Here is a 47,281-nt window from a genome sequence, read left to right as displayed (position 1 = left end):
CCTTGGTATCTAATTTCGAGGTCATCGCGATGACACTCTCTATCGTACCAAGAGGGCTCTATTTTTGTACAATCGATTCTAGCCCCACTTACCTTCATATTTTTTTATATACAGGAATGCTTTCTATAGATATAAACAGTGGGTCTATTCTAGAGGTTGTTCCAAAAGCCCAATAAAAATGACGCATCGGATTTCTGCGTTGGCGATATAGGAACTTCTACTAAGACCGCCCACGTCCTGTAGACAACGCAGAAGTCAACACATCCTGCGTGAGTCCGCTCCTCACGTATGAAAAGCATACGTTCTGGTACTCAAAACTGCACCGCCTTGAACTTCTTGATCCTTTTCATCGGGCTTTTTGAACGCGCACTTCTATAGATTAGTTTCATGATTTTCTATTTAATCAAAACATTTTTTCTTCAAAGTATTAGAGTAAATTCTTATACGACTCAACTAACACAAGTCCTTTTGACGTTGGTTCTAAAAAGTTTTGTTCTGTCTCCTATTCATTCATTTCTCTAGTTTGAGCCCGGTAAACAAATAAAGACATGATAAACGCAATGGCCGCCATAATAAATGCGATAAAATATACCAGTTCCATCCCACCAATCATGGCTTCGTTAATAGAAATTGGATCTGTTGGCGTTGCTGATTGATTCAATATATTTTCTTGTCTTGCGCTCATAATACTAACAAATATTGATACCCCAATTGCACCTGCAACAGGCTGTAACGTGGTCACAATAGCAGTTCCATGGGGATACAGCTGCTTAGGTAATTGATTTAATGCATTCGTTTGGGCCGGCATCATAATTGCTGATACGGATACCATCAATAATATAAAACCTGCTATCACAAACCACACAGGAGTATCCAAACTTAATCTGCTGCTCATCATAAACATGGTTCCGCTCAATATCAGTGTAGCAGGAATCATCATTACTTTAGGTCCAAATTTATCAAACAAAGCTCCCATTACCGGAGACATGAGTCCGCTAAGTATGCTTCCCGGTAATAAAACCAGACCGGCTGTTGATGGAGATAATGCTAAAGGCCCCTGCATATATAGCGGCAATATAATTTCAGATGCAAACATGGCCATAAGAACAAACAAAACTAAGATGATCCCATGCGTAAACATTGGAAAAGCAAATGCTCTTAGGTTCATGATTGGTTCATCCAGTTTAAACTGCCTCAAAGCGAATAATAACAGGGCGATTAGCCCAACCACAATCGGAATATATGCAGCAGGATTTAGAAATCCATTTTCTAAATCGCCTGCAGAACTAAACCCATATACCGTTCCGCCAAATCCAATTGTTGAGTATACAAGTGAGATGATATCTATTTTCGGCTTCGTCACTTCAAATACATTAACGACGTATTTATATGCAAGAAAAATAGAAAGTAACGCAAAAGGAATGACAACGATAAATAAATACCGCCAGCCTAAGTGTTCAACAATAATCCCTGAAAGTGTCGGTCCGATAGCTGGAGCAAACAGGAGAACTAGCCCCATAAATCCCATCACCTTTCCACGACGTTCAGGAGGAAATATTAATAAAAACACATTCGATATAATCGGGAGTAACAGACCTGTTCCAACCGCTTGAATTAAACGACCAACCAACAAGATTGAAAAATTCGGTGCAATGGCACAGATTGTTGTTCCGACTGTAAAAATGATCATCGTTCCTATAAATAATTGTCGTGTTGAGAACCATTGCATGAGCATTGCTGACGCCGGAATGATAATTCCCATCACCAGCATAAAACCAGTTGCCATCCACTGAACGGTGGGAAGTGTAATTTGAAATTCCCCCATTAATGTCGTTAACGCAATATTTAATAAGGTTTCATTCAGAACTGCAAAAAACGCACCGATAATTAATGAGATAATAATAGGCATTGATTTGAAATTTGGATTTTCTGCTAAATATTCATATTTTCCATTGGTATGTTGACTCGTCATTGTGCAAAACTCCTTAAAGATTGCTTCGATAATTTCATTTAATTCTCCCTCTCTTTCTGATTACATAAGAAACTCATGTAATCTGTTGTTATTTGCTCAAGCCACGTTTTTTCCTCTGCTGTGAATGGTGTAGGGACGAAACGTTCGATTTCTTGAATATAGGCTTCTACCCGTTCTTCATTCTCTTTGACGTTAATATCTACGGAAAAAATATCCGTTAGCTTTTTTGAAGAATCCATATCGACCTCATCAAGAATGAGGCTATAAAAGTCAGTCAGCATTTGTTTGACCTCTGAATTATCTGCCGGCCTCCCAAAATTCTCTTTCACCCGTTTACAAAATGTCAGCCATTCCTTTTCAAAGAACATCTTCTCCTCAGCTCTCTGCGGAAACAACTTTTTCATAACATCATCTTTAATAATCCCTTTCGCCAACTCCAGCTGTTTTTTCTCGTTTTGCATACTTGCCAGTAAACTGACAAGTATATCATGATCCACTTCTTTTTCATTTTCTAAGAGATATATCGTCCGATGAATGACATCCAATACCTTATCAATCTGTTCCTTATCTTTTATCAGCTTTGATTCCTGCATCCTTAACGTATCGATAAAGCTTAAATTGAAAATATCCAGTTGCATATAATCCTTAATGTTATCTAAGCTCATCCCTAAAAACTTCATCGTCATAATTTTATGCAGCTGAAGCATATCTTCTTTTTCATAAACACGATGACCCGTATTTTCATCTCTCCTCGGCTTCAAAATATTTTTCTCATCATAATAATAAAGTGTCCTTACAGAAACACCTATAGAATTGGCAAATTCACTGATTGAGAATGTTTCTTTTTTCATAACTGGTTATCCCCCTCTCTAGATTGATGGATTTATCGTATCACCCTACGTGGCGGTAGGCGCAAGAGGAATTATATTTTTTTTTTGCCATTTTCGGTAACCCAAATTAATTACCTCCAATTAGTTGTTTCCTCTCTCTAAATCATTAACATATAAGTATACTGTCTAGTCGCATGTGTTGCTGATGGTGAAACGGGAAAAACAGTGGAGAAAAAAATAACGAGCATAAGAAATGATTGGTGGAAAACATACGCTAAGCAAATTCCAACATAAAAAAGCCGAGTCTCCCTTCGCTAAGGAATCGTTCGGCTTTCATTTTATTGGTTTAGAGGGCGCAGAGAATTTAAGCTTGTTATGTTAGTCATATCAAAGGTGTAATCCCTGAAAAATTGATATATTCCCATCCTAGTGGTGTAATGTGTTTTAATAAATACTCCCGTAAACTCCCCTTTGTCATTCAGTTTCAGTTCAATAACGGGTTAGCTGTTACGTCTGATTTAAAAGTCATTTTCATTCTTACAAAATATAGTATGAATGAAAACCTAAATCTCTATTATCTTCTCCCAGCCATTTGTTTTCAACGGTACGAATTGTTCAGTATGAAGTCATAAGAATAATCCAGCTCACCGCTTATGAAGGTGGACTGGAATTAAAAACCTACTTATCTACAATAACTTTCCCATTTTCATCAAGCAATGGCGTCATACCAACACCACCTGTAGCATGCCAGATAGTATGAAGATAATTCACTCCAGTTTCACGATCAACTAAAATCGTTATTTGTCCAATATCTAAACCCTTTACCAACTCTGATTTTATATAAAATCGCTTATTTTCATTTCTCTTACTTTTAAACATAATCATCCTCCATCATAATCAAATGTTGTGTTGTTTCATTCACTTCTTCTGCATCAGTTCGCTCACTTGAGTTCTCCATTCTCTGTTAGGTTATGTAAAATGGACTTACTAATTAATGCAATGAATAAATTCTGTTAAAGAAAATAGAAGTGTGCCTATGATCACAAATAGTCATACGATTTGCAAAATATTTATTTCTAAAAAAAAACAGAATACATCAGTTAAAATCAAAAAGAAGAGTAAGTACAGTAGACACAACAATTCATGCAGAAGTATCTTTTGAAAAATTTGTAAAACGCATTGGAGTGATTCTTAATAATTTATAAACACCTTGTAATTGTTTCTGATAGATTGTGAAGGCATTTGTAACCATTCCCCCAAAAATAATACTTACACCAAATTTTAAACGGGGCAAAATAAAAAATCCTTTCTGTAACAGAAAGGATTTTTATCAATTATAAATTATTATTTAACAACGTTAGTTGCTTGTGGCCCACGATTACCTTCTTCGATGTCAAAAGTAACTGCTTGACCTTCTTCTAATGTTTTGAAACCTTCGCCTTGAATTGCTGAGAAATGTACGAATACGTCGTCTCCACCTTCAACTTCGATAAATCCAAAACCTTTGTCTGCGTTAAACCATTTGACTGAACCTGTGTTCATATGAAATTCCTCCATTGTGCATCATGCACACGTTTATTACTTTGGTTGTTCTGATAATAATTCAAGACGATGATATAAATTGTAAAGTTATGACATAAATCTTGTATTGCTAGCACGAACAATTAAGTTGTTTATAATATAACACATGGCACTAAAAAAAGATACCATTCTCTCTCTGTAGTTTGAAAGACGGTCTTCTTGTTCAATTAATGCATCCTTTATTCAGCATTACAGAGATTATTACTAACCTTCCATCTGCGCAATAGAATCCTGTTTTCGGAAATCCAATATTAACAGATGCGGTGATGGACCGGCTTATTTATCATTCACATTTACTCCTTTGTAACGGTGAAAGTTTCCGTTATAAGGAATCATTCATACAGCAATCATTCGGACGGCAAGTAGCATACATTTTTTACTTGCCAAATACAGCCAGTTGCACAGTCAAATCACCTTCTTTTTAAATAAGATATAGAAAAGCACATCAAAATGTCATTTAGGAGGGAGTGAAATACCGTTGAAGGAAAAAAAATATGGCTATAATAATAAATCTAGAGAGTTACTTGGTAGGGATTCCTATCCAAATTGTCACTGCCACCATTGCAATAAAGAGCGTAAAAGAACTCATGAGGGAAATGAAAATAACACATCCAATACAAATACATTTAATCCTACATTTAATCCGTCCATTACCATCAATATATCCCCTGGGTACACACCAAACCCCATAGGAGTGGAGACTCTTCAATACATTACCCTTGCCGAAGAAGGGAAAAAGGTTTATACGAACAACGATGCCTTAAAGCAATATGGAAGTAGTGATATACTTGATCCGAACAATGTTTCAACTCTCCATTTATTTGTCAATGGCGTGTTGCAACCTCCATCCATTTACCATGTCGAGGAAGGTATTCTTCACTTAGAATCCAGTGACCTTCCTCCAAAGGACGCTCCCATTATTCTTCTGTTTATCACGGTTAAAGGATAATATTACCTTGCTATTTAGTATGTATGCCTTTTTTAATGGGGCATTTGTTAACTTCCAATACTTACTAGTTAACCTGACCAAGCATTTCCAACTCCTCTTCATAGAATAAAATGTGGTTGATCGAAAATGGAGGTGAAAATGAACATGGCACTTCAGTTAATGAAAATCGCTATTAGTGGCACCATTGACACCGATGTTAATCCTGATTCCTCGAAATTCTTTTACATCACAACAGCAGATACCGCAGCAGGAAGTACCTTATCTATTGATGCTGCAAGTTTCCTAGGGGATGATGGTGAAGAGGTAACGACACTTCCAGAACTTGCAGAAGATAATAGTTATTTCACTGTGGAAATTAACGGTGTTGAGCAAATGCAAGGCATATCAACATATACACCAGGTGCTACAGGGACTGGTTCATTAGACATTGCTGTTCCTGCTGGTGGAGAGTCCATTCCAGCAAACCAAACCGTTATCTTGCAAGTCGTTAATTTCGCAGCAACATCCTCAGGGACATTTGACACCTAGAATAAAAGTGCTACCTTTGTGCCCGCCAGATACTGGCAGGGCACAAGGAAATGTAACTATTTTCACCATAAACACCTCACCTAAGAAAAAAGACTGTTTCAATGACCGCACTTTTTGGAAGTTTGAATAACATTATCTCGTCATACTTTTCATTTCTTTTAAAGCAGAGGGGGAGTAGTTATGAGTATGGAATTCTTTACCTTGGGTCCGACAGCTATTCAACTATTTAAGGCAGGAGAGCAAAACCCACAAAAAGTAAAACGAATGGTTTATGGACAGACTACGTCAAATGCAAATGGTATAGCTACCCTTTATTTCACAGACAATGGATTAGCAGATGGAAATTCATTATTAGATACGATTGATTATGCGGCGGCAAGTGTTTATTCAACAAATTCTACGATAAATGCAAGACCAAGAGTGCAAATGCGTGAGAAGAACATTACTGGAAAATATGTTTCAGCCAATGTCACAAATATTAGTGGTGTAACCGTTCTAGGCATCAGTGTATTAGGTTCGGAAAATCCAATGAGTGGGATTGTTGTGGATTTTATGATGTTGGGTAGCTTTAATCATTAAGATAGATCTTCTCCGTTTGGAAAAGTATTAATAAATATACTTGTTTGAGTATCATATCATTATAAAAAATCGAATATTCGAGACTCTTAGCAGGTGGCAATACCTCTCCTTCCTTCTTTCAGCAATAGACGGTGTACCCGTTTGTTCCACCCTGGCTTCCGTCGATTCTTGACGCCTATCCAGCTTCTGTCTACTTCCACAGTCCTCAGTCAGTCTACTCACAAGGGCTTCTATGGATCACATCATACCCTTTCCCTCTAATCCAGCCCTCTAACACGTCAGGACATTCAGCTATTGGGACTTCCTGTTTTTTTGCACAGTCAGCCATCTCCCGTGCCATCATGGGATTTCAGCTCTGTTCAGAGGTTTGCCTACATGTCCCCCGCACGCTACTTCACAGTCCTTGCACCACATGTCAGCTAATGCTTTCTGGCTGTTCGGCACATTTGGGACTTGCACCCTATAGTGATATGTGCTGCCACTCACCAAAAAAAATGCCCTGCCGAAATTTTTTGGCAGGGAACTAGATTATTTTTATCCATTTTATATACTGTCAAATCACCAAATTATATAAATGGTAATATTTTCCTTTACTCCCATTCTATGGTAGAAGGTGGCTTGCTCGTCACATCATACAGTACACGATTAATATGATCGACTTCATTCACCATCCGCGTTGATATCTTCTCCAGCACATCCCATGGGATTCTTGCCCAGTCAGAGGTCATCCCATCAATAGAAGTCACCGCACGGATGCCAATGGCATAATCATACGTACGAGCATCGCCCATAACACCTACACTGCGAATGTCTGGAAGCACGGTGAAGTATTGCCAGATGTCACGTTCAAGCCCGGCATGCTTGATTTCTTCGCGTAAGATCGCGTCTGATTCACGAACGATCTCTACCTTCTCAGGTGTGATTTCACCTAAGACACGGATACCAAGGCCTGGTCCTGGGAATGGCTGACGCCAGACGATCTCATCAGGCACACCTAATTCCGTACCAAGCGCGCGTACTTCATCCTTAAATAAGGTGTTTAACGGCTCGATTAATTGGAATTCCATGTCTTCCGGCAAGCCGCCTACATTATGGTGTGATTTGATCGTTTGAGCCGTTTCGGTACCACTCTCTACAATATCAGTGTAAAGCGTACCTTGTGCCAAGAAGTCCATGTTTTCCAGTTTGGCCGCTTCATCATCAAATACATAGATAAACTCATTACCGATGATTTTACGCTTCTGTTCTGGATCAGATACACCAGTCAATTTGGATAAAAAGCGCTCCTGTGCATCGATTTTAATAATATTCATATGGAACTGGTCACGAAAGGTGCGCATCACGGTTTCACCTTCGTCTTTCCGAAGCAAACCGTGATCAACAAAAATACAGGTAAGCTGATCACCAATGGCTTTATGAATCAATGCTGCTACAACCGATGAATCGACACCACCGCTTAGGGCGCATAATACATTACGATCGCCTACTTGCTCGCGGATCTTGTCCACTTCCATATCAATGAAATTCGCCATGGTCCAATCGCCTGTACATGCACAAGCTTGGAAGACAAAAGCCTTCAACAGATCATTACCATACTCCGTATTACGTACCTCAGGGTGGAACTGCACACCATATAGCCCCTTCTCACGATTGCTCATGGCAGCAACTGGAGTAGAAGAACTGGTCGCCTCAATCACAAAATCTTTTGGTGCTTCCATAATCTTATCACTATGGCTCATCCATACGACCTGTTCTTGTGGTGTTCCTTCAAATAGGATGGAACCTTCTTTTACATGAATATCAGCTTTGCCGTATTCTCGTTGATTGGCACGTTCTACCACTCCGCCAAAGTGATGGGTCATCAACTGCATACCATAACAAATTCCTAACACCGGAATCCCCAGGTCAAAGATACCCTCATCACAGCGAAAGCTATCCTCACCATAAACACTGTGAGGACCACCTGATAGTATGATTCCTTTTGGATTGATTTCCTTGATCTCTTCAACGGTTAAGCGATGGGAATGCAGTTCACTGTAAACACCAAATTCACGAATTCTTCTCGTGATTAATTGGTTATATTGACTGCCAAAATCTAATACTAAAATCATTTCATTATTTACATCCACGTTTGTCCACCCTTCCTTTTCCCTAAACACCCTATTTATCTCTTCTCTTCACTAGAAAAGACAATAAAAATCTGCCTTTCTTCTATACGTAATGCAGAAAGGCAGTAAGCCTAAGCAAATGATCGTCCATAAATCCCCCACTTAGTTACTGCTTAGTAGCTAAGTGAGGATAACAAAAGCTAACATTCCACTAATCTATCCTTAGCCAAGGTTTACTAATTAGCTTTCACATAACTCATGACATACCAGTGATTTTTATCTATTTTATCAATCGTTTTGACACGGGTCAAGTAAATATTCGACTACCCAATTGCTTGAATAACTGTTGTAATCGTTTCAGTTCCGCTTGATTGGCGTTTTGCTTATAATACACATATCCTTCATAGACATCGGTAATTTCTGACATCTCTGTAGTATCAAAATGTTCATCCATTTTCTTAGCATATTGCCTTAACGTCTGTCCCTTTCCTAACTTGTATCCTCTGAACGCCAACACTTTTAATAGATACATATAGGCGGATTCGACCTCCTGATTCTTTAATAATCGATGCCATTTGCGCTGTACATACCAATGCTGGATATCCCGACGTTTCAGATAGGCAATTAGGCCAAGGATCAACAGTACAACTCCCAAGCCAGTCCAGACATAAGGCCAACCATTCCAGTGATCTTGATTATCACTTACACCTGAAGCTGCATTGTCATCCGTTTCTTCCTCTTCTTCCGTTTCTTCTTCTGGTTCTTCCTGATTTTCGGTTGGGTCTGTCTCCGTTTCTTGCGCTTCATCTGAATCATTGTCAGCATCTGCCGCTTCATAATAGAAATCAGTCGGATTAGCGAAACCGCTCGTTGGTTCAAAAGCCACCCAGCCTGTTTCAGGGAAATATACTTCTACCCAAGAGTGGGCATTGTTATTGGTTATTTCATATAAAGAATACTCATCTGGCAATGGCGGCTGTTCGGTTGCCATCGTTCCACCAGTGAACCCTTTTACCCACCTTGCTGGGATGTCTAATGATCGCAATAACACGACCATTGATGTCGAGAAGTTATCACAATAGCCAACCTGTGTCTCAAATAAAAACTGATCGACATAGTCTTCCCCTTCTTCTGGTATCGAGACATCTGTCGTTTGATAACGGAAGCCATTTGCGCCAAAATAGCCTTCAACAGCTTTTGCACGGTCATAACGATTATCTGCTTCCACCGTTATTTCCTCTGCCAGCTCACCTACACGTTCGGGAAGCTCATCTGGTAATTGCAAGTATTGATCACGAATCTCAGCCTCATCATTTCCAGGGTCTTCACGCAAGGCATTGATTGAATAGGAAGGTGCCTCGTAATCAACCGAATACGACGTACTTTGGTTCTGTTCGCCTGTCTCTGCCTCGATAATACCGAATTGCTTATCCATATAAAAATTGGTTGGGTTGTTGGTGGAGAGCTGATCACCACCATAAGGATACACAATCCTAGGCAACGCATTCTGCACATCCGGTCGTATCGTTGCGGTGTAAGGATCCGTTTCAACTCGGAACATCGAAAATGTTTCAAAATCCATCACACCGTCTTCAAGCATTTCATAATTTAAATCGGCAGAACGCTCCCAGCCGCTTCCAGTATAAACATCTTTAGATTCAATACGCCAATAGACATCATCATGGGCAATCGCCTCAAATACCGATGAATCATCCTGAACAAAGGACCCACCTAACTGGGAATCATCCTCTCCATAACCAACTTTCTGTACCGTACCTCCTGTACCAAATCCGATATGATCGGCATTGCTTTGGATAAAAGGCACGGGATCGGGCCATTGCGGATCCAATTTTGGCAGGTAGATGCCTGCAAGTGTCGCAAAGGTAATAATCCCTGCTACGAGAGCAAGCCATTGAAACAGATTCCGCCGCGTTCCAGACCGTCCTGTTCGTTCGATCAGCTTAAGATAACGGCTCAAGCCAAGCATCACAAAAGAAATAATAAACGTCCTCACCATAGCAAATTGCGCATCATAAGCCGTAAACGTATCTAGAATAGCCAAATAAATAAAGGTCAACACGACAAACAAAAAGAATTTATTCGCTACTGTAAACCAGTAATGCAAGAGATAGCTCATTAACCACAAGACAATCATAAACAAGAGACTCCGGAAAAAAGAGGTCATCATTACCCAATTATTCTGCTCAATCACTTCAAAATTAAGCGATAATTCTAAATATAACTGCTGTACCCAACTGCTGGAAAGCAATAATGGATCGAAAAATAAATAGTCCAGCGCGAGAATCAACGCAGCTATTTTAACAAAAAAACGAGCAAATCCATTTTTAATAAAATAGGAAGCAAGGAAGCAGATGGCCGTGTATACCACAAAGACGTACATGCTGCCTGTATCTGTTACCTCGCCTAGCGGGCGCAGCCATTCCCAAAATAGTAGAAAACCTGCCAAAAACATGATTGGAATGGAGATTCGTTTGATATTCATAGGGTTGGAGTCACCTCCCAATCCTTTTGTAATAATTCTTTCTCGGTAATAATCTGCACGCTTATATGGCGGTGACGCAGCTGCCGGATCCGTTGTTGGATCTGTTCGTTCAATTGTTCGTGTGGTGTTATATAACAAACCAGGACAAACTCTTGTGTACGCCAGCTTAACAAGCGATCAACCGATTCCTGGTCTAATTGGTGCACGACAAACAAGAAGACACTACCCTTGGCGAACGTTTGATTAGAGCTTTGCAGACTGTCCATCCACGTTATTCTTTCTGGATGGACGGTTGCCAGATAATTCTGTACTGCTGCAAATTGTGTGTGCAACTGATGGGAGGAGAAAAAACGATCACGATCTCCTAAGGTCAGGAAAGACACCTGCTGATCTTTTTTACGCAAAATATACAGGATGGAAATCGCCCACTGAATACCCGCTTCAAACACCAGCCATTGATGAGCAACGGGACTCATATCCAGTAAGACCATGATATTAGCGTCCTTCTCCTGCTCAAACTCTTTGGTCATCATCGTATCTTTTCGTGCGGTTGTCTTCCAATCAATCCAAGCAAAACGATCTCCTGGTATATATTCACGCACACCAGATACAATATTGGATAATTTATCATTCATGATTTGGGAAGAGGTATTCCCTTCCTCCAGACTTTCCGGTTGCAATCGCCATTTCATCGGATGAACCGCTGGATAGACAAAGAATTCCTGCTGCTGTTGGAATCGCCACGAGGTTTCGATAAATCCAAAGGCATCACCAATCGTGATGTTTGTATGGATTAGATGATGTTCCCCTCTTGGCAGATGATCTAAGACATAACGCACAGTCACCTGCCTGCGAAATCCAATATGCAGCACTTTCTTAATCGGTTCTCGCTCCTTGAAGGTTTTGGAATCGGCTAGATATTGATATTTACCCTTTCCAATATCTCGATACTGAAGTGTTTCCGGATAAGATTCTTCAACAATTAAGAAAAAAATAGGAAAAGGAACCTTTCGCTTGATCGTAATGGCTACCTCCAGCTTAGACCCGGTTGCTAAATAACGGTCTGATAATTCCCGGGTAACGTTCCATTTCTTCAATGGGTAGAAAGGGATGACCATTAAATAGAGAAGAATGGGCAGCATACTGTAAAACAAAAACCAGCTAACAAACCCACCTTGAAACATAGCAAACACAAATAAAAGAACAAGTAAGAGGATAAATTGTACTTCCTTGACTAGCCGTCTCATCCATGCAGTTCCCTTCTAACAGGGATATCCACTTCCTCAAGGATATTCTGCAGCAGCTTAGCAGGCGTAATTCCTTCATACCTCGCCTCTGGTCTTAACATAATGCGATGGGGCAGTACATATGGGGCTAAATACATGACATCGTCGGGGATGACATACTCTCGATTCTGTACATATGCATATGCCTTAGCGGCTTTCATTAACGCAATCGAACCACGTGGACTGACACCTAAATGAACATAAGGATTATCCCGTGTTGCAGCTGTTAATTGTACAATATACTGCTTGACGGTACCATCAACATAAAGTCCTTCAATTTGTTTTTGCATATCTAAGAGTTGTTCTCGATGAATAACTGGTTTGACAGATTCGATAGGATGGACTTGATCCGTTCGGTTCAGCATCTCGATTTCATCCGCTTCATTGGGATACCCCATGCTTAGTTTCATTAAGAATCGATCAAGCTGTGCCTCTGGCAACGGGTAGGTGCCTTCATAGTCAACCGGGTTTTGCGTCGCCATGACAAAAAAGGGTTTTTTGAGTGACTTGGTGACTCCATCAATCGTCACGTTCATCTCTTCCATCGCTTCCAGAAGTGCCGATTGTGTTTTTGGCGAGGTTCTATTAATCTCATCCGCCAAAATAATATCGCCAAAAATAGGACCACTGCGAAACTCAAATTCCATATCTTTCGGATTGTATATCGAAACACCTGTCACATCAGATGGTAATAAGTCAGGGGTAAATTGAATACGGCTGAATTCACAATCCAATGATTTGGAAAGGGCCCGCACCATCATGGTTTTCCCCACACCAGGTACATCCTCCAGCAAGACATGCCCATCTGCCAGCAATGCCACCAAACTCAACATGGCCTCTCGTTGTTTGCCTATTAGCACTTTTTCAATGTTTTCTAAAATAGCTGCTATTTCTTTATTGTATTCCATATATCCGCCTCCATTCTGCATTAGCATGTCTGATAATACTCACTACCTTAACTATACTATATCCAGGCAGCCTACGTATACTGATTAAACTGAGAAGTGGGAGGAATTATCTATTGCAAAGATTATTGGTTGTTTTTTTCCATCCATTAATACTCCGCCGTCTATCTAATTACTTTAACTGATTAATAATAGGAGAATTGGTGAGTTCGAGGAGGGATTAGAGATTTCTTACGGACAAAACTTTGCGAGGCGGACGGTTTTTGTCCGTTAGATCCATTCTTACGGACAAAACTTCGTGGGTCGGCCGTTTTTTGTCCGTTAGATTCATTCTTACGGACAAAACTTTCCGTTGTTTTACAGTTACCTCACCTATATTAACACTGAAACCAGTTGCTCTATCAATGATACGAGCTTATTTTTTTATTTATTTTAAGTTATATTTTGATAGCGTAATATAACGATATATGATATAATAAGGGATAAAGCAGGTGATATCATGTATTTAAAAAAGACAAAAACAAAGAATGGACGAATTCATTTAAGTATTGTCGATTCTTATTACGATAAAGCGAAAAAACATGCCAGACAGGTAACCGTGGAAAGCTTAGGTTATCTGGATGAAGCGGAGAAAAAATATGATGATCCCATCGCTCACTTTAAAGCACGTGTAGAGGAATTAAAAAGAGCGAAAAACGAAAAGAAAGAACCCATCCGATTGGAACTGTCTGTTGATGAAAAAATGGAAAAAGGAAAAGCATACCGAAAAAATTTCGGGCATGTGATACTCAGTCAGATTTATCACCGGCTGAAGCTGGATACTTTTTGGAAAAATCGTTCGCATCGCCGGAAATTTGATTTTGATGCCAATATTATTTTTAAGTTATTGATTTTTACACGTCTCTTGTATCCCGGATCGAAATATCAATCGTTTGAAAATCAATCGCTCTTTTTTGAAAGAACAACTTTTAAGCTTGCCGATGTCTACCGTGCACTTAGCTTCTATAACGAGAAAAAAGACGACTTCCTTTCGTGGCTGCATGACCAAGTAACAGAAAATTATGGACGAGATACCTCCCGTGTTTTTTATGACGTCACCAATTATTATTTTGAAACAGAGACTATCAAAGAAGATGATATGCGCCGGAAAGGGGTATCGAAGGAGCATCGCCCCAATCCAATTGTCCAAATGGGGCTGTTTATGGATAATCAAGGCATTCCCATCACCTATCAGTTATTCCCTGGAAATACGAATGATTGTATGACCTATCGTCCAAACCTCAAAAAAATGAAATTAGATTATGGAATCAAGCGTGCTGTTGTCGTAGCTGACAAAGGAATGACCACAGGAGATAACATCTGGTATACGCTCTCTGCCAAAGACGGCTATGTATTCAGTATGTCCGTACGTGGAGCGAACAAGGCATTAAAAGATTATGTGACGAATGAAAACGGCTATGAATGGCTCGGAAAGGAATACAAACGAAAATCCCGGTTATATCCAAGAGATATTCAAGTGACAGCGAAAAATGGAAAAAAACTTACTAGACAAGTCCATGAAAAACAGGTCATCTTTTGGAGCGAAAAATATGCGAAAAAAGCCAAATACGAGAGAGAAAAAATCCTTCAAAAGACACAAGCTTTAATCGACAATCCAGGGGCTTATAAACGTGCCACTTCCGTAGGTGCCAGTAATTATATTAAAAACATCCGCTTTGATAAAAAGACAGGCGAAATTTTAACACCAAAAGAACAACTGCAGCTCGATATAGAGAAAATAAAGGAACAAGAAAAACTGGATGGCTATTATGTATTGATTACCAGCGAATACAACGAATCGGATGATGCCATCATTGATATGTATCGAGGATTATGGCGGATTGAAGAAACGTTCCGGATCACGAAAAGCAATTTAGAAACCCGGCCTGTTTATGTTTCCAGCCAGGAACATATTGAGGCACATTTTCTAACTTGTTTTGTATCACTTACGATCGCCAGGTTATTGGAGATGGAGATGAAAGGAGAATATGGTGTCTCTCGTTTATTAAACAGTTTACGCAAAGCAGAATGTACAGAGCTTAAACAGAATTATTATCTATTTGATTATTATGACGATGTTCTGGAGGCTGTTGGCAAGCAATTTCAAATTGATTTTTCTTCCAGATATCGTCGATTGGGAGAAATTAAAAAGATTTTAGCACAGACGAAGAAAAGGTGATTTTTCCCCATGAAAACAGGACAAAATACAACACCCCTCCATCCCAGTTACATCAAGGGATAAAGGGGTGTTTTTGTTTGTTTTTACTGTAAAACTCAGGATTAATACTCCGCCGTCTATCTAATTACTTTAACTGATTAATAATAGGAGAATTGGTGAGTTCGAGGAGGGATTAGAGATTTCTTACGGACAAAACTTTGCGAGGCGGACGGTTTTTGTCCGTTAGATCCATTCTTACGGACAAAACTTCGTGGGTCGGCCGTTTTTTGTCCGTTAGATTCATTCTTACGGACAAAACTTTGCGAGTCAGCCGTTTTTTATCCGTTAAATTCATTCTTACGGACAAAACTTTGCGAGTCGGCCTTTTTTTGTCCGTTAGATTCATTCTTACGGACTGTGGATCGCGATTTGCTCTTTTTCAGTCCGCAAGATTCGTTCTTACGGACTGTGGAGCGCGGTTTGCTCTCTTCAGTCCGCGAGATCTGTTCTTACAGACAGCATTTCACGATCCGACAGTTCTTTGACTGTTATGGATCCATGCTTATACAAACGTTAATAAGACAATCCCATCCGATATGCACATTCCTATTTCTCCACAAAAAAGTGGCGACTGTGCGCCACTTTTCTTACCCTATAATAATTCGTTCGGTTGGATAATGGAATCGATCTTTCTTCTCGTCGCCGCGAATCAGGAACAAGAAGGTAAAGATGCCGATACGCCCAACAAACATTAAAAACATAATTAATAACTTGCCAACTCCCGACAAATCAGGAGTAATCCCCAAGGAAAGACCACATGTTCCGAAGGCAGAAGTCACCTCAAACATGATCTCCATAATCGAAAAGGATTCGGTCTGCATGAGGATAAGCACCGAACCTACACATAAGAGCAGCGCCGTACTGATAACAATAAAAGAACGTAAAATATCCTCATGATCAATTTCACGACCAAATACTTTGACACTTGAATTCCCTTTGGCATAATTCCAGATCGTCAGCAACATAATCGCAAAAGTGGTTGTACGAATCCCACCGCCAACACTACTAGGAGAAGCCCCAATAAACATTAAGACACTGACAAAGAACAAGGTGCCAATGGAAAACTCATTCATATCCATAGTAGTCACACCACCACTCCGGCTAGTGACCGACTGAAATAAACTGTAGAAAAAGGTTTCATGCCAAGACTTATCCAAAAAGAATTGATTCTTCTCTAAGACAAAAATCCCGACCGCACCTAGTACTACCAACCAAAAAAAGGTTACTGTGGTGATTTTCGTAAACAAGGAAAACTTATGACGATCATGGACATCGTTCCGTTTTCCTCGCAACAATTCCTGCAATTCGACTAAGACAGGAAAACCAATCGCTCCTAATACAATCAAAATCATATGAATAAATTGAACAAAATAATCATCAGCAAACGGAATTAATGAATTCCCAGTAATATCTAAACCGCCATTGGTTGTGGCACTGATGGAAGCAAATATCCCTTGATGAATTGCTTCTCCTACCGTATCAAAATAATTCAAGAAATGTACGGATAGGATGATCGCACCAATACTTTCAATAACAAGAATAATCTTGAAAATAGTTATCATTAAATGAACAAGTCCTGCTAAGTTCTTACTATTCTGGTCTACCTTGATCATCTGCCGGCTGCGCATGCCGACTTTTTTACCTAAAAGCACCCAAATAAACGTACCCATCGACATGATACCAATACCGCCTAGGTGCATGATCACGGCGATCGCAATTTGACCCCCCTCATTGAACACCTCTGGTATCGAAACAACACTCAATCCCGTGACACTGATCGATGTGACTGCAGTAAATAGGGCATCAATCCAAGATAACTCAATCCCTTCCCGATGAAAAAAAGGGACGCTGACCAAAGCCATACCGAGCATGACCGCCAGCAAATAGTAAACAACAATATGCTGGATAGCGGAACCTTGTTTGGACCATTCTTTTATTTTATCTAGCCACTTCATTGCTATATCTCCTTCAAGTAAATCAGCTAGAGGATAGTTTATCATATAACTTTACATTTATCACGGTTTATTTGTTAAATTTCGTTATCTATCATTCAGGCGGTAGTCACAGTTGAGTTTCCGTTCGTTACCATTTAAAATATATATCGTGTTACTTGCTTATGTAATGAATGATACTATATGAGGAGAAATGAAATGAAACGATTACGAATGTTTGTAATGGGTACACGCTTTAACCGTTTTATCATGGGTTTGATTATTGTCAATGCGATATTAATTGGAATGGAAACTTTCCCTGTTATTTATCAACGCTTCCACGCCCCGCTGATGATCCTGGATATCGTGATATTGCTCATCTTTGCTATCGAAGTAGCCTTGAAAATTGCTGTATTAAAAAAGAGTTACTTCTCCAATCCATGGAACATTTTTGATTTTGTGATTGTATTAGGAAGTGTGATTTTGTACAGCACTCCATTTGTTAGTGTATTGCGTATTTTCCGAGTATTGCGTGTTTTTCGTACGATTACTGCTATTCCAACACTGCGTAGAATCGTTGCTGCGTTATTTATGGCCATCCCTACGATTAGTAGTGTCCTTCTGATCATGCTGATTATTTTTTATGTCTATGCTGTTTTGGGTACATCTTTTTATGGCGAGGTAGCCCCAGAATATTTCGGCAACATTTTCTTAAGCTTTATCACTTTATTCCAGATTTTCACCTTAGAATCCTGGGCAAGCGGTATTTTTCGACCGATTTTTGAACAAGAGCCCTCTGCCTGGTTATATTTCATTTCATTTATCGTGATTGCCGCTTTCATCATGATTAATTTAATCGTCGGTGAGATCGTCAATAATGCCCAAAAAATCAGTGATGAAGTGGAAGAAGATACAGGAGATATCAAGACAGATACTAGTGAAATCAAAGAATTAAGGAAAGAAATCCGAGAAATAAAACAAATGCTCCAGCAAAAATAAGGAAACCCGCTCATAATGGCGGGTTTCCTTATTTTGCTGTAATCGCCCAATTAATCGGCTGCCGTCCGTTGTCCTGCAAGATTTGATTTGCCCTGGAAAAGGGTTGACTGCCAAAAAAGCCGCGATGGGCGGACAATGGACTGGGGTGTGGCGACTTAATGATAAAATGTTTTGATGTATCAATCAGCGCCTGTTTTTTCTGGGCGGCCGCTCCCCATAAAATATACACAACAGGTGTCTCCTTCTGATTTAATGTGGTAATCACCTGATCCGTAAATCGCTCCCACCCTTTTCCTTGATGCGAATGGGCTTGTCCTTGTCTAACGGTCAAGACATTATTTAATAATAGAACACCTTGCTTCGCCCATTCGACCAAATAGCCATGATTGGGAATCGCACAGCCGATGTCAGCGTGCAGCTCTTTATAAATATTTTTCAACGATGGTGGGATATCCACCTCTGGCTTCACCGAAAAACTGAGCCCATGCGCCTGATTCGGTCCATGATAAGGATCCTGCCCTAAAATAACCACCTTCACCTGTTGAAATGGGGTGTAGTGCAGGGCATTATAAATATCATACATATTCGGATATACGGTAAATTGCTGGTACTCTTTTTTTAAAAACTCTCTTAAGCGTATGTAGTAATCTTGCTCAAATTCAGAGGCTAGCTTATCTGCCCAGTCATTTTGCAAAATCTGTTTCGACATCTTTTCCTCTCCTTTTGCTCCCGAGAATGGTTACTGCTAGTTTAACATATTTATTGATGCGATGTGTATTCGTGATGGTGTGTGGCTTCCGGACGGTTTTGAGCGTTTTCCGGACGGTTTCAGCTTCTTTCCGGTCAGTTTTGCGCTCTTTCCGGACGGTTTACCACTTTTAACGGACAGTTGCAGCTCCTTTCCAGTCAGTTTCGTATTATGTTAACTAGATCCGGGTGTTCATAATAGGTGTTTTTTCCACTTCCTCTTTTTATCAAATCGGAGCGGTAAATCAGTTTACGCGTCGCATCTAGTGAATCCACCCGTAAGATATCCCGTACGATGGACGTCGTTAAACGATTTTCTGTTAACAACGCCCAGTCATATAAGGCTTGTTTATGCGCCTCTCGTTGTCGTTTGCCGCAAACCGGACATTGCCAACTTAGCCGCACGCGTTCCATCATTTGGTCACAATGGTCACACATTACTCCTTTCATTAATTGATTAATCGTTAGGTTATATTTTCGCAAGATGGGAAGAAATCGTTCTTTGTGAGCGTTTTGGAGAAGGGTAATAATACGTTGATTTTCTGCAGTAGATATTTGCGCAGGATGTGGACGCAACAATTCTTCTAATACAAAGGGCACCTTCTGACTGGTTATAATCCGAGTATATTCCGGAAAATCCTGCAGCTTGAGTATTACATTCGGACTGACAAACACCACATAGCGATAAGTAGGTAACGGATTAATCTGATGTTGCTTGAAAAACCTACGTAAATGAGCAAATTGGCGATCCACTTGAAGCAATGGATCTTCAAACACCTCGTTTTCCCGTGTCAATTGATGGGATCTCGGATCGAAATAAATCGTTCCCGCATGTGCCTTCACTTCAAAAATCACACGGAATCCTTCGGTTAAAATCAGCCAATCCATTTGAAATGGTGACGGTGCTTCCATTCGCAACCCTCTTATATAAGGAAAAGAAAAGGTAGCCGCCTGTTCTACAAAATAGCTAAGTCTGTCTTCTCCGGCATACCCTGCCTCATACCGCCTGAATGCTTGATCAAATGAAATAAAACTTGCATGTTGCCTTGGCAGATATTTGTTTAACGCTCGATATTGCTTTAAAAATAATGGCAACTTATCATTCACGCCAATCCCCCCTTGTAACTTATCTTCTCAGCATACACAACATAAGGGATTCTGCAAAATAGGCAAAATCGCAAAACTTGTCTGTTAATCGCTCTCCTTTTCTTCTTTAGGCATAACAAAAACGGCAAAATAAACACTTTGCCGTTTGCTTCCCTGCGATTTTGGGAATACCTTACACAAGTGGTTGTTTCTCCATCCAGTTATCGGCCCATGTTTGAATATTTTCCAAGACAGGCTGTAAGGCAATCCCTTTGTCTGTTAATTCGTATTCAATGCGCACGGGCGTTTCATTATATACCGATCGTCTGATAATTCCCTGTTTCTCCAAGTCCTTTAACCGTTCCGACAGTACCCGTCCACTAATGCCAATGGCTGATTCAATGGAAGAAAAGCGTTGAGGACCTTCCAGCAGTTGAAAGATAATCAAACCCGTCCAGCGCTTATTTAATATATTTAATGCTGCTTCAAATTTTGGGCAAATCTCTGTATCTGCCATACCCTTCACCTCTTTGACTATAGTATAACAAAAAATCAACAGAAATAAAATAAATAAATTACTTGACGTAATGAATTAATAAATATATACTAAGTTACATAAAGTAAGTTAATAATTTTTAGGAGGTCATTTGATTATGGCAAACGTAAGCTTAGATAAAGTACACAGTGGGTTACATTTTGAAGTAAAGCATATGATGGTTTCAAAAGCGAAAGGTGAATTTCAAGATTTTGATATCACATTTGATGGAGACTTCGAAAATTTAGAAGCTGCCAATGTGAAGGTTACGATTGATGTATCCTCCATTGAAACAAATAACGAAGATCGTAACGGTCACTTAAAATCAGCTGATTTCTTTGAGGTAGAAAAATTTCCAACGATCAGCTTCGAAAGCACGAACATCAAAAAAGTAAACGACGATGAGTTTGAGGTAACTGGTGATCTTACGATTAAAGGTGTAACCAAAACCGAGACTTTTAAAGTAGAATATAATGGTATTGCTAAAGACCCAATGCAGGGTAACATGATTGCAGGTGCCGATGTAGAGGGCAAAATCAACCGTGAAGATTATGGTTTAACTTGGAACGCTACCTTGGAAACTGGCGGCGTGTTAGTTGGCAGAGACATTAAAGTACGTGGCGGGTTTGAATTTGTTGTAGAATCCTAAATCATAGAAAAGCCAGCACCTAAGCTAAAGTGCTGGCTTTTTTTCTTTTAAATGCTTCAACATCGCCACGATCAAAAAACTGACAATCACCAATAGCAGCCACGAACTGATTTTACCAAGATGAACAAGTTCCCACGTCTGCGATTGTCCCGGATATTGCCACGCGCCAAAGAAAGTCGCAATATTCTCCGCAATCCAAATGAAAAAACCAATAAGAACAAAGGATAAGACCAATGGCATCTGGTACGTTTTCCGATTAACATGATAATAAACGACCGTAGGAAGAAACAGCAACACGGTCGACACCTTTAACACCCAACGCAGATCATAGATATAATGATGGGTAAAAAAGTTAAAATAAATGGCCAAACTTAACAGAGCCACTGCCCAAGTCGGCGGCCACTTCACCAGCTGTACGTCTAATCTCCGCCAAGCCTGGCATAGATAACTGGCGACACTGGCATACATAAATCCACTATAGAGCGGCACTCCCCATACCTTGGTCCACGCATCTTCAGGATAACTCCACGAGCCCATATGTACCTTATACAACTCCAATGCCAGCCCGATAATATGAAACACGCAAATCACTTTTAATTCATCCCATGTTTCCAACTTTGTCGCCAGCATGATCACCTGTGTCACTACACAAATGAGCAGAATCAGATCATACCGATGCGGAACAGCTAATATCTGTGTAATTGCCAAACTGGAAAAAATAACGACTGCAAACACACAAGATTTCGCTTGTTCCAGCCCAAATCTCCATAGCTGCTTCACTGGTTAAATCTCCACGACATAGCTGATAATTTCGTTGATCTTACCATTTTTATGCTTATTCAGCTTATAAATATCACAAAAGCTGTAATGACGCTGCTCTCCATTGGCATCCGTTGAATGAATCGTACCATTAATCGCCGCCTGTTTTCCATGAGTAATCAAGCATTCCGTTTCCTGTTCAAAAAAATGTCCTTGATCCATCCCTTGCAATGCCATCTTCAAGTCGTCTATCCCTTTTATCGTGTCATTCCCTACCATACGCCACGTAATATCATCGGTTACACTTGCCAAAATGGTTTCTGCGTCTGCCCTTACAAAAGCTTCATTAAATGTCCGAAAAAACTGTTGATTTGCTGTCTCCATATTTACACCTGCCTATTATTTATTCCTTCTTCATTCTACCATATGAAGAAGAAAAAAGACTGGCATTCACCTGATTTTCCTTTTGATGGATGACATCGATTATTTTCTCCAGTGCCTCGTCCATGTTTTGGGCATGAATATGGATTTGCCGGTCATCCGGATAATCCTTCATGGAATGCTGATACCTCGGGTCGTAATAGTACTCTAATAATAACGCCACCGCCTCAGCAAAATCTTCTTGGTGTAGCGCGTCGGCAATTTTTTTGGCAACGGGTGTATGGATATGCCTTCTGATCAGTTGAAAAGACTCCAAGATCTCTGCTTGATGCTGTACCGGATCGTATTCGGACAAGATGTTTTCAATACGCTTTGCCACAGGCAGGTGAATGAACAATTGCGTGCCTGCTTCTTTCGCTTCAAGCAAAAAGGGTGGCAGCGTTGCCTTGCCAATCCGTTTGCTTTCCCCCTCTAACAGGATAAACGGTGATTGTTCCAAACGTTCTATTTCCTGAACCAATAAGGAATCAAACACCTTTTGATTATGAGGATCTCGTCCGATCTGACCAAATATCGAGCCACGATGGTTGGCCATACCTTCTAAATCAAGGATAGGATAGCCTTGCTGCTTCAATCGGTTCAGCAAGATCGTTTTTCCCGTACCCGTATAACCATTTAACACATACACATTGGAGGAAAACGACGGGTCTTCCAGGCGATGAACCACCCATTGACGATAAGAGCGAATCCCGCCATCCAGCCGCACAACCGTTTGTCCCATTAAATCCAATACCGTGGCAGCCGTTTTACTACGCATGCCGCCACGCCAGCAGTAAACCATTTTTTCCTTGTCTAACGATTGGAATGCGGCGATAAATGACGGCAACTTTGCTGAAAAAATAGCCAATCCTCTTTCCTTAGCAGCTTCTGGACCAACCTGTTTATAGATAGTTCCTACCTCCGCCCTTTCCTCATTATCAAACACAGGGATATTGATGCTCCCAGGAATATGGAATTCAGCAAATTCTCTTGGTGATCGGACATCCACTAATGCAACAGATTCTTCTTTCTGTTTTCTTAATAAATCATCTAGACTAATATCTTGAAACATGTTCTCACGTCCTCATTAGATAAAACTTTGATTTGCAGGAATATCGTTAATGGAATGTTACTACCCTACCCATGGAGCAAGCTCCAAAGACCCTTATAGGAAGTTTACGTTATTATTCCTCAACCACGATATGTCCATTTCCGTCTGCCACTTTTCCAATGATCGCTGCCTCCATATCTTTATTCTGCAAATCAGCAAGTAAGCATTCAGCTTCAGCTTCTGGCACAGCTGCTAATAAACCACCTGAGGTCACCGCGTCAGCTAAGATCCATTGGTCGATCTGATCCAGAGATTCGGCAAACGAGATGTCGTCTTTTAGATAATTAAAATTATTCTTCGTACCACCAGGAACTGCTCCAACTTCAGCAAGCTCTTTTACCCTTGGCAATACGGGTACTTGGTGAGCAAAAACCTGCAATTCGACATGACTTCCTTTGGCCATTTCGGAGGCATGACCTAGCAAGCCGAATCCAGTCACATCGGTACAGGCATGCACTTGATAGTCGGCCATTGTTTCAGCGGCTTCTTTATTCAAGGTAGCCATCACCTGAGTGACACGTTCAACCTCTGTCTCAGTTAATAAGCCACGCTTAATCGAGGTAGTCAGAATCCCTACACCAATCGGTTTGGTTAAAATAAGTACATCACCTGGCTTGGCACCACTATTTGTCCGAATTTTATCAGGATGAATCGTGCCCGTCACCGCCAGACCGAATTTTGGTTCTTGGTCGTCGATGGAGTGTCCACCCAGTAAGGTGACACCTGCCTCTTTTAGTTTGTTGTCCGCACCTGCCAGAATACGACCTAATATCTGTTTATCCAAATCAGCGATCGGAAAAGCAACAATGTTAAGGGCGGTCAACGGTGTCCCACCCATTGCATAAACATCACTAATCGCATTGGCTGCCGCAATTTGACCAAAAGAATAAGGATCATCGACAATCGGTGTAAAAAAATCCACCGTCTGGACGATTGCGGTATCGTCATTTATTCGATAAACTCCTGCATCATCACTTGTATCCAAACCAACTAACAAATTGGCGTTATCGGTCGCAGGTGAAAAAGATTGCAGTACCTCCCGTAGATCTGCTGGTCCAATCTTACAGCCACACCCTCCTTTAGAGGATAAAGCGGTTAGTTTAATAGATTCCGTGCTACTCATGATATTCAACCTCTCCCTATTTTCGTTTATCTATTTATTTTAACATATAAAAAAAGAAACCCTTTGACTAGAATCTTATTAGTATTCACTACATGATAACAACCAAAGTTTCGATTTTGATCTGGATTATGGGTGTTTGGGCGTCATTTCCTCTCCGATTTTGGCCGTCATTTCCATGATGACGCCCATTTCCGCACTTCTCCCTCGGATTTTGGCCGTCATTTTCACGATGACGGCCATTTACTCGGCTTCCTCTCCGATTTTGGCCGTCATTTCCATGATGACGCCCATTTACTCAGCTTCCTCTCCAATTTTGGCCGTCATTTTCATGATGACGACCATTTCCGTGCTTCTCCCTCCGATTTTGGCCGTCATTTCCATGATGACGGCCATTTACTCGGCTTCCTCTCCGATTTTGGGCGTCATTTCCATGATGACGGCCATTTACTCAGCTTCCTCTCCAATTTTGGCCGTCATTTCCATGATGACGGCCATTTCCTCAGCTTCCTCTCCAATTTTGGCCGTCATTTCCATGATGACGACCATTTCCTCAGCTTCCTCTCCAATTTTGGCCGTCATTTCCACGATGACGCCCATTTCCTCAGCTTCCCCTCCAATTTTGCCGTCATTTCCACGATGACGACCGTTTCCGCGCTTTTCCCTCCAATTTTGGCCGTCATTTCCACGATGACGACCTTTTTCCCATCTTCCCCTCTGATTTTGGGCGTCATCCCTAGACTGACGATTATTTTCCCAGAACCGCCCATCATTGCAGCTGTCGTTTCCGGGATCTCGCATACGTTCCATACATAGAATCGTTAAATAATAAAAGCCATCCCCAACCTGGGAATGACTTTATTGTTCTTATTCTGGATAAATAACCTTATAACTATTCTCTGCACTATTCTGCATGTATACCTCATCTGGTTTTTGATCGGTAATGAGATAATCGATTTGATTAAAGTCGCAATAAGTAGTTAAGGAATAACTATCAAACTTACTATGGTCCACCATGACAAAAACCTGCTCACTCTTCTCAATCACCTTCGTCTTAATCTGTGTCTCCAGCGGAGAGGAATTAGTGATTCCTTTGCTTAACGAAAGTCCCGTTGAGGCCATAAATGCCTTGTTAAAATTATACTTACTAATCATATTCGCACTCTCGGTGCCCACATACGATCTGGTCGAACGCTCAAACATGCCCCCGGTTGAATAAATATGCAAATGTGGGTAACCAGTAGCCTCCAACGTGAAATCCAAATTATTGGTCACAATGGTAATGTTTTTATCCGTAATAAAAGGAAGCATTTCACCAGTAGTGGTACCGGAGTCAATAAATATAATATCGCCATCCTCGACAAACTGTGCGGCAAGTCTTGCTACTACTTGTTTCTCTTGAAATTTCTTCACCTTACGATCTTGATATGGCACTGTTAGCGGCTTGGCAATCGAAACACCACCATAAACCTTCACCAATTTCTCACTATCTGCTAATTCTTGTACATCTCGTCGAATCGTATTCTTTGATACATTAAACTCTTCCATCAAATCGTCCAGGGAAACCGACTCCCTTTGTTTGACATACTCTAGAATAGCGTTAACCCGTTGTGCTTTCATCATAGGACATTCTCCTTATCCTTTTTATCTATTTGTCTTACATTCTATCAAAAGAAAATCAAAAGTTCATCATTTTTTTACAATTTCTCTTTTTAACTTACTCTTTCGCTAATCTCTTTATGTTATTCCCCTCATAAACTGTTTTAAACAGAATAAGCTAATTCAAATGAGGATGTTATATAAAAGTTAACCAAAAATATATCAATTTATCATCATTTTATTGTTAACTTTTTGATAGACATGTGTTATAATCATTGCAGAAACGAAAACGCATTCATATTAAATGATCCGACAAACATATCTTAAAGGAGGAACTTTCCATGTCTAGAAAACTAAAAAACTTTATTAACGGTGAATGGCTAGTCAGTAAAACCAATCAGTATGAAGATGTCTATAATCCAGCAACCAAAGAAGTACTAGCAAAAGTACCTATCTCAACAACAGCAGACTTTGAAGAAGCTGTACAAGCTGCTCAAGTCGCTCAAGATAAATGGAAAAACGTATCCGTAGCAAAACGAGCGCGTATTCTTTTCCAATATCAACATCTATTACAAGCACATCAAGAAGAACTTGCCACCCTAATCACGAAGGAAAATGGAAAAAATTACAGTGAGGCACTTGGCGAGGTAGGTCGTGGAATAGAGAACGTGGAATTTGCAGCAGGTGCCCCAACATTGATGATGGGTGATTCGCTCTCCACCATCGCTTCAAATATTGAAGCAGCCAACTATCGCTATCCGGTTGGTGTCGTTGGTGGTATTGCACCATTCAACTTCCCCATGATGGTTCCATGTTGGATGTTCCCAATGGCCATCGCCGTGGGAAATTCCTTTATTTTGAAGCCTTCGGAAAAGACCCCACTGCTTGCAGAGAGATTAGCAGAGTTGTTAGATGAAGCTGGCTTGCCAAAGGGTGTCTTCACGATTATTCATGGAGCACATAATGTCGTAAATGGCATCCTTGATCATCCACTTGTCAAAGCTGTATCTTTTGTTGGTTCTAAGCCAGTTGGAGAATATGTCTATAAACGTGGCAGTGAAAACCTAAAACGTGTGCAAGCTCTTACAGGTGCCAAAAATCATACAACGGTATTAGCTGACGCTGATTTAGACCTTGCTATAAAAGAAATTATCAGTGCCGCCTTTGGCTCTGCTGGCGAGCGTTGTATGGCTTGTGCAGTTGTGACAGTAGAGGAATCCATTGCCGATGCCTTCGTTACCAAACTAAAAGAAGCAACCGACGATATCAAAATGGGAAATGGATTAGATGAAGGTGTTTTCTTAGGTCCTGTCATCCGTGACGAGGCAAAAGAACGTACTTTAGGGTATATTAAAAAAGGGCTTGAAGAAGGCGCACAACTAGTGCGTGATGGACGTAGTGAACAAGTAGAAGAGGGTTATTTCGTAGGTCCAACTATTTTTGATGGAGTAACACAAGATATGTCGATTTGGCAGGAGGAAATCTTTGCTCCCGTTCTTTCCATTGTTCGAGTAAAAAATCTCAAAGAAGCTGTAAAATATGCCAATCAATCAGAGTTTGCTAACGGGGCTTGTCTCTTTACCACCAATGCTTTATCGGTTCGCTATTTCCGTGAGAATATAGATGCAGGCATGTTGGGCATTAATTTAGGTGTGCCAGCACCCATGGCCTTTTTCCCATTCTCTGGTTGGAAATCTTCCTTTTTTGGGACACTTCATGCCAATGGAAAAGACAGTGTCGACTTTTATACACGTAAAAAAGTCGTCACCGCTCGTTATCCAGAACCAGATTTCTCTTAGGCAACCAATAGACAGGAAGGATGAGGGTAGTTTCCTTCCTGTTCCACAACATTCTACGCAGGAGGGAACGAAAGCATGGCTACATTATTAAAAAAACCGATCCAGAAAAACATGGCAAAAGGTGTAACATTGATTCACGACGTCAACAAAGCAAACACAGAACTTGAATATGTTGGTTTTAAGATCATTGATTTAGAAACTCAAGGTGTATATGAAGAAATACTCACCGATCATGAACTATGTATCGTTGCCTTGACTGGTCAAATTACGGTATCAGATAGCAACGAAACCTTCGAAGGGGTCGGAACACGTAATAGCGTCTTTGACAGAAAACCAACCGACAGTGTATACGTGTCACACAACAAAACAGTTAAAATCACTGGTAATACCAAGGCACGGGTTGCCCTTTGTTACGCTCCGTCTCATCGAGAACTGCCTACCAAACTAATTAAGGCAGCAGATAACGGCGTCGAACATCGCGGAAAATATCATAACAAACGACAAGTACACAATATTTTGCCCGATTCAGATCCAGCAGCTAACAGTTTACTAGTCGTCGAAGTCTTTACCGAAACAGCCAATTGGTCTAGCTACCCACCACATAAACATGATCAGGATAACCTGCCGGAGGAATCCTTCTTAGAAGAGAGCTACTATCATGAAATCGACCCGCCCCAAGGGTTCGTCTTCCAGCGTGTGTATACCGAGGATCGCTCACTTGATGAAACAATGGCTGTTGAAAATAGCAATGTCGTACTTGTACCAAAAGGCTATCATCCAGTAGGTGTACCAGACGGCTATGCCTCTTATTACCTTAATGTGATGGCTGGACCTAAACGCATATGGAAATTCCATAACGAAAAAGATCACGAATGGATCATTAATCGAGAATAAAGTAAGACGATGATCAACGTCCGTTTTATGAAGTGGGACGTTACGAACAGTCCATGTGGTGATCAACCAACGATACCAAAGGAGTGAAAAAAATGGCACTGACGTTTCACCAGAATAGAGAATTTGATATTATCGCGATTGGGCGGGCATGTATTGATTTAAACGCCAATGAATACAACCGCCCGATGGAAGAAACCATGACTTTCACCAAATATGTCGGTGGATCTCCAGCGAATATTGCGATTGGAAGCGGGAAGCTTGGCTTAAAAGCCGGGTTCATCGGTAAAATCCCTAAAGATCAGCACGGAAATTATATCAAGCAATATATGAGTGAAAAAGGGGTAGATACTTCTAACATGGTATTTGATACCGAAGACCGCAAAGCAGGGCTAGCCTTCACAGAAATCCTCAGCCCTGAAGAATGTAGTATCTTAATGTATCGTGACAATGTAGCAGACTTATTCCTCGAACCAGCAGAAGTAAGAGAAGACTATATTAAACAAGCAAAGATTTTACTTGTTTCTGGTACGGCCCTCGCCCTCAGTCCTTCTCGCGAAGCTGTGTTTAAGGCAATCCATGTAGCGAAAAAGCATGACGTAAAGGTTATTTTTGAATTAGATTACCGGGCATACACCTGGAAATCCAAGAATGAAACAGCAATTTATTATTCCTTAGCCGCTGAAATGTCTGATGTCATTATTGGGACACGTGATGAATATGATGTGATGGAAAACCTAGAAAGCGGTGGAGACAACCACAAGACGGTGCAACACTTATTTGCTCACGGCGCAGAACTGGTGGTTATAAAACATGGCGTTGATGGTTCCTATGCTTATGAGCCAGACGGTAGTGTTCATCACGGCCACGCCTATCAAACCAAGGTATTAAAAACATTTGGTGCCGGTGACTCCTATGCCTCCGCCTTCCTATATGCTTTGGTTAAAGAAAAAGACTATGAAACGGCCTTACAATTTGGCAGCGCCTCTGCTTCTATTGTCGTCAGTAAACACAGCTCATCTGAGGCGATGCCGACCGTTGCCGAGATTGAACAACTGATTCGCGATCGCTCGTAAAAAGCACCTTGTTCCAAAAAAAATGTACAGGTGACCGCAAACATAACTTACCATATAGAAGAAAGAAGGTTAGATCGTATGGGTGATACAATTCGTTTAACAACCGGGCAAGCCTTAGTCACGTTTTTAAAACAACAGTATCTTCATGTAGACGGTGAAGAATTCCGCTTTGTGGATGGGGTATTCAATATTTTTGGTCATGGCAATGTGCTAGGTATTGGTCAAGCCCTAGAACAATATGGAGACGGTTTAAACATCTATCAAGGCAAAAATGAGCAAGGCATGGCACACGCCGCTATCGCCTTCAGCAAGCAAAAGCTGCGCCAGCAAATCTACGCCGTGACGACATCCATCGGTCCCGGCTCTGCCAATCTTGCGGCCGCAGCTGGAACCGCTTTAGCCAATAATATTCCAGTGTTATTTATCCCGGGCGATGTCTTCTCCAACCGGCAGCCTGACCCTGTTTTACAGCAAGTAGAGCAGGAATATAGTGCGGACGTGTCAACCAATGACGCCTTACGTGCCGTCTCTCGTTATTGGGATCGCATCACTCGCCCAGAGCAGCTTATGTCCAGTTTAATTCGTGCCTTTGAAGTAATGACAAATCCAGCTACAGCAGGCCCTGTAACGATTGCGATTGGTCAGGATGTGGCTGGCGAAGCCTTTGATTATGAGGAAAGCTTTTTTCAAAAACGGGTACATTACTTGGATCGTAAGTCCCCAGTAGAACGAGAATGGCAAGGGGCTACGCAGTTAATCAAACAGAGCAAAAAACCACTTTTCCTTGTCGGAGGCGGGGCTAAATACTCACAGGCGCAAGCAGTACTGACACGCCTTTCCAAACAACACGATATCCCATTAGTAGAGACACAAGCTGGTAAGGCAACAATCTCCGCAGAATTCCCCAATAACCTTGGTGGACTCGGAGTTACTGGTACCTTCTCCGCTAACAAAGCTGCACAAGAGGCAGACCTGATTATTGGAATCGGTACACGCTATACGGATTTTGCTACATCTTCTAAGACGGCGTTTGACTTTGATCATACCAAGTTCTTAAATATTAATGTCAGTCGCTTTCAAGCCTATAAATTAGACGCCTTTCAAGTTGTTGCCGATGCGCGGGCAACCCTAGAGCAGTTAGAACAAACATTAGGAAACTATCAATCCACATTTGGCGCGAGAACGAGCGAGCTAAAAGCAGAATGGAACCAGGAACGTCAACGTTTAGGATCCATTACGTTTCAAGCGAAAGATTTTATTCCTGAAGTAAAGGATCATCTGCCAGCCTCTGTTTTACAGGAATATGCAGATAGTTTGAAAACAGAATTCGCTCAAACAACCGCCTTATACACGATTAATGAGGCCATTGATCCAAATGCTATTGTGGTGACTTCCTCCGGTTCGTTGCCTGGCGACATGCAGCGCCTCTGGCATCCTAGCAAAGAAAATACGTACCATGTCGAATATGGTTATTCCTGTATGGGATATGAAATAGCCGGTGCATTAGGGGCAAAAATAGCAGCTCCTGATCAAGAAGTCTATTCAATGGTTGGAGATGGCAGTTTTCTTATGCTTCATACTGAATTAGTTACTGCATTGCAATACGATAAGAAAATTAATATCATGTTGTTTGACAATGCTGGGTTTGGCTGCATTAACAACCTGCAAATGGAGCATGGGAGTAACAGTTTCTTCACCGAGTTCCGCAACAACGATGACCAAATTTTAAATATTGATTATGCCAAAGTTGCAGAGGGGTACGGTGCCAAAGTTTACCGTGCCAATACCCCCGCTGAATTACAGGCCGCCATTGCAGATGCTAAACAGCAAAATGTCTCCACTTTGATCGAGATGAAGGTACTCCCTAAAACGATGACAGCCGGTTATGAAGCTTGGTGGAATGTCGGTGTAGCGGAAGTATCTAATAATGAGAACGTGCAACAGGCTTATCAGGAAAAACAACAAGTGCGACAATCGGCACGACAATATTAATCACAAATGAGGTGAGCTTATGACAGCTAAATTCATTAAATGGGGCATCGCACCAATTGGTTGGCGCAACGACGACATCCCTTCGATCGGGAAAGACAACACCCTCTCCCATCTACTCAGTGATATTGTCGTTGCAGGCTTTGATGGAACAGAGGTCGGCGGATTTTTCCCGGATGCTACAACACTAAACAAAGAATTACGCTTGCGCAACTTGGAAATTGCGGGGAAATGGTTCTCTAGTTTTATCATTCGTGATGGCATTGATCAAGCAAGTAAGGATTTCCACGAACACTGTCAATACTTGCGCGATGTTGGAGCAGCAGTAGCGGTTGTATCGGAACAAAGCTACAGCATTCAAGCGCTAGACGATAATATTTTTACCGAGAAACCGATTTTTAACGATTCAGAATGGGTCACTTTGGCAAAAGGGCTGAATATCTTAGGTCGGATAGCAGCAGAGTATGATTTGTTACTGGTGTTTCATCATCACCTAGGTACGGGCGTCCAAACTTTAGCAGAAATTGATCGTTTAATGGAGACAACGGATGCCAATTATGTCCATCTTCTTTATGATACAGGACATATTTTTGCCTCCGATCATACCTGCATGTCCCTTTTAACAAAACATCGAGATCGTATTAAGCATGTCCATTTCAAAGATATTCGTCAAGATGTGATGGCGGCAGCAGAAGCACAAGGCCTGTCCTTTCGCGATGCCTTCCTGGCAGGCATGTTTACCGTTCCCGGTGATGGTGTAATTGATTTTACCGAAATCTATCAATTCCTTAACGAAACGAAATATCATGGATGGATTGTTGTTGAGGCAGAACAAGACCCTGCACTTGCCCATCCACTGGAGTATGCCTTAATCGCTCGCAAATATATCGACAACATTTTACTAACGAATGAAAGGAGGTAATCGTTATATCACTGGTTACATTAAAAGAATTGCTCCCAAAAGCTAAACAAAATCATTATGCCGTCGGCCAATTCAATATCAACAGCTTTCAATGGGTAGAAGCCATCCTACGTGCTGCAGAACGCCAGAAATCACCCGTTATTCTCGCTTCCACTGATCGAATTGTTGATTATTTGGGCGGAGTAAACGTGATTGCTGCCACCACCAAAAAAATGATAGAAGAAATGAACATTACGGTGCCTGTTGTCCTACACTTGGATCATGGCTTTACGGTTGAGCGTTGTACAGCGGCGATTGATGCTGGTTATAGCTCCGTGATGTATGATGGTTCCAGCCTGCCTTTGCCAGAAAATATTCAGAGAACACGCGAAGTCGTTGCTTACGCCAAAGCTCACCACGTTTCGGTAGAGGCCGAAATCGGTTCCGTTGGCGGTACCGAAGATGGTGTGACATCAGGTATCCAGTATGCCGACCCTAATGAATGTTATCAATTAGTTGCAGCGACAAGGGTGGACGCACTTGCCGCTGCCCTCGGTTCTGTGCACGGTCCCTATCAAGGGGAGCCAAACTTAGCCTTTGATTTAATGAAAGAAATCTCAGACAACTTGATGGATGTTCCGTTCGCCTTACATGGGGGTTCAGGCATTCCCGATTATCAGATCATCAAGGCGATTCAATATGGTCATGCGAAAATCAACGTGAATACAGAATGCAACCAAGCCTGGGCGCAAACCATTCGCACATTGTTAACCGAAAAGCCCGATTTATACAGCCCTCCAGATATTCTCGGACCGGGTATGGCAGCGATCGAGCAAGTAGTAACGAGAAAAATCCAATTGTTCGGTTCTGCGCACAAAGCTGGATAGTTTTTGCTGTTTTTGAAATAGGAAATGCTACATATCAACTGTACGAATGAGAATCTATATTTGGAGGTACGATCATGAACAAAAAAGTAACCGCAGGCATTATTGGGGCAGGACGCATTGGTCAACTGCACGCCCACAACATGCTATTATCTAATCGTTTTCATTTAAAAACGATCTCTGACGTCTATACCGATCACTTGCAGAAAACCGATTTTTTGCAGGCGGTTCCGCATATCACCAACCATGCAGATGAACTGCTCCGTGATCCCGAGATAGATGCGATATTTATCTGTTCCAGTACCGACACGCATACCGATTTTATTACGAAGGCGGCGCAAAACAACAAACATATCTTTTGCGAAAAACCGATCAGCTTCGATATTGAGGAAACGCTACGTGCATTAGAAACGATAAAAGCACATAACATTAAATTTCAAGTAGGCTTTAACCGACGCTTTGACCATCACTTCCGCAAGGCACATGATGTCGTTCGGTCTGGAGAGATCGGCACACCACATATTATTAAGATTACATCACGAGATCCGGAAGCACCACCTGAAGCATATATTCAACGATCTGGTGGCTTATTTATCGACATGACTATTCATGACTTTGATATGATCCGCTATTTATCCGGCCAGCCCATCAAAAATATTACGGTCAAGGCTGCCTCTTTAGTAGATGAGACATTCAGCCGTAATGATGATGTAGACACCGCCATCATAACCGTCACCTTTGCCGATGGTTCCCTTGGCGTGATCGATAACAGTCGTCAAGCAGTCTACGGATATGATCAACGGATTGAGGTGTTTGGCAATCAAGGAATGGTGCAAGTAGAGAATGAGAAGCCGACCAACGTCAAAATAAGCACCACCACTTCGGTAACTGAAGATAAACCGAAACACTTCTTCTTAGAGCGTTATAATCAAGGTTACATCGATGAGATCAATGCATTCGCTCAGTCAATTTTAAACGATGAGCCAGTTTTGGCACAGTTTGAAGATGGTTTGCAAGCAGAAAGATTGGCCCTAGCAGCTAAGATATCTTGGCAGGAGAACCGAACAGTGGAATTGAATGAGGTACCGTTATAACCTATCCCTAATAGAAATCACCTGGTGGCAACTACCAGATGATTTCTGTTAACTATTTTGCATAACCACTACCATCACGATAAACATTAATAACCATCACGGCAACGATTCCATAAAAACCTTTCCTCGTTAATTCCTTTTGTTGATTACACCCTTTGTGAGAAACGATAGCCAATAGAACCATGGAAATCACAATTAATATAATCAAAATAGGATTCACTTGTCTCCTTCTTTCTCTTGATATTTACAAACCCAATTAACTATTTTGCATGACCACCGTCACCACTATAATGATAAACATGCTGGCCATCACGGCAACAGTCCCGTAGAATGCTTTTCGTGTTAATTCCTTTTGTTGATTACGACCTTTATAAGAAATAATAGTCAATAAAATCATGGCAATTAACATGATTATAATTAAAGTAGGATTCACATATTTCCCTCTTTCTCTTAGTATTTACGAGCCAATACGACAAATGCAACAAACACTGTTCCTATCATAAACGCTGCCAATAGCGATATCGCTTGATAACCACTTAAATGCAAGACTTCAAAATGGAGCAAAGCCGTTAAAACAATGATAAATGCCAATACGATAAAATAGCTGAGATAGACGCCCCGCTCCTTAATTCGTTTTACTCGTTCATCTTTTTGGACAAATTGCGGTGCCAAATAAGCATTGCAAAAACATGACAATGTCACCGCCAGCAGCATGATATCATGCCCTGCTGGAAATGCCCCTGTACTGATCGTTGCCACATTAAACAATGCGCTCATCAGCAAAAATACAATCCCAAAAATAATAAATAACTTACGATCATATGATGTCATCAATCTTGATCCTCCTCTTCCAAAATAAATATTTCTTCCACCGTCTGATCAAACATCCGAGCGATTTGCATAGCAAGTGGCAAGGAAGGATTGTATTTCCCTTTTTCAATCGAAATAATCGTTTGACGGGAAACCTTTAAGGTCTGTGCCATCTTCTCTTGCGAAATCCCTTGTACTTTCCTGCATTCTTTGATGCGATTTTTCATCTTGTGCCTCACTCCTGTTATTTATCATTATAATGTAAAGCTCACTTAACTGTCAATGTTCCTTTACAATAAATACGAATGTGAACCATTGGCGGGATAAAAGAAAGATATGATAAAATGGCTAAGAGATTCAAGGCATTATCGGTCAACCAAAGCCTTGTTAACCACATTATTCGAGGAGGTTGGATATGAATCAAAAAGTAAAAATTGCTAATACCGATTTAGTCGTAAATCCGATTGGGTTAGGGACAAATGCGGTTGGTGGACATAATCTGTATCCTAATTTGGATGACCAACAAGGAATGGATATGGTACGCGACGCGATAAATCATGGTGTCGACTTTTTAGACACTGCTTTTATCTACGGTCCGCGTTATTCAGAAGAGTTGGTTGGAAAAGTGGTCAAGGGCATGGGTAAACGCCACGATGTCGTGATTGCTACCAAGGCAGCGCATGTCTTCGACAATGGCGAAGTGAAAATGAATAATTCTCCTGCTTTTTTGAAGCAGTCGGTAGATGACGCTTTACAGCGATTACAAACCGACTATATAGATCTGTTTTATATACATTCTCCAGATGAACATACTCCTAAAGATGAAGCAGTTGGTGCATTAAAAGAACTAAAAGACGCCGGCAAAATTCGTGCGATCGGGGTTTCCAATTTTTCAATCGATCAATTGAAAGAAGCAAATAAAGATGGATATGTGGATGTGTACCAAGGTTTATACAATCTCATTCAACGAGAAGCGGAACAAGCATTTTTTGATTACACAAAGAAGCAACAGATTTCTTTTGTGCCTTTCTTTCCACTTGTTTCCGGATTGCTAGCAGGAAAATATGACGTAAGCACTACCTTCCCAGAAGGAGACTTACGTAATAATCAAGCGCATTTTCAAGGACAAGCATTCCGGGACAATCTGGCCAAAGTGGAACAGCTTCGAGAAATTGCCAATCAAAAACAGATCCAAGTTGCCCATTTAGTATTAGCTTGGTACCTCGCTCATGATGCCATTGATGTGATCATTCCAGGTGCCAAAAACGGGGCACAGGTGCAAAGCAACTTACACACGTTGGATGTTTCGATCTCTGATGTCCAATTTAATAAGATTAGTCATATCTTTTCTTAACGTTGAAAGCAACATCGCCCCTGTTTTGTCATCCAAACAGGGGCGATAAATTATAATAGCAATGAACGCCTTTTTTTCTCCACATAATAAACCATCTCTTTAAATCCGATATCCCGCAAGGTTTGCTGCACTTCTTCGAAATCATCACCAATCCGCTCAGGCACATGGGCATCGGAACCGAAGGAGATATCCACCCCATAATAGCAAGCTCGTTCTAAGATTTCATGAGACGGATACCAGCCGCCACAATCCTTTGTTTTCCCTGACGTATTCACTTCTATCGCCACGCCTTCTTGGGCAATTACTTGAAGTGTCTCGTCGATAATCGGTGTCTCAATGTTAGAAAAATCGGGATAAAAACCTTTCATGGCATCGATATGACCTAAGATTTGAAAGAGGCCACTTTTGGCTGATTGCTGAATCAACTGATAATACCGTTCTTTTTCTTGCACACGCTCGTCTTCATTTAAGCCATCCCAACGCCCTTTTTCAAAAATATTCACATCATTAACAAAGTGAACCGAACCAATCACATAGTCAAACGGGTATTGCTTGTACTGCCGGCGATATACCTCTTCATGTGCCGGAAAGTAATCACTCTCCATGCCTAGTAGTACATCGATTTTCCCTTGGTATTTTTTCTTAAGCTCCAGCACTTCCTGTACATAGTTAGGAAACTCGCTTTTGGCCATCGCAATATCAGGACGCAGCTGATCTTCCTCGCTGTAGAAAAACGGCGAGTGATCAGCAATCCCAATATACTGTAAGCCACGTTGTATAGCCGCCTGTATGTAATCCTCTATCTGTCCTTCTGCGTGACCACAGCGGTAATGGTGATTATGTAAATCAAATGTCATCTGAGCACCTCCCTCTCTTTATCTACTAGTTTAAGCCAAAGCAAACAGAACGGCAACTCATTCATTTTAATTGTTAACCCAAAATAAAAATAAGTTGACAATTAAAAAAACTTGTCTTATTCTATGGAAGAGGAGGTTACCTATCTATGAAAAAACAATTAACAGCACTCGATCTTTCCATTGGTGCGATCTTTGTCGCTTTAATGGCTATCGGCGCAAATATTACTTCTATTGCACCATTTATGGTGATCGGCGGTGTACCGATCACCTTGCAAACATTCTTTGCCATTCTAGCAGGTTTAATATTGGGAAGTCGCTTAGGGATGTTCACTATGCTTGTATACATGCTGCTTGGATTGGTCGGGGCACCGATTTTTGCACAGTTTGGTGGTGGACCATCATCTATATTGATGCCCACGTTTGGCTTTATTGTATCTTATCCTATCCTTGCCTTTATTATTGGACGAATAAGCGAGCGGAAACGTACGCTGCCAACCTATATAACAATGGCATTGCTGGGCTTAGCCCTTAACTTTCTGATTGGCGCCAACTGGATGTACCTTGCCTATCAGGTCTGGTTTGAAGCACCATCTGGTTTCACGTATGCCTTAGTATGGTACTGGTTAGCACTTCCACTCGTCAAGGATATCGTGCTAGCAGTTATTGCCGGGGTGTTTGCCTACCGTCTCGAGAAAAATTTTCTCTCCAAGCGCGCCTTTCGCACACAGAGGCAAGTTGGAAGTATGTAAAAGCAGCCAGGGCTTATCCCTGACTGCCTTTTCTTACTTAATGATCGTGTTAATCCGAATAAATTCTGGATTAGCTCCTAACACTAATAAAAATAGTTGAGAATAGGAAGTAGCTTCACTATCCTTCATCAAACGTAACAGCTGCTCTATATCTTCATCTGTCCGAAGTTTCTCAACCTCCGTTTGATAAAGCTGCAAGACAGATTCTCGAATAAAGGCAGGCTGTGGTGTATCTACATATCCATTTTCCACTAATTCGCCTAGATATTTATAGGGAATCTGTAATTGCCGCGTCAAGCTCACTACATGTTTTAATTTCTCATAAAGCGCTGGATGGTTGCGACCTAACTCGTTCAATTCTTCCTTCAAATCATATAAATTAGTTAAATTCGCTAACATAAATGGCCCTTCTTTCCCATGGTTTTTCTAACCCAATGATTTTGGTTAATTCCTTACTATGCTCTCTTCTCTTCCGGCGCATATTGGCCCGCTTCTCACCAGATTCATATAAAAATTTTTCCTCTTCTGTTTCAGGAATAATCCCTGGCACTTGGACCGCTTTTTTATTTTCATCTAAAGCGACAAATGTGAGAAAAGCGGTAGCTGCAATTTTTCGTTCTCCTGTCATCATATCCTCGGCAATCACCTTACAGAAAATCTCCATCGATGTATTCCCTGTATACGTGACAAACGATTCAATACATAGTGAGTCTGACTGGCGAATCGGATAAAGAAAATCGATCGAATCCGTAGAAGCCGTCACACATTCCTTGATTCTGGCATGCCTTCGAGCTGAAATCGTGGCATTATTATCCAGTTTTTTCATTAATACCCCGCCAAACAAGGTATTATAATTATTTAAATCGTTGACTAGTACCTGATCTGTACTAACAACCCTACTATCGTTTGGATGTTTAAAACTTTTCATATCACATCTGTTCCTTTCCTGTTCCTAATGTTTTTCCCAGATGTCTATGATAAATCGAATGTAAGCTAAATAAAAATAGTTATTTCACATGATACCTATAGATGAAATCTATGAGAACGCCATCATTCTCCCTTTATTCCTTGTTCAAAGATTAATTTCTCTTTAGTGAATTTCAGCCATTCTTTGGTAACAAAGGTCGTATAACTGTTCTTTTTCCAAATAATCGCCAGCTGCCACGATATCGATGGATGCTCGATCGCGATACTTTCCACATCTTCTTTTAACATCGCAATAATACTTGTAGGTAGGATGCTTATCCCCAAATTGGCGACAATCATCTGCTCGATAAAACTCCATTGTGAGCTTTCTCCACTTATTTGTGGATTGAAACCGGCTATTTTACACGATTCAATAATCCGATCGTTCAAGACAAAATCTTCGTTAAATAATAGGAATGGTTCCTCTTTTAATTCAGCCAAATCTACCCGTTCCCTGCCAGATAGGGCATGCCCTTTGGGGACCACTAATTTCAGCTGCTCCTCTAAGATAAAAAAGTGATGAAAACGTTCTGTCTCTGTCGGCAGTACCGTAATCCCGACATCCATTTCATCATTCTCGATACCTTCTTCAATTCGCTTACTTCCGTTCTCTACCAATTGGAAAGTGATATTCGGATAGCAATCATGAAATTCTCCTAGAATCTGCATAAAAAACGTCACATTCATGATTGGCGGTATCCCAATTTTGATATGTCCTCGTTTTACCCCTAATAGATTATCCATCTCCATTGGCAGATTTTTATAAAGACGTACGATTTCTTTTGCTTGATCGTAGAAAGCTCGTCCTGCATCTGTGAGTATCATGTTTCGTTTATGACGATCAAATAATTCCACCCCTAAGTCTGCTTCTAAATCACGCAGCAGCTTACTGATCGTCGGCTGTGAAATATACAGATTCTCTGACGCCTTCGTCATACTTCCAGTTTTAACGATTTCCATAAAGTAGATCATATGTTTAATATCCATACATTTCACCTCTTGGTAAGTTGATAAGTGAACCTAGTTTATCACAAATAAGCGATGGTGCATAAAGCAATACGGTTAGATAAATAATCTACCTTTCTGCTTTCTACGGTATCCACTTTTTTCAAACAATGCTATAATAGGGTTAAATCAGTTGACGTTTCAGGGGGAATAATAGATGAGAGAGAGCCATAGAGGTAGCACCTTTCGATTAATGGATATTAGTAAACTGTCTGATATTAGCTTGTTCTTTGCTGTATTCATTTTTGTGATCCCGCTTATTTTGTTTTTCAGTCATTCCTTTCTGACATGGACTTTTACTGTGGTCCTTTTAAGTATCGCGTTATTTATTAATATTTGCCTGCTTGTCCAGGCGTTTCTTCATAAACGAGATAACCCGGCATTACATATTGCGTTTCTATGTTTCTTGCTGATTTGTTATCTAGTCACATTTATCTCCTTTTCTTTTGATAACCAGGATATGGTGATGACCTTGCAATCGTTTGCTATTTTTGCTTGGTTTTTTGCCTGCAGCAGTGTGCTCTTGCAGTTGATGAACATCTTGTTTATTTGGACATTGAAGCGAGTATTCCCTCAACATCTTCCTGCTAAACAAGAGATTCAGCTGCCAAGCTTGGCAAAATTATCTGCTTATATTGATCTGCCAACACAGAAAATGTATCATTCACTTTGCCTGTTAGAATACTTTTTAAGCGCTGTATTTCTCATCTTTTTTGCCTTCTTCCTGCAGAAGATCTCTGGACTCTTTGGCACCTTTTTACATCCGGTTGTGCTGAACTGGATCCAGGAAAACAGTAGCTTCTTTGCCTTTTTCAATCTGCTCAGTTTACTGGCTTTGATCGTTACCATTCAGACCTTGACCTACAGGCAGAAGCATAGAATTACCGCCACCGCCTTTCAACGTATGAAGGAAGATTTTGATGGTAGAATATAAATAAGTAAAAAGCTTACACGTTTTATTTCGTGTAAGCTTTTTCGTTCATTCACAACCAATCCCATCACCATCGCGATCCAAATGTGGTGCGTAGCCAGGCTCACCTTCTTTTACCGGAGCAGCACCAGCCTCTCTTGCAGCGGTACAATTTTCGTAATATGCATCAGAAGGTGCTTCCGATATGATGTCACTATTAGATTCATTGGTTGAGCTATCTGCATTGACTGAAGTGGTTTCTATCTCCATATCATTCGTTTGCAATGAAGCTATCTCTGCTTCTTGTGTTTCAATGGTTGCGGTAAGATGATCTACTTCTGTATTTAAATCATCTATTTCTTCTTGATAATTCTTAGAGGCTTGCGATTGACTGAGTAATTCTTCCTCCTTTTCATCCAGTGCAGCTTGTATGTCCTCTCGTGCTTTTTGCAAATCTTCCATTTCTTTGACTAACCCTTCTTCTTGTTCCATTAGTTCAGCATTTTTTTCGGTTAAAGCTTCATTTTCACTTAGCAATCTTTCATTTTCTTTTGATAACTTGGTAGAATCGCCACTGATAGTAAAACCAAGGACGAACGCAATCACACACTTGCTAGTACAGTATAAAAAATTTTTTTATAACGTGCCTTTTTCTCTTTCTGTTCGTTCACATACGATAACGTCAAATAAATAAAAGAAGAAACAACGATTATAATTCCTAGAATGATCACGAAAACCCCTCCATGAAAAGACATTTTATATAAAAATTATATACTGTTTTCTACTTATCGACTATATCTTCGACAAAACCTTTCAAAATAAGCTATTATTCTCTTATACATTTAATCGAATGGAAGTAAATTATTGACAGAGAGGATAGTTTGATCTTCAGACATCTTGAAATAAGAGTCTTTTAAACGGTTCGTATATAATGGAAAAACCCAATCCACTAATTAGATTGGGTTCCCTCGTTTTTTAGAAAAACTTAGCTTTTCCCTTGTTTCAAATGATAGGACTAATATTGCATTTAGAATGGCATAAATCTTATTTATCTAGGATTCCGACACATTCCTGGAATCAAAAACAGGTCAATGAATAACCAGATAAATAGAATCGTTAATGGGATCCAGCCAATCAATATCCAAGTAGTAGCCCAGCCGACCACACCTAAGATCAATTGTGCAATGGCTCCTCCCGTATATCCTGTGTAAAATCGATGTACCCCTAGCTGCCCCAGGAATAACCATAAAATATAAGCTAATAACATACTTCTTTGTGCCAAGTGACTTTACCTCCTTCGTTTTTACCTATAAGAATTATAAAGGTCACTCTAGCTTAACGCAACAATAAACAAACATCATCAATTGACTATGACTATGACGGCCATTTTTTGTGCTTTCCTCCGATTTGTGGACGTCATTTTCGAGATGACGGCCATTATTTCGATTTTCGCCCGTCAAATGGCCGTCATTTCCGAGATGACGGTCATTATTTCGATTTTCGCCCGTCAAACGGCCGTCATTTCCAGGATGACGGCCATTATTTCGGGTTTCGCACGTCAAATGGCCGTCATTTCCGAGATGACGACCGTCTTCCCCTGATTCCAACCGTCATCGCACCATACCAGCACACAAACAAAAAAAATAGCCCTAACACTAGGACTATTCTGCAAGTGATTCTTCTGCTTTATCCATCCATTCTTTTCCTTCTAATCGTCTGGTGACTAGCATGCTCGAAACCGTATCACCTGTCACATTAACCATTGTTGCTGGTGGATCCACTACTACGCCAATCGCCGTAATGATGGGCAATGCTTCAATTGGGAAACCATATAGTGTAATAATCATCATTTCACCCATAAAACCACCACCAGGAATTCCACTCATTACAATACCAGATAAAAGACAAATACCGATAGCCGTTAAAAAGGTATCCATTCCCATAAAATCTTGATTAAAGACGCCAAAGATAAAGGCAATCTTCAACATGGCCGACAAGCAAGAGCCGTCCATATGTATCGTGGCACCTAATGGCATTACCGTTTCACGAATATCCTTTGGTACACCAATCTTCTCGGCTGCCTGCAAATTGGCCGGCAAAGCAGCCACACTGCTTCCAGTTCCTAATGAAGTAGCGGCGGGAGACAGAATATTCTTCCAAAAACGAGAAACTCCTGTTTTTCCACCTGCCAAAAAGGCATAAAGCGTAAATCCAATCAAAAAATATAAAACAGATACCGGATAATACATCATCACAGCCTTGGCGTAATCACCGATCAAATCGGCACCGAATTCACCAACCAACGCAGCAAAATAGGCTCCCAGACCAATCGGCGCATAGTACATGACCACCTGAATAATCTTCATAAATACTTCTGAACCACTCGTCAAGAAACGACTGAACGCCTTGCCTTTTTCTCCTGTTAAACCAGTAGCTACACCAACTAATACAGAGAAAATAATCAACGCCAGCATATTATCACGTGAAAATAAATCAACAAAATCCGGAACCGTAAACGTATTAACCAATTGTTCAGATAATGTCGTTTCTTCTACTTCTTCTGGCGTTTCTAAGGCAATATCCACCCCTGATCCCGGTTGAAAAATCACCGAGGCCACAAGCATAAAGACAGAAGAAATAATACCTGTCACTACAAAAACCGTCATCATCGTCCCCATAATTTTTCCAAGACGCTTCATGCTGTCCATACCTGCAATCGCTGAGGAAATCGTAAAAAAGACAAGTGGGATAACAATCATAAATAATAAATTAATAAATAGGTCGCCAAGCGGCTGTATTATCATGGCCTGTTCTCCGAAAACCAAGCCAATAATAGTTCCTAATAGAATCGAGCCTAACAAAATCAACGGAAATCGATAGGACTTGAATTTTTCTTTCATACCGTTGTCCTCTTTTCATCATAATCATCTTGTTACATTGTACACGAATCGACAAGAACATGAAAGACTCCATTTCCTTATTGACACTTTTTTCGAAAAAGAGTATTTTTTAGTTAAGCATATAGTATAAAAATGGATATAGCCATCCCATACTAAGAGACCCTACACTTCATGGAAGAAGGAATAGCCATGCGCAAGCTTAGAAATTCGTCACCACCTCAAATCATTATTGGAGCCTTTCTTTGTATGATGCTGATTGGCACACTACTATTAAAATTACCGATAGCTACCACTCATTCGGTTAGCTGGATTGATACGTGGTTTACCGTCACTTCTGCGTTAACAGTCACCGGTCTTACCGTTGTTGACACAGCTGGCACCTACACTATATTCGGAGAGATGGTGCTAGCAGGATTAATTCAACTTGGCGGCTTAGGTATTATGACCTTCGCGGTGGTTACCATCCTATTGTTAGGCAAAAGAATTGGTCTAAAAGAACGCTTGGTATTGCAGCATTCCCTAAACCAAGATGCTATGGGTGGGGTGATTCGATTAGCCAAACAACTACTCGTTTTTTCTCTTATTATTGAATTGATCGCCATGCTGGTCCTATCCATACGTTGGATACCTACGTTAGGTTGGGGCAAGGGGATCTATTACAGTTTCTTTCATTCGATATCTGCCTTTAATAATGCTGGGTTTGCTTTGTGGTCTGATAATTTAATGAATTACGAAGTGGATCCTCTCGTTAATATAGTAATTAGCCTGTTAATTATTACAGGTGGTCTTGGCTTCACCGTACTGATTGACCTTTTGGAAAACAGACGTTGGAAAAAATTATCCCTCCATTCCAAGCTAATGGTATTGGGTACTCTGATCACTAATATGGTCGCCATGCTACTTATTTTTTTATTTGAGTACAACAATCCAAACTCCTTGGCGATGCTGCATTCTTTTGGGGACAAGCTTTGGGCCTCTTACTTCCAAGCGATTACCGCTAGAACAGCAGGATTCAATACGATGGACATCGCCGGGCTGGAAGAACCCACGCTCTTCCTACTATTATTACTAATGTTTATTGGCGCAGGGAGTGCATCTACTGGAGGTGGGATTAAACTAACCACTTTTATCGTGATTAGCTTCGCTGTGATTACATTCCTCAAAGGAAAAGAGGAAATCGTAATTGGCAGGAGATCCATTAGCCAATTCGTGATTTTACGCTCGTTAGCCGTGACAATTATGGGTATTGCCTTGCTGACAATTGGTATTTTTTCTTTATTACTAACGGAGAATCAATCTTTTCTATCTCTGGTATTTGAAGTGATTTCTGCCTTCGGTACCGTGGGGTTATCTATGGGCATCACTGGTTCACTAACGCTTATTGGAAAAATAACCATTATCCTATTAATGGTATTCGGTAAAATAGGACCACTTACCCTCGCCTTTGCTATTGCCAAAAACACTCGAGCGAAGATACGTTATCCAAACGAAGAGATTCTAACGGGCTAGAGTCTCTTCTTCCTTCTACAAACAAAATCGTGATTGATAACCGTCATTTGCGGGTATAGCATAACATACTTTTTGAACCCCCCCCCTTTATTATCTAGGTAATTATGGTAACATCGTACACACCCCTCAAAAAAAGAAAAGAGGAGCTATTGTTATGGAAAAGAGAAAAACGCTACAGAAAACACTAAAGCCACATTGGGTCTGGGCGATCGCATTAGGCTCCGCTATCGGCTGGGGTGCCTTTGTTCAGCCGGTTAACTGGATGTCTACAGCTGGACCATTAGGGGTCATCCTCGGTTTCTTCATTGGTGCCTTATTAATGATTCTCATTGCCGTCAGCTACGGATTTTTAATTAAAAGTTTTCCGGTTTCTGGTGGGGAGTTTGCCTATGCTTACGTTAGCCTGGGTCGTACACACGCCTTCATTTCTGGCTGGTTCCTAACATTAGGGTACATATGTATTGTGGCATTGAATGCCTCCGCTTTTGCACTGATGATTAAATTTATTTTCCCTAGGGTAATTGAAAATATTCCCTTGTATCAAATCGCGGGGTGGGATATTTATTTAACGGAAATTATTGTCGCATCGATCCTATTAATTGTTTTTGGATTCTTTAACATTCGCGGGTCCAGCCTATCTGGCCGAATGCAGTTTATTTTCTGTATGGTAATGGTAGGTGCGATCCTCGTCTTAACCGTGTTAGTCGGTAGCCATGGTGGGGCGGGAATAGCGAATATAACCCCATTATTCCCAACAGATACCACGATGCTTGCCGCTATTCTTTCGATTGTAGCCATTGCACCTTGGGCTTATGTTGGATTTGATAATATTCCACAAACAGCAGAAGAATTTGATTTTCCGTCTAGGAAAGCCTTTAAGCTGATTGTATTTGCTATCTTAGCTGCTGCTACTTTATACAGCCTGATGATCCTCGCTACGTCTATGGTTCAGCCATGGGAAGGGGTCGTTAGTGCTAATCATATTTGGGGAACAGGCTTTGTCATCGAAGAACTACTAGGACCACTTGGCCTTGCTATTCTTGCGGTTGCCTTAACGATGGGAATCTTCACTGGTCTAAATGGCTTTATTATTTCATCCAGCCGTTTACTGTTTGCGATGTCACGTGCCAAGA

Annotated in this window: 48 protein-coding genes and 1 pseudogene (1 of these 49 running past the window's edge); 20 read left to right on the top strand and 29 right to left on the bottom strand. The window is 40.8% G+C overall.

Going from position 1 to position 47,281, the window contains the following annotated elements; all coding sequences use genetic code 11:
- Positions 1–502: 502 nt before the first annotated feature.
- The 4 genes from BN6556_RS11280 to BN6556_RS11265 form a co-directional block, all read right to left on the bottom strand.
- Positions 503–1,972 (bottom strand): MDR family MFS transporter, encoded by a 1,470-nt coding sequence (locus BN6556_RS11280; RefSeq protein WP_066191184.1) that lies wholly within the window; start codon positions 1,970–1,972, stop codon positions 503–505.
- A 38-nt stretch (positions 1,973–2,010) separates the two neighbouring features.
- Complete coding sequence (locus BN6556_RS11275) at positions 2,011–2,823, bottom strand: MerR family transcriptional regulator (protein WP_066191182.1); 813 nt, start codon at positions 2,821–2,823, stop codon at positions 2,011–2,013.
- A 657-nt stretch (positions 2,824–3,480) separates the two neighbouring features.
- Entirely contained in the window at positions 3,481–3,681 is a 201-nt protein-coding gene (locus BN6556_RS11270) for a DUF6440 family protein (protein ID WP_205410324.1), read from the bottom strand.
- 465 nt (positions 3,682–4,146) lie between these two features.
- Positions 4,147–4,344, bottom strand: a complete 198-nt coding sequence (locus tag BN6556_RS11265; protein ID WP_042532689.1) for a cold-shock protein — start codon at positions 4,342–4,344, stop codon at positions 4,147–4,149.
- A 284-nt stretch (positions 4,345–4,628) separates the two neighbouring features.
- Here BN6556_RS11265 and BN6556_RS22525 point away from each other — a divergent pair.
- The 4 genes and pseudogenes from BN6556_RS22525 to BN6556_RS11250 all read left to right on the top strand — a co-directional run.
- Positions 4,629–4,808 (top strand): annotated as a pseudogene (locus BN6556_RS22525) (ATP-binding protein); the annotation flags it as partial.
- 53 nt (positions 4,809–4,861) lie between these two features.
- The gene (locus BN6556_RS21925) at positions 4,862–5,332 is read left to right on the top strand and encodes a DUF4183 domain-containing protein (RefSeq protein WP_161485697.1); all 471 of its coding nucleotides are present in this window, start codon (positions 4,862–4,864) and stop codon (positions 5,330–5,332) included.
- Positions 5,333–5,476: 144 nt separating this feature from the next.
- Positions 5,477–5,860: a DUF4183 domain-containing protein gene (locus tag BN6556_RS11255; RefSeq protein ID WP_066191335.1), complete on the top strand. Its 384-nt coding sequence runs from the start codon at positions 5,477–5,479 to the stop codon at positions 5,858–5,860.
- Positions 5,861–6,040: 180 nt separating this feature from the next.
- Positions 6,041–6,439, top strand: a complete 399-nt coding sequence (locus tag BN6556_RS11250) for a hypothetical protein (protein ID WP_066191177.1) — start codon at positions 6,041–6,043, stop codon at positions 6,437–6,439.
- A 590-nt stretch (positions 6,440–7,029) separates the two neighbouring features.
- On the opposite strand, the gene guaA is transcribed toward BN6556_RS11250, so the two are convergent.
- From guaA to BN6556_RS11230, 4 genes are all read right to left on the bottom strand, one after another.
- The gene (gene guaA / locus BN6556_RS11245) at positions 7,030–8,550 is read right to left on the bottom strand and encodes a glutamine-hydrolyzing GMP synthase (RefSeq protein ID WP_066191332.1); all 1,521 of its coding nucleotides are present in this window, start codon (positions 8,548–8,550) and stop codon (positions 7,030–7,032) included.
- 304 nt (positions 8,551–8,854) lie between these two features.
- Entirely contained in the window at positions 8,855–11,020 is a 2,166-nt protein-coding gene (locus BN6556_RS11240; protein ID WP_235817510.1) for a transglutaminase TgpA family protein, read from the bottom strand.
- 26 nt (positions 11,021–11,046) lie between these two features.
- The gene (locus BN6556_RS11235; protein ID WP_066191171.1) at positions 11,047–12,297 is read right to left on the bottom strand and encodes a DUF58 domain-containing protein; all 1,251 of its coding nucleotides are present in this window, start codon (positions 12,295–12,297) and stop codon (positions 11,047–11,049) included.
- A complete protein-coding gene (locus tag BN6556_RS11230) occupies positions 12,294–13,244 on the bottom strand; it encodes an AAA family ATPase (protein WP_130860358.1) in 951 nt (316 codons plus the stop codon). The genes BN6556_RS11235 and BN6556_RS11230 overlap by 4 nt, the downstream gene beginning before the upstream one ends.
- A gap of 496 nt (positions 13,245–13,740) precedes the next feature.
- On the opposite strand from BN6556_RS11230, the gene BN6556_RS11225 reads away from it, so the two are divergent.
- A complete protein-coding gene (locus BN6556_RS11225; RefSeq protein ID WP_066187115.1) occupies positions 13,741–15,459 on the top strand; it encodes an IS1634 family transposase in 1,719 nt (572 codons plus the stop codon).
- 626 nt (positions 15,460–16,085) lie between these two features.
- Here BN6556_RS11225 and BN6556_RS11220 read toward each other — a convergent pair.
- Complete coding sequence (locus tag BN6556_RS11220; protein WP_066191165.1) at positions 16,086–17,453, bottom strand: TrkH family potassium uptake protein; 1,368 nt, start codon at positions 17,451–17,453, stop codon at positions 16,086–16,088.
- Between the two features lie 195 nt (positions 17,454–17,648).
- On the opposite strand from BN6556_RS11220, the gene BN6556_RS11215 reads away from it, so the two are divergent.
- Positions 17,649–18,428, top strand: a complete 780-nt coding sequence (locus BN6556_RS11215; RefSeq protein WP_066191162.1) for an ion transporter — start codon at positions 17,649–17,651, stop codon at positions 18,426–18,428.
- 28 nt (positions 18,429–18,456) lie between these two features.
- On the opposite strand, the gene BN6556_RS11210 is transcribed toward BN6556_RS11215, so the two are convergent.
- The 3 genes from BN6556_RS11210 to BN6556_RS11200 form a co-directional block, all read right to left on the bottom strand.
- The gene (locus BN6556_RS11210; RefSeq protein ID WP_066191158.1) at positions 18,457–19,137 is read right to left on the bottom strand and encodes a uracil-DNA glycosylase; all 681 of its coding nucleotides are present in this window, start codon (positions 19,135–19,137) and stop codon (positions 18,457–18,459) included.
- A 197-nt stretch (positions 19,138–19,334) separates the two neighbouring features.
- Positions 19,335–20,282, bottom strand: coding sequence for a nuclease-related domain-containing protein (locus BN6556_RS11205; RefSeq protein WP_066191155.1), 948 nt, complete (start codon positions 20,280–20,282; stop codon positions 19,335–19,337).
- 172 nt (positions 20,283–20,454) lie between these two features.
- Positions 20,455–20,778: a winged helix-turn-helix transcriptional regulator gene (locus BN6556_RS11200; protein ID WP_066191152.1), complete on the bottom strand. Its 324-nt coding sequence runs from the start codon at positions 20,776–20,778 to the stop codon at positions 20,455–20,457.
- A gap of 136 nt (positions 20,779–20,914) precedes the next feature.
- On the opposite strand from BN6556_RS11200, the gene BN6556_RS11195 reads away from it, so the two are divergent.
- A complete protein-coding gene (locus tag BN6556_RS11195; protein WP_066191149.1) occupies positions 20,915–21,445 on the top strand; it encodes a YceI family protein in 531 nt (176 codons plus the stop codon).
- Positions 21,446–21,469: 24 nt separating this feature from the next.
- Here BN6556_RS11195 and BN6556_RS11190 read toward each other — a convergent pair whose 3' ends face one another.
- From BN6556_RS11190 to BN6556_RS11165, 6 genes are all read right to left on the bottom strand, one after another.
- Positions 21,470–22,225 carry a DUF817 domain-containing protein gene (locus BN6556_RS11190; RefSeq protein ID WP_066191146.1) on the bottom strand — a complete coding sequence of 252 codons (756 nt, stop codon included), beginning with the start codon at positions 22,223–22,225 and terminating at the stop codon, positions 21,470–21,472.
- A gap of 3 nt (positions 22,226–22,228) precedes the next feature.
- Complete coding sequence (locus BN6556_RS11185; RefSeq protein WP_066191142.1) at positions 22,229–22,588, bottom strand: nuclear transport factor 2 family protein; 360 nt, start codon at positions 22,586–22,588, stop codon at positions 22,229–22,231.
- Between the two features lie 19 nt (positions 22,589–22,607).
- Entirely contained in the window at positions 22,608–23,696 is a 1,089-nt protein-coding gene (gene mnmH, locus BN6556_RS11180; RefSeq protein WP_066191139.1) for a tRNA 2-selenouridine(34) synthase MnmH, read from the bottom strand.
- Positions 23,697–23,808: 112 nt separating this feature from the next.
- Positions 23,809–24,858 carry a selenide, water dikinase SelD gene (selD, locus tag BN6556_RS11175; RefSeq protein WP_066191137.1) on the bottom strand — a complete coding sequence of 350 codons (1,050 nt, stop codon included), beginning with the start codon at positions 24,856–24,858 and terminating at the stop codon, positions 23,809–23,811.
- A 444-nt stretch (positions 24,859–25,302) separates the two neighbouring features.
- Complete coding sequence (locus BN6556_RS11170; RefSeq protein ID WP_066191133.1) at positions 25,303–25,665, bottom strand: hypothetical protein; 363 nt, start codon at positions 25,663–25,665, stop codon at positions 25,303–25,305.
- A gap of 57 nt (positions 25,666–25,722) precedes the next feature.
- Entirely contained in the window at positions 25,723–26,478 is a 756-nt protein-coding gene (locus BN6556_RS11165) for a DeoR/GlpR family DNA-binding transcription regulator (RefSeq protein ID WP_066191130.1), read from the bottom strand.
- Positions 26,479–26,795: 317 nt separating this feature from the next.
- Between BN6556_RS11165 and BN6556_RS11160 the strand changes: the two genes are divergently transcribed.
- From BN6556_RS11160 to iolG, 7 genes are all read left to right on the top strand, one after another.
- A complete protein-coding gene (locus tag BN6556_RS11160) occupies positions 26,796–28,253 on the top strand; it encodes a CoA-acylating methylmalonate-semialdehyde dehydrogenase (protein ID WP_066191127.1) in 1,458 nt (485 codons plus the stop codon).
- Positions 28,254–28,328: 75 nt separating this feature from the next.
- The gene (iolB, locus tag BN6556_RS11155; RefSeq protein ID WP_066191122.1) at positions 28,329–29,147 is read left to right on the top strand and encodes a 5-deoxy-glucuronate isomerase; all 819 of its coding nucleotides are present in this window, start codon (positions 28,329–28,331) and stop codon (positions 29,145–29,147) included.
- Positions 29,148–29,239: 92 nt separating this feature from the next.
- On the top strand, positions 29,240–30,220 hold the full coding sequence (gene iolC / locus BN6556_RS11150; RefSeq protein ID WP_066191119.1) for a 5-dehydro-2-deoxygluconokinase: 981 nt from the start codon (positions 29,240–29,242) through the stop codon (positions 30,218–30,220).
- Between the two features lie 78 nt (positions 30,221–30,298).
- Entirely contained in the window at positions 30,299–32,212 is a 1,914-nt protein-coding gene (gene iolD / locus BN6556_RS11145) for a 3D-(3,5/4)-trihydroxycyclohexane-1,2-dione acylhydrolase (decyclizing) (RefSeq protein WP_066191117.1), read from the top strand.
- Positions 32,213–32,231: 19 nt separating this feature from the next.
- Complete coding sequence (gene iolE, locus BN6556_RS11140) at positions 32,232–33,131, top strand: myo-inosose-2 dehydratase (protein WP_066191114.1); 900 nt, start codon at positions 32,232–32,234, stop codon at positions 33,129–33,131.
- Positions 33,132–33,136: 5 nt separating this feature from the next.
- Entirely contained in the window at positions 33,137–33,997 is an 861-nt protein-coding gene (gene fba, locus BN6556_RS11135) for a class II fructose-1,6-bisphosphate aldolase (protein WP_066191111.1), read from the top strand.
- 74 nt (positions 33,998–34,071) lie between these two features.
- A complete protein-coding gene (iolG, locus tag BN6556_RS11130; RefSeq protein WP_066191107.1) occupies positions 34,072–35,088 on the top strand; it encodes an inositol 2-dehydrogenase in 1,017 nt (338 codons plus the stop codon).
- A 52-nt stretch (positions 35,089–35,140) separates the two neighbouring features.
- On the opposite strand, the gene BN6556_RS22115 is transcribed toward iolG, so the two are convergent.
- From BN6556_RS22115 to BN6556_RS11120, 4 genes are read right to left on the bottom strand one after another with little or no spacing between them, the layout of a single operon-like run.
- The gene (locus BN6556_RS22115) at positions 35,141–35,308 is read right to left on the bottom strand and encodes a hypothetical protein (RefSeq protein ID WP_161485696.1); all 168 of its coding nucleotides are present in this window, start codon (positions 35,306–35,308) and stop codon (positions 35,141–35,143) included.
- Between the two features lie 36 nt (positions 35,309–35,344).
- Positions 35,345–35,521, bottom strand: a complete 177-nt coding sequence (locus BN6556_RS22110; protein WP_161485695.1) for a hypothetical protein — start codon at positions 35,519–35,521, stop codon at positions 35,345–35,347.
- A gap of 17 nt (positions 35,522–35,538) precedes the next feature.
- Positions 35,539–35,919: a hypothetical protein gene (locus BN6556_RS11125; RefSeq protein ID WP_066191103.1), complete on the bottom strand. Its 381-nt coding sequence runs from the start codon at positions 35,917–35,919 to the stop codon at positions 35,539–35,541.
- The gene (locus tag BN6556_RS11120; protein WP_066191099.1) at positions 35,919–36,125 is read right to left on the bottom strand and encodes a helix-turn-helix transcriptional regulator; all 207 of its coding nucleotides are present in this window, start codon (positions 36,123–36,125) and stop codon (positions 35,919–35,921) included. The genes BN6556_RS11125 and BN6556_RS11120 overlap by 1 nt, the downstream gene beginning before the upstream one ends.
- Before the next feature lie 188 nt (positions 36,126–36,313).
- Between BN6556_RS11120 and BN6556_RS11115 the strand changes: the two genes are divergently transcribed.
- The gene (locus BN6556_RS11115) at positions 36,314–37,252 is read left to right on the top strand and encodes an aldo/keto reductase (RefSeq protein ID WP_066191095.1); all 939 of its coding nucleotides are present in this window, start codon (positions 36,314–36,316) and stop codon (positions 37,250–37,252) included.
- Between the two features lie 50 nt (positions 37,253–37,302).
- Here BN6556_RS11115 and BN6556_RS11110 read toward each other — a convergent pair whose 3' ends face one another.
- Positions 37,303–38,109, bottom strand: coding sequence for a histidinol-phosphatase (locus BN6556_RS11110; RefSeq protein WP_066191090.1), 807 nt, complete (start codon positions 38,107–38,109; stop codon positions 37,303–37,305).
- Positions 38,110–38,255: 146 nt separating this feature from the next.
- Between BN6556_RS11110 and BN6556_RS11105 the strand changes: the two genes are divergently transcribed.
- Positions 38,256–38,858: a biotin transporter BioY gene (locus BN6556_RS11105; protein WP_066191087.1), complete on the top strand. Its 603-nt coding sequence runs from the start codon at positions 38,256–38,258 to the stop codon at positions 38,856–38,858.
- A 33-nt stretch (positions 38,859–38,891) separates the two neighbouring features.
- Here BN6556_RS11105 and BN6556_RS11100 read toward each other — a convergent pair whose 3' ends face one another.
- From BN6556_RS11100 to cidR, 3 genes are all read right to left on the bottom strand, one after another.
- Positions 38,892–39,257 carry a hypothetical protein gene (locus BN6556_RS11100; RefSeq protein ID WP_066191085.1) on the bottom strand — a complete coding sequence of 122 codons (366 nt, stop codon included), beginning with the start codon at positions 39,255–39,257 and terminating at the stop codon, positions 38,892–38,894.
- A complete protein-coding gene (locus tag BN6556_RS11095; RefSeq protein ID WP_066191083.1) occupies positions 39,238–39,786 on the bottom strand; it encodes an acyl-CoA thioesterase in 549 nt (182 codons plus the stop codon). Before BN6556_RS11095 ends, BN6556_RS11100 begins: the two co-directional genes overlap by 20 nt.
- A gap of 122 nt (positions 39,787–39,908) precedes the next feature.
- Positions 39,909–40,811, bottom strand: coding sequence for a cidABC operon transcriptional activator CidR (gene cidR, locus BN6556_RS11090; protein ID WP_066191080.1), 903 nt, complete (start codon positions 40,809–40,811; stop codon positions 39,909–39,911).
- 175 nt (positions 40,812–40,986) lie between these two features.
- Here cidR and BN6556_RS11085 point away from each other — a divergent pair, with 175 nt between their 5' ends.
- Entirely contained in the window at positions 40,987–41,763 is a 777-nt protein-coding gene (locus BN6556_RS11085) for a hypothetical protein (RefSeq protein WP_066191078.1), read from the top strand.
- A 45-nt stretch (positions 41,764–41,808) separates the two neighbouring features.
- Here the strand turns inward: BN6556_RS11085 and BN6556_RS11080 are convergent, their stop codons facing one another.
- Positions 41,809–42,345, bottom strand: coding sequence for an excalibur calcium-binding domain-containing protein (locus BN6556_RS11080; RefSeq protein WP_066191076.1), 537 nt, complete (start codon positions 42,343–42,345; stop codon positions 41,809–41,811).
- Positions 42,346–42,787: 442 nt separating this feature from the next.
- Positions 42,788–43,021, bottom strand: a complete 234-nt coding sequence (locus BN6556_RS11075) for a TM2 domain-containing protein (RefSeq protein WP_066191073.1) — start codon at positions 43,019–43,021, stop codon at positions 42,788–42,790.
- 94 nt (positions 43,022–43,115) lie between these two features.
- Here BN6556_RS11075 and BN6556_RS21920 point away from each other — a divergent pair, with 94 nt between their 5' ends.
- Complete coding sequence (locus BN6556_RS21920; RefSeq protein ID WP_148436742.1) at positions 43,116–43,340, top strand: hypothetical protein; 225 nt, start codon at positions 43,116–43,118, stop codon at positions 43,338–43,340.
- Positions 43,341–43,400: 60 nt separating this feature from the next.
- On the opposite strand, the gene BN6556_RS11070 is transcribed toward BN6556_RS21920, so the two are convergent.
- Entirely contained in the window at positions 43,401–44,639 is a 1,239-nt protein-coding gene (locus BN6556_RS11070; RefSeq protein ID WP_066191071.1) for a dicarboxylate/amino acid:cation symporter, read from the bottom strand.
- Between the two features lie 189 nt (positions 44,640–44,828).
- Between BN6556_RS11070 and BN6556_RS11065 the strand changes: the two genes are divergently transcribed.
- Positions 44,829–46,148 carry a TrkH family potassium uptake protein gene (locus BN6556_RS11065; protein ID WP_066191329.1) on the top strand — a complete coding sequence of 440 codons (1,320 nt, stop codon included), beginning with the start codon at positions 44,829–44,831 and terminating at the stop codon, positions 46,146–46,148.
- A gap of 154 nt (positions 46,149–46,302) precedes the next feature.
- Positions 46,303–47,281, top strand: the 5' portion of a protein-coding gene (locus tag BN6556_RS11060) for an APC family permease (protein WP_066191069.1). The gene runs 485 nt beyond the window's last position; the window shows 979 of its 1,464 coding nt (coding positions 1–979); it begins with the start codon at positions 46,303–46,305; its stop codon lies off the right edge, out of view.

The sequence above is a fragment of the Gracilibacillus timonensis genome (assembly GCF_900086715.1).
Taxonomy (GTDB): domain Bacteria; phylum Bacillota; class Bacilli; order Bacillales; family Amphibacillaceae; genus Gracilibacillus; species Gracilibacillus timonensis.
The sequence above is the reverse complement of the archived record's forward strand: the minus strand, read 5'-3'. Positions and strand labels throughout refer to the sequence as shown.

Coding starts and splice junctions, on each gene's coding strand:
- mnmH (WP_066191139.1), bottom strand. CDS start 23,696: ATGTTTCAAGATATTAGTCTAGATGATTTATTAAGAAAACAGAAAGAA.
- BN6556_RS11125 (WP_066191103.1), bottom strand. CDS start 35,919: ATGACATCATATGATCGTAAGTTATTTATTATTTTTGGGATTGTATTT.
- BN6556_RS11240 (WP_235817510.1), bottom strand. CDS start 11,020: ATGTTTTTGGCAGGTTTTCTACTATTTTGGGAATGGCTGCGCCCGCTA.
- BN6556_RS11070 (WP_066191071.1), bottom strand. CDS start 44,639: ATGAAAGAAAAATTCAAGTCCTATCGATTTCCGTTGATTTTGTTAGGC.
- BN6556_RS11280 (WP_066191184.1), bottom strand. CDS start 1,972: ATGACGAGTCAACATACCAATGGAAAATATGAATATTTAGCAGAAAAT.
- iolE (WP_066191114.1), top strand. CDS start 32,232: ATGACAGCTAAATTCATTAAATGGGGCATCGCACCAATTGGTTGGCGC.
- BN6556_RS11105 (WP_066191087.1), top strand. CDS start 38,256: ATGAAAAAACAATTAACAGCACTCGATCTTTCCATTGGTGCGATCTTT.
- BN6556_RS11185 (WP_066191142.1), bottom strand. CDS start 22,588: ATGGAGACAGCAAATCAACAGTTTTTTCGGACATTTAATGAAGCTTTT.
- BN6556_RS11235 (WP_066191171.1), bottom strand. CDS start 12,297: ATGAGACGGCTAGTCAAGGAAGTACAATTTATCCTCTTACTTGTTCTT.
- BN6556_RS11210 (WP_066191158.1), bottom strand. CDS start 19,137: ATGTCGAAACAGATTTTGCAAAATGACTGGGCAGATAAGCTAGCCTCT.
- guaA (WP_066191332.1), bottom strand. CDS start 8,550: ATGATTTTAGTATTAGATTTTGGCAGTCAATATAACCAATTAATCACG.
- BN6556_RS11230 (WP_130860358.1), bottom strand. CDS start 13,244: ATGGAATACAATAAAGAAATAGCAGCTATTTTAGAAAACATTGAAAAA.
- BN6556_RS11165 (WP_066191130.1), bottom strand. CDS start 26,478: ATGATGAAAGCACAACGGGTTAACGCTATTCTAGAGTATGTCAAACAA.
- BN6556_RS11115 (WP_066191095.1), top strand. CDS start 36,314: ATGAATCAAAAAGTAAAAATTGCTAATACCGATTTAGTCGTAAATCCG.
- BN6556_RS11195 (WP_066191149.1), top strand. CDS start 20,915: ATGGCAAACGTAAGCTTAGATAAAGTACACAGTGGGTTACATTTTGAA.
- BN6556_RS11085 (WP_066191078.1), top strand. CDS start 40,987: ATGAGAGAGAGCCATAGAGGTAGCACCTTTCGATTAATGGATATTAGT.
- BN6556_RS11250 (WP_066191177.1), top strand. CDS start 6,041: ATGAGTATGGAATTCTTTACCTTGGGTCCGACAGCTATTCAACTATTT.
- BN6556_RS11220 (WP_066191165.1), bottom strand. CDS start 17,453: ATGAAGTGGCTAGATAAAATAAAAGAATGGTCCAAACAAGGTTCCGCT.
- BN6556_RS11160 (WP_066191127.1), top strand. CDS start 26,796: ATGTCTAGAAAACTAAAAAACTTTATTAACGGTGAATGGCTAGTCAGT.
- BN6556_RS11275 (WP_066191182.1), bottom strand. CDS start 2,823: ATGAAAAAAGAAACATTCTCAATCAGTGAATTTGCCAATTCTATAGGT.
- BN6556_RS11170 (WP_066191133.1), bottom strand. CDS start 25,665: ATGGAACGTATGCGAGATCCCGGAAACGACAGCTGCAATGATGGGCGG.
- BN6556_RS11065 (WP_066191329.1), top strand. CDS start 44,829: ATGCGCAAGCTTAGAAATTCGTCACCACCTCAAATCATTATTGGAGCC.
- BN6556_RS11095 (WP_066191083.1), bottom strand. CDS start 39,786: ATGAAAAGTTTTAAACATCCAAACGATAGTAGGGTTGTTAGTACAGAT.
- BN6556_RS21920 (WP_148436742.1), top strand. CDS start 43,116: ATGACGGCCATTTTTTGTGCTTTCCTCCGATTTGTGGACGTCATTTTC.
- cidR (WP_066191080.1), bottom strand. CDS start 40,811: ATGGATATTAAACATATGATCTACTTTATGGAAATCGTTAAAACTGGA.
- BN6556_RS11100 (WP_066191085.1), bottom strand. CDS start 39,257: ATGTTAGCGAATTTAACTAATTTATATGATTTGAAGGAAGAATTGAAC.
- iolC (WP_066191119.1), top strand. CDS start 29,240: ATGGCACTGACGTTTCACCAGAATAGAGAATTTGATATTATCGCGATT.
- BN6556_RS11120 (WP_066191099.1), bottom strand. CDS start 36,125: ATGAAAAATCGCATCAAAGAATGCAGGAAAGTACAAGGGATTTCGCAA.
- BN6556_RS11215 (WP_066191162.1), top strand. CDS start 17,649: ATGAAACGATTACGAATGTTTGTAATGGGTACACGCTTTAACCGTTTT.
- iolD (WP_066191117.1), top strand. CDS start 30,299: ATGGGTGATACAATTCGTTTAACAACCGGGCAAGCCTTAGTCACGTTT.
- BN6556_RS11110 (WP_066191090.1), bottom strand. CDS start 38,109: ATGACATTTGATTTACATAATCACCATTACCGCTGTGGTCACGCAGAA.
- BN6556_RS11225 (WP_066187115.1), top strand. CDS start 13,741: ATGTATTTAAAAAAGACAAAAACAAAGAATGGACGAATTCATTTAAGT.
- BN6556_RS11265 (WP_042532689.1), bottom strand. CDS start 4,344: ATGAACACAGGTTCAGTCAAATGGTTTAACGCAGACAAAGGTTTTGGA.
- iolB (WP_066191122.1), top strand. CDS start 28,329: ATGGCTACATTATTAAAAAAACCGATCCAGAAAAACATGGCAAAAGGT.
- selD (WP_066191137.1), bottom strand. CDS start 24,858: ATGAGTAGCACGGAATCTATTAAACTAACCGCTTTATCCTCTAAAGGA.
- BN6556_RS11270 (WP_205410324.1), bottom strand. CDS start 3,681: ATGTTTAAAAGTAAGAGAAATGAAAATAAGCGATTTTATATAAAATCA.
- BN6556_RS11200 (WP_066191152.1), bottom strand. CDS start 20,778: ATGGCAGATACAGAGATTTGCCCAAAATTTGAAGCAGCATTAAATATA.
- BN6556_RS11255 (WP_066191335.1), top strand. CDS start 5,477: ATGGCACTTCAGTTAATGAAAATCGCTATTAGTGGCACCATTGACACC.
- iolG (WP_066191107.1), top strand. CDS start 34,072: ATGAACAAAAAAGTAACCGCAGGCATTATTGGGGCAGGACGCATTGGT.